This window comes from Microcella sp., assembly GCF_040286215.1.
In the GTDB taxonomy this organism is placed as follows: domain Bacteria; phylum Actinomycetota; class Actinomycetes; order Actinomycetales; family Microbacteriaceae; genus Microcella.
Map to the genome: position 1 here is coordinate 57,159 of NZ_JAVKCK010000003.1, position 54,508 is coordinate 111,666.

At 66.1% G+C, this 54,508-nt stretch carries 60 protein-coding genes and 1 tRNA gene (2 of these 61 only partly in view); 31 read left to right on the top strand and 30 right to left on the bottom strand.

Features of this window, described 5'->3' with window-relative positions; genetic code table 11:
- A protein-coding gene (locus RJQ01_RS00720) for an MOSC domain-containing protein (protein ID WP_350474773.1) crosses the window boundary here: on the top strand, positions 1-90 show its end. The gene continues 492 nt to the left of window position 1, outside the view; the window shows 90 of its 582 coding nt (coding positions 493-582); its start codon lies beyond the left edge, outside the window; it ends in the stop codon at positions 88-90.
- A 194-nt stretch (positions 91-284) separates the two neighbouring features.
- Here the strand turns inward: RJQ01_RS00720 and RJQ01_RS00725 are convergent, their stop codons facing one another.
- Complete coding sequence (locus tag RJQ01_RS00725) at positions 285-1,028, bottom strand: YqjF family protein (RefSeq protein ID WP_350474774.1); 744 nt, start codon at positions 1,026-1,028, stop codon at positions 285-287.
- A gap of 67 nt (positions 1,029-1,095) precedes the next feature.
- Here RJQ01_RS00725 and RJQ01_RS00730 point away from each other — a divergent pair, with 67 nt between their 5' ends.
- Both RJQ01_RS00730 and RJQ01_RS00735 read left to right on the top strand, forming a co-directional pair.
- Entirely contained in the window at positions 1,096-1,584 is a 489-nt protein-coding gene (locus tag RJQ01_RS00730) for an NUDIX domain-containing protein (protein WP_350474775.1), read from the top strand.
- Between the two features lie 134 nt (positions 1,585-1,718).
- On the top strand, positions 1,719-2,735 hold the full coding sequence (locus RJQ01_RS00735; protein ID WP_350474776.1) for a sodium:calcium antiporter: 1,017 nt from the start codon (positions 1,719-1,721) through the stop codon (positions 2,733-2,735).
- 114 nt (positions 2,736-2,849) lie between these two features.
- Here RJQ01_RS00735 and RJQ01_RS00740 read toward each other — a convergent pair whose 3' ends face one another.
- Entirely contained in the window at positions 2,850-4,520 is a 1,671-nt protein-coding gene (locus tag RJQ01_RS00740) for a cation:proton antiporter (protein WP_350474777.1), read from the bottom strand.
- 233 nt (positions 4,521-4,753) lie between these two features.
- On the opposite strand from RJQ01_RS00740, the gene srmL reads away from it, so the two are divergent.
- Positions 4,754-5,926: a PheS-related mystery ligase SrmL gene (gene srmL, locus RJQ01_RS00745; RefSeq protein ID WP_350474778.1), complete on the top strand. Its 1,173-nt coding sequence runs from the start codon at positions 4,754-4,756 to the stop codon at positions 5,924-5,926.
- Positions 5,927-5,955: 29 nt separating this feature from the next.
- Here srmL and RJQ01_RS00750 read toward each other — a convergent pair whose 3' ends face one another.
- The 4 genes from RJQ01_RS00750 to RJQ01_RS00765 all read right to left on the bottom strand — a co-directional run bounded on the left by RJQ01_RS00750 (position 5,956) and on the right by RJQ01_RS00765 (position 9,156).
- Positions 5,956-6,366 (bottom strand): NUDIX hydrolase, encoded by a 411-nt coding sequence (locus RJQ01_RS00750; RefSeq protein WP_350474779.1) that lies wholly within the window; start codon positions 6,364-6,366, stop codon positions 5,956-5,958.
- Complete coding sequence (locus tag RJQ01_RS00755) at positions 6,363-7,025, bottom strand: pyroglutamyl-peptidase I (protein ID WP_350474780.1); 663 nt, start codon at positions 7,023-7,025, stop codon at positions 6,363-6,365. Before RJQ01_RS00755 ends, RJQ01_RS00750 begins: the two co-directional genes overlap by 4 nt.
- Entirely contained in the window at positions 7,025-7,306 is a 282-nt protein-coding gene (locus RJQ01_RS00760; RefSeq protein WP_350474781.1) for a hypothetical protein, read from the bottom strand. The genes RJQ01_RS00755 and RJQ01_RS00760 overlap by 1 nt, the downstream gene beginning before the upstream one ends.
- 116 nt (positions 7,307-7,422) lie before the next feature.
- Positions 7,423-9,156: an HNH endonuclease signature motif containing protein gene (locus tag RJQ01_RS00765; protein WP_350474782.1), complete on the bottom strand. Its 1,734-nt coding sequence runs from the start codon at positions 9,154-9,156 to the stop codon at positions 7,423-7,425.
- 139 nt (positions 9,157-9,295) lie between these two features.
- Between RJQ01_RS00765 and RJQ01_RS00770 the strand changes: the two genes are divergently transcribed.
- Positions 9,296-10,183, top strand: a complete 888-nt coding sequence (locus tag RJQ01_RS00770; protein WP_350474783.1) for an MBL fold metallo-hydrolase — start codon at positions 9,296-9,298, stop codon at positions 10,181-10,183.
- A gap of 85 nt (positions 10,184-10,268) precedes the next feature.
- Positions 10,269-10,345 (top strand) — tRNA-Pro (locus tag RJQ01_RS00775).
- 176 nt (positions 10,346-10,521) lie between these two features.
- On the opposite strand, the gene RJQ01_RS00780 is transcribed toward RJQ01_RS00775, so the two are convergent.
- Together RJQ01_RS00780 and RJQ01_RS00785 are read right to left on the bottom strand one after the other, a co-directional pair.
- Entirely contained in the window at positions 10,522-11,655 is a 1,134-nt protein-coding gene (locus RJQ01_RS00780) for a tyrosine-type recombinase/integrase (protein WP_350474784.1), read from the bottom strand.
- A complete protein-coding gene (locus RJQ01_RS00785; RefSeq protein WP_350474785.1) occupies positions 11,652-12,428 on the bottom strand; it encodes a hypothetical protein in 777 nt (258 codons plus the stop codon). The genes RJQ01_RS00780 and RJQ01_RS00785 overlap by 4 nt, the downstream gene beginning before the upstream one ends.
- A gap of 92 nt (positions 12,429-12,520) precedes the next feature.
- Here RJQ01_RS00785 and RJQ01_RS00790 point away from each other — a divergent pair, with 92 nt between their 5' ends.
- The 5 genes from RJQ01_RS00790 to RJQ01_RS00810 all read left to right on the top strand — a co-directional run bounded on the left by RJQ01_RS00790 (position 12,521) and on the right by RJQ01_RS00810 (position 16,404).
- Positions 12,521-12,712: a helix-turn-helix domain-containing protein gene (locus tag RJQ01_RS00790; protein ID WP_350474786.1), complete on the top strand. Its 192-nt coding sequence runs from the start codon at positions 12,521-12,523 to the stop codon at positions 12,710-12,712.
- Between the two features lie 69 nt (positions 12,713-12,781).
- On the top strand, positions 12,782-13,054 hold the full coding sequence (locus tag RJQ01_RS00795) for a hypothetical protein (protein WP_350474787.1): 273 nt from the start codon (positions 12,782-12,784) through the stop codon (positions 13,052-13,054).
- Positions 13,051-14,235, top strand: coding sequence for a hypothetical protein (locus RJQ01_RS00800; protein ID WP_350474788.1), 1,185 nt, complete (start codon positions 13,051-13,053; stop codon positions 14,233-14,235). The genes RJQ01_RS00795 and RJQ01_RS00800 overlap by 4 nt, the downstream gene beginning before the upstream one ends.
- A gap of 516 nt (positions 14,236-14,751) precedes the next feature.
- Positions 14,752-15,444 (top strand): hypothetical protein, encoded by a 693-nt coding sequence (locus RJQ01_RS00805; protein ID WP_350474789.1) that lies wholly within the window; start codon positions 14,752-14,754, stop codon positions 15,442-15,444.
- 636 nt (positions 15,445-16,080) lie between these two features.
- A complete protein-coding gene (locus RJQ01_RS00810) occupies positions 16,081-16,404 on the top strand; it encodes a hypothetical protein (protein ID WP_350474790.1) in 324 nt (107 codons plus the stop codon).
- Between the two features lie 285 nt (positions 16,405-16,689).
- Here RJQ01_RS00810 and RJQ01_RS00815 read toward each other — a convergent pair whose 3' ends face one another.
- The 5 genes from RJQ01_RS00815 to RJQ01_RS00835 all read right to left on the bottom strand — a co-directional run bounded on the left by RJQ01_RS00815 (position 16,690) and on the right by RJQ01_RS00835 (position 18,799).
- Complete coding sequence (locus tag RJQ01_RS00815) at positions 16,690-16,911, bottom strand: hypothetical protein (RefSeq protein WP_350474791.1); 222 nt, start codon at positions 16,909-16,911, stop codon at positions 16,690-16,692.
- 76 nt (positions 16,912-16,987) lie between these two features.
- Positions 16,988-17,383: a hypothetical protein gene (locus RJQ01_RS00820; RefSeq protein ID WP_350474792.1), complete on the bottom strand. Its 396-nt coding sequence runs from the start codon at positions 17,381-17,383 to the stop codon at positions 16,988-16,990.
- Between the two features lie 34 nt (positions 17,384-17,417).
- On the bottom strand, positions 17,418-17,645 hold the full coding sequence (locus tag RJQ01_RS00825) for a hypothetical protein (protein ID WP_350474793.1): 228 nt from the start codon (positions 17,643-17,645) through the stop codon (positions 17,418-17,420).
- Positions 17,646-17,748: 103 nt separating this feature from the next.
- Positions 17,749-18,219 carry a hypothetical protein gene (locus RJQ01_RS00830; protein WP_350474794.1) on the bottom strand — a complete coding sequence of 157 codons (471 nt, stop codon included), beginning with the start codon at positions 18,217-18,219 and terminating at the stop codon, positions 17,749-17,751.
- A gap of 124 nt (positions 18,220-18,343) precedes the next feature.
- A complete protein-coding gene (locus RJQ01_RS00835) occupies positions 18,344-18,799 on the bottom strand; it encodes a hypothetical protein (RefSeq protein WP_350474795.1) in 456 nt (151 codons plus the stop codon).
- Positions 18,800-19,516: 717 nt separating this feature from the next.
- Here RJQ01_RS00835 and RJQ01_RS00840 point away from each other — a divergent pair.
- The 4 genes from RJQ01_RS00840 (at position 19,517) to RJQ01_RS00855 (ending at position 22,149) form a co-directional block, all read left to right on the top strand.
- Positions 19,517-20,131: a nitroreductase family protein gene (locus tag RJQ01_RS00840; RefSeq protein WP_350474796.1), complete on the top strand. Its 615-nt coding sequence runs from the start codon at positions 19,517-19,519 to the stop codon at positions 20,129-20,131.
- A gap of 211 nt (positions 20,132-20,342) precedes the next feature.
- The gene (locus tag RJQ01_RS00845) at positions 20,343-20,795 is read left to right on the top strand and encodes an OsmC family protein (RefSeq protein ID WP_350474797.1); all 453 of its coding nucleotides are present in this window, start codon (positions 20,343-20,345) and stop codon (positions 20,793-20,795) included.
- A gap of 70 nt (positions 20,796-20,865) precedes the next feature.
- Positions 20,866-21,642, top strand: a complete 777-nt coding sequence (locus RJQ01_RS00850; protein ID WP_350474798.1) for an acetolactate decarboxylase — start codon at positions 20,866-20,868, stop codon at positions 21,640-21,642.
- A 90-nt stretch (positions 21,643-21,732) separates the two neighbouring features.
- Positions 21,733-22,149, top strand: a complete 417-nt coding sequence (locus tag RJQ01_RS00855; protein ID WP_350474799.1) for a hypothetical protein — start codon at positions 21,733-21,735, stop codon at positions 22,147-22,149.
- Between the two features lie 109 nt (positions 22,150-22,258).
- Here the strand turns inward: RJQ01_RS00855 and RJQ01_RS00860 are convergent, their stop codons facing one another.
- From RJQ01_RS00860 to RJQ01_RS12795, 4 genes are all read right to left on the bottom strand, one after another.
- Positions 22,259-22,594 (bottom strand): hypothetical protein, encoded by a 336-nt coding sequence (locus RJQ01_RS00860; RefSeq protein ID WP_350474800.1) that lies wholly within the window; start codon positions 22,592-22,594, stop codon positions 22,259-22,261.
- Positions 22,595-22,603: 9 nt separating this feature from the next.
- Positions 22,604-22,846 (bottom strand): hypothetical protein, encoded by a 243-nt coding sequence (locus tag RJQ01_RS00865; protein WP_350474801.1) that lies wholly within the window; start codon positions 22,844-22,846, stop codon positions 22,604-22,606.
- Positions 22,847-23,167: 321 nt separating this feature from the next.
- Positions 23,168-25,855 (bottom strand): NB-ARC domain-containing protein, encoded by a 2,688-nt coding sequence (locus tag RJQ01_RS00870; protein WP_350474802.1) that lies wholly within the window; start codon positions 25,853-25,855, stop codon positions 23,168-23,170.
- A 211-nt stretch (positions 25,856-26,066) separates the two neighbouring features.
- Complete coding sequence (locus RJQ01_RS12795) at positions 26,067-27,062, bottom strand: integrase core domain-containing protein (protein WP_502885205.1); 996 nt, start codon at positions 27,060-27,062, stop codon at positions 26,067-26,069.
- A 287-nt stretch (positions 27,063-27,349) separates the two neighbouring features.
- Here RJQ01_RS12795 and RJQ01_RS00880 point away from each other — a divergent pair, with 287 nt between their 5' ends.
- The 9 genes from RJQ01_RS00880 (at position 27,350) to RJQ01_RS00920 (ending at position 38,849) form a co-directional block, all read left to right on the top strand.
- Positions 27,350-27,850, top strand: coding sequence for a hypothetical protein (locus tag RJQ01_RS00880; protein ID WP_350474803.1), 501 nt, complete (start codon positions 27,350-27,352; stop codon positions 27,848-27,850).
- A gap of 36 nt (positions 27,851-27,886) precedes the next feature.
- Positions 27,887-29,452, top strand: a complete 1,566-nt coding sequence (locus tag RJQ01_RS00885) for a type I restriction-modification system subunit M (RefSeq protein ID WP_350474804.1) — start codon at positions 27,887-27,889, stop codon at positions 29,450-29,452.
- A gap of 41 nt (positions 29,453-29,493) precedes the next feature.
- Positions 29,494-30,597 carry a restriction endonuclease subunit S gene (locus RJQ01_RS00890; RefSeq protein ID WP_350474857.1) on the top strand — a complete coding sequence of 368 codons (1,104 nt, stop codon included), beginning with the start codon at positions 29,494-29,496 and terminating at the stop codon, positions 30,595-30,597.
- The gene (locus tag RJQ01_RS00895; protein WP_350474805.1) at positions 30,594-33,623 is read left to right on the top strand and encodes a type I restriction endonuclease subunit R; all 3,030 of its coding nucleotides are present in this window, start codon (positions 30,594-30,596) and stop codon (positions 33,621-33,623) included. Before RJQ01_RS00890 ends, RJQ01_RS00895 begins: the two co-directional genes overlap by 4 nt.
- 60 nt (positions 33,624-33,683) lie before the next feature.
- Positions 33,684-35,852: an AAA family ATPase gene (locus tag RJQ01_RS00900; RefSeq protein ID WP_350474806.1), complete on the top strand. Its 2,169-nt coding sequence runs from the start codon at positions 33,684-33,686 to the stop codon at positions 35,850-35,852.
- Positions 35,853-35,892: 40 nt separating this feature from the next.
- Positions 35,893-37,017 (top strand): McrC family protein, encoded by a 1,125-nt coding sequence (locus RJQ01_RS00905; RefSeq protein ID WP_350474807.1) that lies wholly within the window; start codon positions 35,893-35,895, stop codon positions 37,015-37,017.
- Between the two features lie 18 nt (positions 37,018-37,035).
- On the top strand, positions 37,036-37,764 hold the full coding sequence (locus tag RJQ01_RS00910) for a DUF6994 family protein (protein ID WP_350474808.1): 729 nt from the start codon (positions 37,036-37,038) through the stop codon (positions 37,762-37,764).
- Between the two features lie 251 nt (positions 37,765-38,015).
- Entirely contained in the window at positions 38,016-38,165 is a 150-nt protein-coding gene (locus RJQ01_RS00915) for a hypothetical protein (RefSeq protein ID WP_350474809.1), read from the top strand.
- Positions 38,166-38,195: 30 nt separating this feature from the next.
- Positions 38,196-38,849, top strand: coding sequence for a nuclease-related domain-containing protein (locus tag RJQ01_RS00920; protein ID WP_350474810.1), 654 nt, complete (start codon positions 38,196-38,198; stop codon positions 38,847-38,849).
- Positions 38,850-38,879: 30 nt separating this feature from the next.
- On the opposite strand, the gene RJQ01_RS00925 is transcribed toward RJQ01_RS00920, so the two are convergent.
- The 3 genes from RJQ01_RS00925 to RJQ01_RS00935 all read right to left on the bottom strand — a co-directional run bounded on the left by RJQ01_RS00925 (position 38,880) and on the right by RJQ01_RS00935 (position 40,188).
- A complete protein-coding gene (locus RJQ01_RS00925) occupies positions 38,880-39,221 on the bottom strand; it encodes a HepT-like ribonuclease domain-containing protein (RefSeq protein ID WP_350474811.1) in 342 nt (113 codons plus the stop codon).
- The gene (locus RJQ01_RS00930; protein ID WP_350474812.1) at positions 39,218-39,547 is read right to left on the bottom strand and encodes a nucleotidyltransferase family protein; all 330 of its coding nucleotides are present in this window, start codon (positions 39,545-39,547) and stop codon (positions 39,218-39,220) included. Before RJQ01_RS00930 ends, RJQ01_RS00925 begins: the two co-directional genes overlap by 4 nt.
- Positions 39,548-39,615: 68 nt before the next feature.
- Positions 39,616-40,188, bottom strand: a complete 573-nt coding sequence (locus RJQ01_RS00935) for a helix-turn-helix domain-containing protein (protein ID WP_350474813.1) — start codon at positions 40,186-40,188, stop codon at positions 39,616-39,618.
- Between the two features lie 186 nt (positions 40,189-40,374).
- On the opposite strand from RJQ01_RS00935, the gene RJQ01_RS00940 reads away from it, so the two are divergent.
- Positions 40,375-41,823, top strand: coding sequence for a threonine/serine exporter family protein (locus tag RJQ01_RS00940; RefSeq protein WP_350474814.1), 1,449 nt, complete (start codon positions 40,375-40,377; stop codon positions 41,821-41,823).
- A 31-nt stretch (positions 41,824-41,854) separates the two neighbouring features.
- Here the strand turns inward: RJQ01_RS00940 and RJQ01_RS00945 are convergent, their stop codons facing one another.
- Positions 41,855-42,508 (bottom strand): TMEM175 family protein, encoded by a 654-nt coding sequence (locus RJQ01_RS00945; protein WP_350474815.1) that lies wholly within the window; start codon positions 42,506-42,508, stop codon positions 41,855-41,857.
- 51 nt (positions 42,509-42,559) lie between these two features.
- Positions 42,560-43,114, bottom strand: coding sequence for a LysR substrate-binding domain-containing protein (locus RJQ01_RS00950; RefSeq protein ID WP_350474816.1), 555 nt, complete (start codon positions 43,112-43,114; stop codon positions 42,560-42,562).
- Between the two features lie 68 nt (positions 43,115-43,182).
- Here RJQ01_RS00950 and RJQ01_RS00955 point away from each other — a divergent pair, with 68 nt between their 5' ends.
- From RJQ01_RS00955 to RJQ01_RS00965, 3 genes are all read left to right on the top strand, one after another.
- Entirely contained in the window at positions 43,183-43,629 is a 447-nt protein-coding gene (locus tag RJQ01_RS00955) for a DUF5997 family protein (RefSeq protein WP_350474817.1), read from the top strand.
- Between the two features lie 176 nt (positions 43,630-43,805).
- Positions 43,806-44,402 carry a PadR family transcriptional regulator gene (locus RJQ01_RS00960; RefSeq protein ID WP_350474818.1) on the top strand — a complete coding sequence of 199 codons (597 nt, stop codon included), beginning with the start codon at positions 43,806-43,808 and terminating at the stop codon, positions 44,400-44,402.
- Complete coding sequence (locus RJQ01_RS00965; protein WP_350474819.1) at positions 44,399-44,776, top strand: hypothetical protein; 378 nt, start codon at positions 44,399-44,401, stop codon at positions 44,774-44,776. Before RJQ01_RS00960 ends, RJQ01_RS00965 begins: the two co-directional genes overlap by 4 nt.
- A 40-nt stretch (positions 44,777-44,816) precedes the next feature.
- Here the strand turns inward: RJQ01_RS00965 and RJQ01_RS00970 are convergent, their stop codons facing one another.
- The gene (locus RJQ01_RS00970) at positions 44,817-45,782 is read right to left on the bottom strand and encodes an LLM class flavin-dependent oxidoreductase (RefSeq protein ID WP_350474820.1); all 966 of its coding nucleotides are present in this window, start codon (positions 45,780-45,782) and stop codon (positions 44,817-44,819) included.
- Between the two features lie 106 nt (positions 45,783-45,888).
- Here RJQ01_RS00970 and RJQ01_RS00975 point away from each other — a divergent pair, with 106 nt between their 5' ends.
- Positions 45,889-46,500, top strand: coding sequence for a LysE family translocator (locus RJQ01_RS00975; RefSeq protein WP_350474821.1), 612 nt, complete (start codon positions 45,889-45,891; stop codon positions 46,498-46,500).
- A 15-nt stretch (positions 46,501-46,515) separates the two neighbouring features.
- Here RJQ01_RS00975 and RJQ01_RS00980 read toward each other — a convergent pair whose 3' ends face one another.
- Positions 46,516-47,217 carry an NAD(P)-dependent oxidoreductase gene (locus RJQ01_RS00980; protein WP_350474822.1) on the bottom strand — a complete coding sequence of 234 codons (702 nt, stop codon included), beginning with the start codon at positions 47,215-47,217 and terminating at the stop codon, positions 46,516-46,518.
- A gap of 89 nt (positions 47,218-47,306) precedes the next feature.
- Here RJQ01_RS00980 and RJQ01_RS00985 point away from each other — a divergent pair, with 89 nt between their 5' ends.
- Together RJQ01_RS00985 and RJQ01_RS00990 are read left to right on the top strand one after the other, a co-directional pair.
- On the top strand, positions 47,307-48,008 hold the full coding sequence (locus RJQ01_RS00985; protein ID WP_350474823.1) for a TetR/AcrR family transcriptional regulator: 702 nt from the start codon (positions 47,307-47,309) through the stop codon (positions 48,006-48,008).
- Positions 48,009-48,017: 9 nt separating this feature from the next.
- On the top strand, positions 48,018-48,878 hold the full coding sequence (locus tag RJQ01_RS00990) for an NADH:ubiquinone oxidoreductase subunit 4 (chain M) (protein WP_350474824.1): 861 nt from the start codon (positions 48,018-48,020) through the stop codon (positions 48,876-48,878).
- A 6-nt stretch (positions 48,879-48,884) separates the two neighbouring features.
- Here the strand turns inward: RJQ01_RS00990 and msrB are convergent, their stop codons facing one another.
- The 6 genes from msrB to RJQ01_RS01020 all read right to left on the bottom strand — a co-directional run.
- Complete coding sequence (gene msrB, locus RJQ01_RS00995; protein WP_350474825.1) at positions 48,885-49,328, bottom strand: peptide-methionine (R)-S-oxide reductase MsrB; 444 nt, start codon at positions 49,326-49,328, stop codon at positions 48,885-48,887.
- A gap of 104 nt (positions 49,329-49,432) precedes the next feature.
- Positions 49,433-50,509 carry a glycosyltransferase family 4 protein gene (locus RJQ01_RS01000; protein WP_350474826.1) on the bottom strand — a complete coding sequence of 359 codons (1,077 nt, stop codon included), beginning with the start codon at positions 50,507-50,509 and terminating at the stop codon, positions 49,433-49,435.
- A complete protein-coding gene (locus tag RJQ01_RS01005) occupies positions 50,506-52,104 on the bottom strand; it encodes an ABC transporter permease (RefSeq protein WP_350474827.1) in 1,599 nt (532 codons plus the stop codon). Before RJQ01_RS01005 ends, RJQ01_RS01000 begins: the two co-directional genes overlap by 4 nt.
- The gene (locus RJQ01_RS01010; protein WP_350474828.1) at positions 52,101-52,898 is read right to left on the bottom strand and encodes an ABC transporter ATP-binding protein; all 798 of its coding nucleotides are present in this window, start codon (positions 52,896-52,898) and stop codon (positions 52,101-52,103) included. The genes RJQ01_RS01005 and RJQ01_RS01010 overlap by 4 nt, the downstream gene beginning before the upstream one ends.
- Positions 52,888-53,928 (bottom strand): ABC transporter substrate-binding protein, encoded by a 1,041-nt coding sequence (locus RJQ01_RS01015; protein WP_350474829.1) that lies wholly within the window; start codon positions 53,926-53,928, stop codon positions 52,888-52,890. Before RJQ01_RS01015 ends, RJQ01_RS01010 begins: the two co-directional genes overlap by 11 nt.
- A 78-nt stretch (positions 53,929-54,006) precedes the next feature.
- Positions 54,007-54,508, bottom strand: the 3' portion of a protein-coding gene (locus RJQ01_RS01020) for a lysylphosphatidylglycerol synthase transmembrane domain-containing protein (RefSeq protein WP_350474830.1). 488 nt of this gene lie beyond the right edge of the window; 502 of the gene's 990 nt are visible here — the last part of the coding sequence; the start codon falls outside the window, past its right edge; the stop codon is at positions 54,007-54,009.

Here is a 54,508-nt window from a genome sequence, read left to right on the forward strand (position 1 = left end):
AAGGGCGTCGTGCGCGCGGGCGACCCGATCACGGTGCTCGCCGTGCCCGACGTGGCGTCGACGATCGCGGCGGCATTCCGCCCCGATTAGCCCGCCCCGCGCCCTTCCCCAACGTCGGAGTGGGGCGCGCGGCACACACACCGGGTCGCGTCCACTCCGACGTTGGGGAAGGCCCTCGAGCGCGGTGCAGGCGCGGGTCGAAACGCCTGCCGGAGCGCGGATCGACACGCCGGTCTCCGCGCTGATCGAAGCTCTGGCCGGAGCGCCGGCGCCGCAGCCTCGGATCAGCCGGCCCGCGTGGGCGCGGCGAACTCGGTGGTCACCCCGGGATGCCCGAGCGGGGTCGCGAGCACCGAGTCGGGCGGGCGCGCCACGAGGTCGGCGAATCCCGCGGCCGCGAGCAGCTCGTCGTCGAGGTGCAGCAGCTCGGCGTCGACGAGCGGCCACGGCTCGTGCGTATTGCGCGCGAAGATTGTGCGCCCCAGGTGCCGTTCGTGAAACCCCCACCTTGCGGTGAGAAAGCGGCTGAGCGGGGTGTCGACCGGATCGGTGCCGGGTCGAGCGTGGATGCGGGTGCGCGGGCGAGCGCCCGTGCGTCGTCGCGCGCGGTACTCGACGGTGTCGTCGGTGAGGCGCATCCCGGCCTGAGTCCAGCGGTAGGGGAGGCCGAACAGGGCCTGCGCGGCGAGGACGGAGGGCAGCCGCTCGGCGTCGAGGGAGCGGAACACGACGCCGCGTTGCCCGCTCTCATCGATCGAGTAGGTGCGCACGTTGATCTCGATGAACGTGCCCGCGCCCGGTACGGGCGGCAGCGGCAGAAAGGCGTGGTCGCTCAACACGAACGGGATGAGCCCCACCCACGCGCTGCCGTCGTGCACGTCGGGCCGTGTGCCGACGGGCAGCAGCGGCGCGACAACGGCCGGGTCGACGCGCCAGTGCAGGAACACGAAGTCGCTCCAGCGCTGCCGGATCGTCGCGCGACCCGGGAGCGGCGGTGCGACCGCGGAGGGAGGGGGAGCGTCGACCATGCCCCCCATCATGGCGCGCCTCCCTGCGCGGCGCGTTCGCAGGGGCGACGCGTAGCCTGAGGGGACCATGACCGAACGACCTCCGCTGCCGCCGCCGCACCTGCGCGACCCCGGTGACGCATGGGTCGAAGGGCCCGATGGCACGAAGTACTGGGGTCGCTTCGGCGCGGCGGGGCTGCTCGCGTGGCACCGCGAGGCGGGCATCCTGCTGCAGCATCGCGCCGCATGGTCGCATCACGGCGACACATGGGGCCTGCCGGGCGGCGCGCGCAAGCGGGGCGAGTCGGCCTACGCCGCCGCGGTGCGCGAGGCGGTCGAGGAGGCGGGCGTGCCGCCCGACGAGGTCGCGCCCCTGTTCGAGAGCGTCTACGACGTCGGCTTCTGGTCGTACACGACCGTCGCGGTGAGCGTCGAACGGCTCTTCGCGCCCCTCGTCGCCGACGCGGAGAGCGTCGCCGTGCGCTGGGTGCCCCTCGACGACGTGGATGCTCTGCCTTTGCACCCCGGATTCGCCGCCAGCTGGCCGGCCCTCCGCGACCAGCTACTCGCGCTCTGAGCGACCGCCCCGGTCGCCGCGCCGGGTCGCTACGCCGGGTCGCCGCACCGCCTCGCCGCACCCGGTCGCCGCACCCTGAGAGGGAGCCGTCAGCACTCTCGACGGCGCGCGCACCCTGCTGACAGAGTGGAGCGGTGACGGAGACGTGGCCGCTGATTCCGAGCCTCATCGGGCTCGCCGCCTCGATCGTGCTGCTCGGCTTCGCCGGCACCCGGCTCGCGAAGACGGCGGACGAGCTGGCCGATCGTACGGGGCTCGGCGAGGCGGTGGCCGGGGCGCTGTTCCTCGGCGCGGTCACGTCGCTGCCGGGCATCCTCACCACCATCACCGGTGCTCTCGGCGGCGACGCCGATTTCGCTCTCGCGAACCCGATCGGCGGGGTCGCCATTCAGACGGTGTGGCTTGCGATCGCCGACCTCGTCTACCGTCGGGCGAATCTCGAGCATGCGGCGGCATCGCTCGACAACCTGCTGCAGGCGCTCATCCTCGTCGCTCTGCTCGCCCTGCCGATCGTCGCCTACGCTACGCCGGACCTCGCGATCGGCTGGTTCCACCCGGTGACGCTGCTGATCCCGATCTTCTACGCCTACGGCTTGCGGTTGATGCAGCAGATGCGCGCGGCGCCCATGTGGAGCCCGCGCATGACCCGCGATACGCGCACCGACGACGGGGAGGACCGCAGCACGACGTCGACGCGCCGCCTGTGGACGACCCTCGCCGTGCTCGCCGTCATCGTCGGGGTGACCGGGTGGGTCATCGGCCAGTCTGGCCTGGGTCTGATCGCGGCGACCGGCTGGCCGAGCGCCGTGACGGGGTTCACGATCACGACGGCGATCTCCTCGCTGCCGGAGCTCATCACCCTGCTCGCCGCGGTGCGGCTCGGGGCACTGACCCTCGGGGTGGGCGGCATCATCGGCGGCAACGTGTTCGACACGCTCATGATCGCCGTCGCCGACGCGTTCTACCTGGAGGGAACCATTTACGCGTTCGTGGGGCCGGCGAGCCTCGTGCTGCTGGGCGGCACAATCCTCATCACGGCGGTGCTCGCGGCGGGCCTCGTCGTGCGCGACCGCCGTGGCATCGGGTTCGAGGGCATTGCCCTGCCCAGCCTCTACCTGGCGACGGTCGGCGGGGCGCTCTGGGCGGGCTGAGCGGCAGGTGCGTGGCGGGCGAGCGGGGCAGGACGAGCGGCGCGGTGAGCGAGGCGGGCTGAGCCGTCTACGCCGGCGACGCGGGATGCGCCCCGCGCTCGACACGCTGAGGCGTCAGGGCGTCTCGGGTTCGGTGTTCTCGAGCCGCCGCAGCGTGTCGATGGCGTCGTCGGCGGCGTCGCGGAACGGGTGCAGCACGGTCGAGATCGTGCCGTCGGCGACGGCCGCGTCGTAGAGCGCGCCGACGGCGTCGGTGTGCGCGGTGACGGCGATCGGGCAGGTGGCGCCGTGCTGCCGCAGCGCGGTGGCGAGCACGATGCTCGTGCCGGCGTCGGGCACGGTGCTGATGATCCAGCGCGCGTGGCGGATGGGCAGCGTGTCGGGAAAGTCGGGGCTGCTGGCGTCGCCGAAGACGACGGTGACGCGGTCGGCGAGGTCGGCGTCGTCGATCTGCGCTTGCGCGTACGGATCCCATTCGACGACGAGCACGGTGCATCCGGTGCCGACGATCTCGCCGACGAGCTGCTTGCCGAAGCGCCCGTAGCCGAAGACGATCGCGTCGTACGTCTCCGGCTCGTAGTCGGCGGTCGGTCGCGTGCGTCGTCGTTCGAAGATGCGCAGGGCGGGTTCGAGCCACGCGTAGATCTGCTTCGAGTAGAGGATGAGGTAGGTCGAGCCGGCGATGGTGATGAGGCCGACGAGGGTGACGAGGCCGACCATGTCGTCGCCGACCTGGTCGAGGTCGCGGCCGAGGGCGATGAGGATGAGGCTGAACTCGCTGATCTGGGCGACGGCGAGGCCGGCGAGGAATCCGACGCGGCTCGGGTAGCCCATGAGCCCCATGATGATGAGGACGATGAGCGGGTTGCCGATGAGGACGAAGAGCGAGAACACGATGGCGGCGGGAATCTGCTCGCCGATCGCGCTGAAGTCGAGCTGTGCGCCGAGGGTGATGAAGAAGAAAAGCAGCAGGAAGTCGCGCAGGCCACTGAGGGAGGCGGCGATGGTTTCGCGGTAGCGGGTGGAGGCGAGGGCGAAGCCGGCGAGGAACGCGCCGACCTCGATGGAGAAACCGAGCAGGTCGGTGAGTGCGGCGAGGGCGACGGCCCAGGCGACGCTCCACACGATGAGCAGCTCTTGGCTGGTGGCGAGCAGCCGCAGCAGGGGCGGCAGCACCCAGCGGGCGACGACGTAGAGTCCGCCGAGCAGCCCGACGGCGCTGACGATGAGGAACAGCACTTGCTCGCCGAGGGATCCTTCGCGCCCGCCGCCGAAGCTGGTGAGGGCGATCATGGCGAGGATGACGACGATGTCTTGCACGATGAGGAAGCCGAGGGCGATGCGGCCGTGCAGCTCGTCGAGCTCGCGCTTGTCGGTGAGCAGTTTGACGATGATGATCGTCGAGGAGAAGGTGAGGGCGACGGCGACGTAGATCGCGGCGACGAGGTCGATTCCGAAGAGCACGGCGATGACCCAGCCGATGAGCGACGTGAAGACCACCTGGCCGAGGCCGGTGAGCAGGGCGACCTTACCGATGGAGCGCACGAGCCTGATGTCGAGCTTCAGGCCGACGAGGAAGAGCAGGATGGCGATGCCGATCTTGGCGAGCAGGTCGAGCGCTTCGGCTTCTTCGACGAGTCCGAGCACGTTGGGCCCGACGACGATGCCGACGAGGATGAAGGCGATGATGAGCGGCTGCTTCGCGCGGTGCGCGAGGAACGCGACAACGCCGGCGATGGCGAGGATCGCGGCGGTGAGTCCAAACGTGTCGAGCTCGAGCTCCATGTCCTCACGCTAGCAAGCCTGCATTGCGGGGGCGTTAACGGTGACGTCTGCCGCTACGCGTTCGGGGCGCCCCGTCGCTGGTAGGGTTCTGGCCATGCGTGGGTGCCTGCGATTTCTCAGCCCTCGGCCGTCTTCCGGCCGACTCGGGCTGATGCCGCACGCCTAGCCGCGAGTCGTTCCGCCGCTCGGCCGAGGGGAATCTCCCATCTCTCACCGACCGAAGGAACCCCGTCATGTATCTCAGCACGTCGGAAGTCTGCGCCGCGCTCGCGGTGAGCGACCTCTCGCACCATCAGCCGACCTCGCCATCGGAGCCTGCTCACGCGCTGGCGCTCTTGCTGGAGGAGGTCATCGCCGCCGCCACCGAGCGGGGCCACCTGCCGCATCGGGTCGAGCGCTCGAGCCCGCTCGTCGCGGTCGCCGACAACTACGATGCGCTCGGCTTCGACCGCGACGCGGTCACGCGCGATCGTCGCTACTCGCACTATGTGAGCCCCACCGTGATGCTGCGCAGCCATACGTCCGCGGGCATGCCGGCTCTCCTCCGCGCTCTCGGCTCGGGCGCGGCGGGGGATGGGGCGAGGGTCGGCGATGCCGTGCATGACGAGGTGCTGATTCTGCCGGGGGTCGTTCATCGGCGCGATCAGATCGACCGCACTCATGCGGCGTCTCCGCACCAAGTGGATGTCTGGCGCGTGAGCGCCGCCGCAGGGCCGACTGGGCGCCGTACGGTCGACGAGTTGCTGGAGCTCGTCGACCGTCTCGTCGCGGCGGCACTGCCGGGTGCGCGCTGGCGCGAGGTTGAGGCAGAGCATCCCTACACGGTGCATGTTCGGCAGATCGATGTGGAGGTCGAGGGCGAGTGGCTTGAGCTCGCGGAGTGCGGGCTCATCGACCCGGCGTTGCTGCAGCGCTGCGGGTTGGATTCGCGACGGTGGTCGGGTCTCGCTCTGGGGTTGGGGCTCGATCGGGCGCTCATGCTGCGGAAGGGCATCCGTGACATACGGCTGCTGCGGTCGTCGGATGCGCGCGCGGTCGAGCAGCTGCACGACCTGTCGCCGTGGAGGCCGATCTCGGCGATGCCGTCGATCAGTCGCGACCTGTCGATCGTCATCGACGAGCAGGACGATGACGAGACGCTCGGCGATCGTGTGCGGCGCGCTCTTGGTGCGACGGCGGACGATCTGGAGTCCGTCGCCGTCGTGGCGCGTACCCCCGCGAATGCTCTGCCGGAGTCTGCGCGCGCCCGTCTCGGCATCGCGCACGGGCAGGTGAATGCGCTGCTGCGTATCGTGTTGCGCCCGATCGAGCGCACCCTCACCGATGTCGAGGCGAACGCTCTTCGCGATCGGGTGTACCGGGCGGTGCATCGTGGGCCGGTGCTTGAGCTCATCAGCTTGGACTGAGTCGACGGGTGTGCGCTCGGCGGCGGTCGCTACTGATGAGGGTCGGGCAGGTGGGCGAGCATGTGCTGCGTGATGAGCGGGGCGAGTCGGTGGTGGGGGAACTGGCGGGGGTGCATCCAGGTGACGGCGTCGATTTCTGCGGCGGCGCGCAGCGGGCCGGTGAGGGTGGCGCGGAAGACGTCGGCGATGAGGGTGGTGTCGGCTTCGTTGGCGGCGGCGGTCGTGTAGGTGCCCAGCGGTTGCAGGTCGGCGGGGTCGATGCGGGCGCCGAGCTCTTCGAACAGTTCGCGGGCGAGGGTCTCGGCAGGGGTCTCGCCGGGGTCGGGTTTGCCGCCGGGCTGCATCCACACGTCGGTGCCGCGTTTGCGCACGAGCAGCAGCCGCCCTTCGTGGTCGACGGCGAGCACGGCGGAGACGCGGATGACGGACTGCGCGGTCACGCCGGCGTGCCGAGGATGGTGGTGAGGGCGATGCGGATGCCCCGCTCGAGCTCGTCGAGGGTGAAGCGCGGGTCGCCGCCGAGCTGCGGGGTGGCGGGAACATGGATGAACCCGGCGCGCAGGCGGGGCTGGTGGTGTTCGGAGCCGTCGGGGCCGGCGGCGGCGTGTTTGCCGTGGTCGCCGCGCTGCTCGGCGATGCCGAGGGCGGTGTACAGGACGGCGTTGCAGACGTAGCTGCCGGCGGTGAGGGAGACGTGCGCGGGAATGCCGGCGGCGTCGATGGCGTGGGCGATCTGCTTCACCGGGAGCGTGGTGAAGCGGGCGGCGGGGCCGTGCGGTTCGAGGGGGGCTTCTGCGGGTTGGTCGCCGTCGTTGTCGGGGTTGTCGGCGTCGGCGAGGTTGAGGGCGACGCGTTCGGGGGTGAGGGCGTGGCGGTGCTCGGCGAGCCCGAGCATGAGGAGGATGTCGGGCTGGTGGGCGTCGATGGCGGCGGCGAGCAGCTGCGGGGCGCGGGTGAACGAGACGGGCAGCACGTCGGCGACGAGGTGGCAGTCGGGGTGGCCGAGCTCGCCGAGCCGTCGGGCGAGTTCCCCGCTGGGGTTGATGTCGTTGCCGGCGAACGGGTCGAAGCCGGTCACGAGGACGGTGGGGAGGTCCATCAGCGCTCCTGAGCCTTCTCGTGGGCGTCAGGCCCGGTGTCGGCGTGAGCCTTGGTGCGCGTGTCGCTGCGTCTGCCGGGGAGGGCGACAAGGATGACGCCGATGCTGAGCGTGGTGAGGCCAAGGATCACGTTGTCGGGGGTGACGATGGTGACGGTCACGCCGATGAGGAAGATGAGTATGCCTGCGGCGAAGGTCAGCCGGCGGCGGGTGCGGGTGCGCTGCGCGGATTCACCTGATTCACCCGATTCGCCCGTTTCGCCGGACTCGCTGTCGCTCATGTCGCCAGCGTAATCGCATCAGGGAGCCGGGAGGCGGGGGTGGGGGACGGTGGACGCGTGCCGCCTGGTTGCGTGCTGTGCTTTTTGGCGTTCGTGTGCGACGCGCAGCCCGCCGCTTAGGTGCGCAGCGCGTGCCGCAGTGCGGGGCTGACGCTGGGCATGTCGATGGGTGGTCTCGGCGAGTCACTGCTCCCGTCGGCGCTGGTCTCCCTCGCGCCGCCGACGCCGCTGGTGCGGGTGCTCGCGCCGGTGCGGCTTCGGGGTGGCGGGATGAGGTGGTAACTGGGGCCGGCGCGTTCGATCTCCCACCCGTTGTTGTGGGCGAGGAGGTGGTGGTGGCGGCACAGGAGGAGGCCGTCGGCGATGTCGGTTTTCCCGCCGTCGCGATGCCAGTGGTCGATGTGGTGGGCTTCGCACCACGATGGCGGGCGTTCGCAGCCGGGCCATCGGCATCCGCCGTCGCGCACGGCGAGGGCGAGTCGCTGCGCGCGACTGAAGAGGCGCTTCTCGCGGCCGAGGTTGAGGGGCTGGCCGGCGTTGGCGGGGTCGCCGTCGACGGTGAGGGCGACGGTGCCGGCGGCGCACGCGATGCGCTCGACGGTGTGCGTGGAGACGGGGTCGGCGTGGCCTTCGATCCAGCCGGGCCCGGCGCGTTCGGTGAGCGTGCGTGCGGTGGCGATGACGCGCACTCCGACGGGTTCTCCGCCGAGCATGAGGGAGGTGTCGGCGGCAACTCCTTGGCGCAGCAGCTCCGCGATCGTGTCGCTGGCCAGCTGCTCGAGGGTGCGGTCGTCGCCGAGGGCCGGGTGGGGCGTTTCACGGGCGCCGCGCCGTCGTTCGGCGTCGGTCTGGAAGTGCGGTTCGGTGCGTCGTGGCGAGGTGATGCGGTCGACGACCTCGCCGACGACGGCGAGCGTCTCGGGGTCGAGCACCCAGTGCACGGCTCCCATGCCGTCGGGGCGCTTGGTGAGGCGGAACGAGCGTTGCGCTCGCCGGTGCTCTTCGCGGTCGGCGATGCCGTCGAGGTCGAGGTCGTCGCGGGCGGCGCGGGCTTCGCGGGCTGCCCGATCGGCGTCGAGCCCGCCGACGCGCGTGAGCAGAGCTGCGGCCGCCTCGTCGAGCATGCTCTGGGTGATCGCGCCCGCCGGCCGCCCTAGCCCGGTGCGCACCGCGTCGGCGACGGCCACGCTCACCTGCCCCGAGAGCACGGCGTCGCCGAGAGGCGTGGAGACATCCGAGCCGCTCGAGGCAACGGCCATACCCACGCGCACCGCGGTGCGGGCGTCGGCGACCCGGGTGCCGGTGGTGACCCGCACCATCTCTTCGGCCGTGCGGTGCCCGGTGCGCTGAGCGAGGCCGGAGTGGCCCAGCTCGGGTGCGGAACGCCGGGCGATCTCGCCAGCGAGCATCGAGACGTGCAGTTGGGCGAGCCGCACTTCGTCGGCGGCGAGCCGGGTGAGGTGCAGAAGAGCCTCGTCGTCCGCCGCGCGGTAGAGGCTGGGGTCGCGGGGGACTGCGGTGAGAGCATCCACGGCGGAGGTGAGGGCGCGGGACGCCCCGGCGACAGCCTCAGGCGTTGCCGAGCCGACCGGCGCTGACGCGGTGCTCGGCGCCGGCAGAGTGCTCGGCGTCCGCGGAGTGCCCGGCGTCCGCGGAGTGCCCGGCGTCGGCAGAGTGCCCGGCGCCGGCAGAGCGCCCGGCAGGGGCCGCGCTTCCCGCAGCGGTGGAGCCACCCGCGTGGGCGGGGCGACCATCGCGGCAGAAGAGCTCGACGCGGTGCGAGAGTGCGCCGTCATCGTGCTCGTCGTGGCCATGGTCGCCTCCCGTCGCGGTGCCCGCTGCTCTTTCATGGTTCGAACATACATTCGACCTCCGACGTGCCGGGTCGTCGGCCGCGAGGTGGGGAGAGTCACGCGCGCGAGCTCATCGGGGGAGGGGCGACGGCGGCGGAGGCAGCGGCGAACACGGTGGCGGTGCGAGACTGACGGCATGCCTGCCCCCGCCCGAGCATCCTCACCCGCCCCCTCCGCCGGCCCGGTTGGCGCGGTGCACGCCCTCACGGTGGGCCGTGTGCGCGTGAGGCCGAAGAACATCGCGGGCACGGGCACACCGATGCTGTGGTGGACTCTCACGGCGCGCACCTGGAGTGACTGGCTGCCCGTGCACGTCTTCGTCGTCGAGCATGAGCGCGGCACGGTGCTGTTCGACACGGGCCAGTCGCGCGCCTCGGTGACGGAGCCCGACTACTACCCGCGCGGCCCGCTCGGCTGGGTGTACCGGCGGCAGGCGGCCTTTCGGGTGGAGCCGGAGGACGAGCTGGTGACGCAGCTGGCCGAGATCGGGCATCCGGTCTCGTCGTTGTCGCTCGCCGTGATCTCGCATCTGCACCAGGACCACGCCGGCAACGTCGCGGCTCTCGCGGGCACGCCCGTGCTCGTCTCGGCGGCGGAGCTGGCTCTGCTCGACGAGCGCACCCCTGAGCTGCACGGCGTGCTGCCCGCCCACGTGCGCGCGCCCGGCGTCACGTTCACCCCCGTGCACGTCGCACCGACCGACGACCCGCTGCTGGCGCCTTTCGGTGCGGACCACGACATCCACGGCGACGGAACACTGCTGCTCGTGCCCACGCCCGGCCACTCGCCGGGTTCGATGAGCCTCCTGATCCGCCGAGGGGATGCTCCGCCTCTGCTCCTCGTCGGCGACGTCACCTACGACCACACTCTGCTGCCGCGCGGCATCGTGCCCGACGTCGGCGACCGCCCCACCCAGCTCGAGACCGCGCGGCGCATCGTCGCCCTGCAGTCCCTCCTGCCCGGTCTAAGGGTGCTCGCCGCCCACGACCCCGCCACCCTGACGGCTCTCGCGGCCCCGCACTAACGCCCGCGCGCCGGCGCCGCCCGTGCACCGACCCCCGCCACCCTCCGCTAAGCTGTTCCCCGGCCCTCGCACGACGGGCCAGCCACGGGCTGTGGCGCAGCTTGGTAGCGCACTTGACTGGGGGTCAAGGGGTCGCAGGTTCAAATCCTGTCAGCCCGACCAGGTATTAGCCCCGGATCTAAGCGGTTTTCGCGAGGTCCGGGGCTTTACTATTTCTCAACTTCTTCCGCGTACCCCAGAAAGTACCCCAGAAGTCGTCTTCTGACGCTCTTACTTGGGGGAGGGGGGGTAGTGACATTTCTGGTTACGCCAGTGACCAGGAGGCCGGGGTCGGGGTGTCAGATGCCGAGCGCGGCCGCGAGTTGATCCATCGCATCGGCTTGGGTGGAATCGACGAGGTGCCCGTAAACGTCGCCGGTAATTGCCACCGAGCTGTGGCCGAGAATCCGCGACACCACATGCAAGGGCACGCCCGCGTCGAGCATCGCTGTCGCTGCCGAGTGGCGCAAAGTGTGCAGGCCAACGTCGGTGATGCCCGCCGTCTTCGCCGCGACCGTGAAGACCCGCAGGAGGTTGCGTGGATCGACCGCCGTGCCGAGTTCGGTGGTGAACACGAGCTTGGTGTCCTGCCATTGATTGCCCGCTCGAAGCCTCTCGGCTTTCTGCGTGGTCGCGTGCCGTTTCAGTGTGCGCACCATTGACTCGGTGAGCACGATGTCGCGCCTCGAGTTGGCTGTCTTTGGCTCCGTGACGGTGAGGTGGCCGTCGACTCTGGCGAGGGTGCCGCGCACGCGCACGAGTTTCTTGGTGAGGTCGACGTGCTCCCATCGGAGGGCCAACGCTTCACCGCGTCGCATCCCGGTCGCCGCGATCAATGCGAGTGCAGGGTGGTATCGGGAGGTCGCGGCCGCGTCGAGTATGGCGCGAACCTCACCACCGGAGAGGTGGCGTGCTTCGGTACGTGCGACGGTGGGTCGGTCGACCTTCGCCGCTGGATTCGTTGCGAGCAATCCCTCACGCACGGCACCGTCGAGCGCGGTGCGGAGCACGGTGTAAATGCTTCTGACGCTGGACTGTGAGAGGCCGCTATCGGTCAGCTCGGTGACGAGCGCGTCGATGTGTGACGCTTTCACACGGCCGAGTTGCATGTGGCTGAGGCTCGACTCCTGCAAGTGCTTTCGCAGAAGGGTCCGGTACAACTCCATCGTCGTCGCTTTTCGGTTCGACCTCGGCAGGATGGTGTCCGCCCATCGGGTCAGCCAGGTCGACACGAGCATGTTGGAGTCGGCGGGGGAGAGGTCAGCCTGGACACGTTTCTCGGCTTCGCGGAGTTTCTTGGCGACCTGCTTCTCGGTGGAGCCGTAGAACGATCTGCGCACCGGCCGGTCGTCGTCGTCGCGGTAGGAGATGCGACCCTCGAAGGTGCCGTTGCTACGTTGACGGATGGTGCCGACTTTCACCGTGTCAGTCACTTTTCGCCCCTTGTCTTTTGGTGTGCCTCGAAGCGCCGACGCACTTCCGCGTCGATGCGCTCTGCCACGTCTTCTGGCGATTCGACCGAGGGACCGGCTCGAAGATCCTCGAGTGCCGCGTCGAGTTCGGCCGGACTCGCGCCGGGTGGTGGGATCAGTCCCTTCTGACGTGCGTCGGCGATCCGCCGTGAGGCTGTGGACCGATGGGAGTAGCCGAGTGTTTCCGCGACTGCTTTGGACGGCTTCGATCGGTTGATGGGGTCCAGATAAACGCGAGCGACGTCGCGCAACTCTGTGATCGACCCTATGTGATTCATATCCCTCGCCGAATTCAACTTCGACTTCATTGTGTCGACCGCGTCTGGGTCCAGTAGCGCCTCGAGCTTGGCCGCGATTGTGTGGCCCTGGTCCGAGGTGATGCGCCATGCATGCTGGGCGAACGCAGTGGCCCCTATCTCTTCGATGTTGATCACGCCGAGGTCGGTGATTCGCACGGGTCGATCACCTGGTCGACTTGTGACTCGTAGATCGGTACAGATCGGGTTGCCGTCGCGTATCTCGTACTCCATCACCAGCAAAGGTCGGCGACGACCCTCTGGCTGTAGTGGGTCCGGTTCGAATTCGACGGTGAGGTGTTTCGGGACCATGAAGTCACCAAACCGCACCGTGCCGCCCCTCTGCCCGCCCATGTAGGTGCGAACGTGCATGCTCGCTTTCCACTCGTCAGCCGTCTTCCCAGCCATATCAATACTCCCACCGGGTGAGACAGTCATGTGTCTCACTACTGTGTCAGGCTTTCAGAGTACGGGCGGACACCCCGAATCTCCAAACGACACGCACAGGCTCAAGACGAAAGGAACGCACCATGACGATGACCACGACCACGGCATCTCCGCTGCTCTCGATCGCAGAGGGGCAGGCCTACCTCGGCGGCGTCTCACGCAGTCAGCTCTACGAGTTGAAGAAAAGTGACCGAATCCGCTTCGTCAAGATCGGGCGCCGGGCCTTCGTCACTCGCACTTCGCTTGACGAGTACGTCGCGCAGATCAGCGCGTGACCAAAGAAGAAGCCCGCACCGTCGTTGGAGCGACGTGCGGGCACGAGTCCTTAGAGAGGGGACTACATAGTGAATGTTACAACCACCAGGGCGCAGGTGGTCATCTGCGTCGACCTTGCCGACATGCCGTACCCCTTCGGCGGTTACGACTCATCACAACTCGACCGGGTCCTTCGCGACTACGAGAGCTTCCTCCCCGCCGACTCGCATGTGCGAATCCGCGTGCACGACTTCTCACCCTTCGGGACAGCCTCATGGGCGCGGATGCCGTTCCGTTTTCAGATCGAAGCCTCGACGCCGTGGGCGGCTCAGGCATGGTCCGACCACATGGAGATCGCATGAGTGAAGCACTCGACTACGCAGACCAGGCATTCCGAAAATGGCTTGGCAACGATTACGACCTCGATGTGCTCCACATCGTCCTCGCCGTCGCCGCCGGCAACGAGCTGGACGGCGACCCCGCTTGGCTGCTTGTCGTCGCCGGCTCCGGCTCCGCGAAGACAGAGAGCTTGATGACGTTGGAGCAGATGGGCGCCACGGTCGTGTCGTCGATCGCATCGGAGGGCGCCCTTCTGAGTGCAACCTCGAAGAAGGAAGCGACTGACGGGTCGACGGGCGGGCTGCTTCGCTCGATCGGCAGTCGCGGGGTGCTCGTGATCAAAGACGTGACGACGATCCTGTCTCAGAATCGCGACACCCGAGCGAGTGTGCTCGCCGCGCTCCGCGAGGTTTACGACGGCAGGTGGACACGCTTCGTCGGCACCGACGGCGGGCAGACCCTCGAGTGGGCGGGCAGGCTCGTCGTCGTCGGAGCTGTCACGACTGCATGGGATCAGGCCCACGCGGTCGTTGCTGAGATGGGCGATCGCTTCGTGCTCGTCCGATTCGACACGACGAAACATCGCGCACAATCGTCTCGTCGAGCACTCGGCAACACTGGCAACGAGGTGGCGATGCGTCGCGAGTTGGCGAACGCGGTTCGAGCCGCCGTGACGATCGACCCGGCCGCTGACCTCACGCTGACCGATGACCAGCAGGGCGCCCTCATCCAGGTGGCCGACACGGTGACGTTGGCGCGCACGGCGGTGATCCGCGACCAGCAGGGCAACGTCGTCGACGCGCATGCGCCAGAGATGCCGACCCGGTTCGCGAAGCAACTCGCACAGGTAGCTCGTGGCGCGATCGCGATCGGCCTGTCACACACCGAAGCGTTGAGGCTCGCGCTACGTGTTGCTCGTGACAGTCTTCCGCCGCTCCGTCGCGACTGCCTCATTGACCTCGCCGCTCATCCCGCGTCGCTCGTGGCCGACGTGCGCAAGCGATTGAACAAGCCCCGCACGACGGTCGACCGTGAGCTGCAGGCGCTGCACATGCTCGGTGTCGTGACGCTCGACGAGATCGACCTCGGCACGCGAACCGAGTGGCGCTACAGCCTCAACGATCCGGCCCATGAGGATGCGTTGCGGTTGATGGCATCACCAGAAAAGTCAGTAGATACACACACCCGGGTCGAGGCCGCCTGATGCCGCGCCGACACACGAACGTCGACCAGCCCCGACCTCAATGGGACGCCGTGACGTATCTCGAAGCCGACCTTCACCAGCTCTGGGCGAAGTGGGTCGCACGAGGTCTTCGTGACCGAGAGACACAACGCACCCGCGAAAACGTGGCCGAGATCCGTCGCCGCTACTCGCAGATCGACCACTCAATCTAGGAGGAAGAAATGACCGACAACGAACAACTACGACATCGCATCGCACAAGCCCACGGTCTCTCGCCGTCACTATCGCGCCGCCTCGTCGGTGACACCGCAGGCGACCTCGAGGCCGATGCCCGAGCACTCGTGACAGACCTCGGACTACCCCGCCGAGCATCCGTGCCGTCATCCGATGCGCAGGGACGACGGGGCGAAGTCATCGGCAATCACGCGCCGATCACCTCACGCGAACAACTGAAAACCATGACCCCCGAAGAGACCGTAGAGGCGTACCGCTCAGGCCGACTCGACGGAATCCTCGGACACTAACGAAAGGCACGAAATGAATTACTCACCCGATTTGATCGCAAACACCGGAATGCCGCAGGCCGCTATTCGCGGATTGCTCGACCCGCTAATCGCGCAGGCAGAAAAAGAATCGTCACAGCGTCCCGTGTCTGTAGACGTGCCCGGCGGATTCGTCTACGACGGAGAACTCGCGAAGCTGATCGAGAAGGCCGACGCCGCATGGAGTGCATGGGCCGAAGCTGACACCCGCCTCGTCGAGGCAATCGAGGACCACCGAGAGGCAGTGGAAGCCGACGCCCGCGCGCTGAGGGATGCAATCAAGAAGGGCGCGACCAAACACCCCGGTCACCCCGCAGCAGAAAAGGCGCGACTAAACATCGAGTTCGCCGTCGCCGCATGCCGTCTTGCCCGAGAGGAAGCAAGCAAGCATGCGTCACCGCTCAGGGACATGCTCCGTGCCAGCGTCGCCGGACTACGCGCACAAGCCCTCGAAGCAGTGGAAGAAGCCGAGAAAGTCACGGAGGCAATCATCTCGACCACGCGCAGCGGGTGGGACGAAATGAATCACAAGCGTGCCCGCGCCTCGGCAATGGCCCGATGGATCGGTGAGAACTCAGGCCAACGCGTGAGCGGTGAAGGCACCGAGACATTCAACAGTCTCGACCTGCCCATTCCGTACAAGTTGCCGATGCAGTTCTCGCGTCACATTCTCGAGCGGTCCGCCTAAGCACGACCGGGAGGGTTCGCAACTCATGGACCCTCCCCCACAATCTCCCCGGCCCGATGTCGGGGAAACGGTGGGCGGGAACGAAACGACCGCCTCGGGACCAACCCGCCCACCACCTAAGACACTCACGGAAGGAATGCCGATGACCTGGACACCGGGCAAACCCAAACACGTCCCGTCACACGTTCGACGGGCAGTGCTCGCCCGCGACGGCTACCAGTGCACGGCGATAGGGCGGGAGGGTCAAAGGTGCCCCCAGGGTGTGAATCTCGAGGCGCACCACGTCACCGGGTACACCCCCGGCGAGACCACCACCCCCGACATGCTCACCACCCTGTGCTCATGGCACCACAACCGGATCACACAACAGCAGGCACGACAGGCCCGCCTCAACAACCCCACCCCAGGAGTACGCAGGCCCCCAGAGCCACACCCCGGGCTGAGGTGACCATGACCACCATGACCACGGCAACGATGACCAGCACGACACCGCGACGAGTGCGAGAGACCGACCGACCACCAGAGGGGGTGGGGTGGGAGGCCGTACCCGGCCCCTTCTCCCTCTGTCAGATGGTGTGGTTTTCCCCGCCTGACCCCTTACACGAGCGTTTCCGATTTGAGTAGAGAGGTACCGATATGGCACTGAATGAGAAGTTGGCGCCCGACCTGCCTGATGGGTTTGAGTGGGGTGCTGCAGATGAAGCGTTGATTGAGCAGGGCGATGGTCTTTTGGAGACGATCGCCGCTTTGGAGGAAGCGATTGAGCGCGATGGTGTGACGGTGACAGGCTCGAGCGGACAGTCCAGGCTCAACAGTGCGATCACCGAGCTGAGGCAAGCGCGTCTGGGCGTGGCGCGGATCGTGGCGTTGCTATCAGTCCAGATTGATCGGGCGGTGTCGTCGTCGGGTCAGGTGCGGCGGGGTACTCGTTACTCTCCGCGTGACGTTAGGCGTCGCTGATGCCCCGGCAGTTGCCGCCCCGAGCTGCGGAGGGTGTGCGTGCTCATCTTCGGGACCGGTTCGAGGAGTCGGCGGAGCGGTTCGGGTCTCCGCTTGTGGAGGATGGGCGGGTGCTCTCGTCGCCGCCGTGGGCGCGTTTGATTGAGCGCATTGATGAAGGTGAACCGGTGACGGTGGCCGCGTGGAATCTCGGCCCGTTTCGGCCCGCTGGCTCGTCGCCGTCGTCGCGGTGGACTGTGGCCGCTGACGAGTCGATAGTGCCCGCCCCGCCGCTGAGCTAACGCGCTAGGAACACAATTCGGCGGCTACTGACAGTTCTTCCAGTTGGCCGCCGGTAGTGGTTTCCGGTGTGAATCCCAGAGCGGCTAGGCAGCTTAGATAGCGTTCCTGTTCTGCTTCCTGTTGTGCGGCTACGACGACGGTGCCGATCCAGATGCCACCAAGGATGACGAGGGCGCTTCCTAGTCCTGCCAGGAAAGAGAGCCAGTTCCAGGGGCGTGAGTTCATGTCGTTTATCCTCGCACGTTGCTTCGTCTGCCGGTGAGGTCGGGGTAGGTGCTGGCAGGTCGAGTTGGGGCCGCGCTTATGTGTCCGCGTCCGACTCTCTTGCGTCGGCGAGAGTCTTCGCCAAGATGCCCTCTAGGAACTCGATTCCCCCAGGGACGGTCTGCTCGCGTACGTTCTTGTCGGGCAGCTCGGTCGCTCCCTCGGCTGGCTTCGGCCTGGGTCCGGCAGGGTCATGCACTCCGAGCCGCGCCTTTGTAAAACTCAGGTAGTCGAACCAGGTGCCGTCCTCGCGGATCGCGCCGAACGGGCTGACTACCCACCAACCTGTGTGCTCTTGCGGAACTTCAAGTTCACGCGCCAACTCTGCGAATCGTTTGCAAGCCTCGACTATCGCTTCACGTTCGGCTTGGTCTTCCTCCCGGCGCTTTGCTCTCGCTGCAAGCTCTGCTGCTAGTGCTTCATCCAAACCCATGTCGAAGGAGCATAGCCGTCAGTTCATTCGTGCTCTATTGACTGCGGGCCGTCGAGTTGAGATCGGGGTAGATGTTCGCGGGGGCAGGGTGTGGGCCGTGTGTGCGCAAGTAGTGGCCGTGTGCGGCCTCGCATGCGGCTCGCAGTGTCGTGAAGTAACCGACGAGTACGCGCGGCTCTGAGTACGTGGTGGCCCTATAGCCAAGTTCGCCGCCGATGGTGAGCAGACGCACGATGCCGTATGCGCCGGTCTGGGCGGTCATGTGCCGTTGCCCAGGCTCGACCTCGACCGCTGACAGTAGCGGGTGCCAGGTGCCCATGCTTGCCCTCTCGGTCAGAGCGCACCGGCCCGCGCAGAGCGTCAGACTATCCCGGTCCTCTGTCATCAAAGAACGAAGCGTAGGCCTGACCCCAAGCGGCGATCGTCTCGTTCAATTCCTGGGCTATTCCGTCGAAGGTCTCTTCGTCCACTGAGACATGCACAGCGGGCTTCGATTGCTTGTTGGGTAGGTGCAGCAGGTAGGAGTCGCTCGACCGCTCTACTTTGCCGTCCGTCTCATCCCACCATTCGATGTACTCGCTGTGCAGGACTTCGTTGCGCCGCTCAAGACCCGCCCGCGCTCGCTTGAGCCATTCGACAGATGCGGGGCGGGGCGGGTTCGCATCAACTCGCTCGAGGCGTTCAATGGCAGCTTGAATCAGGGTTCCTACGGGCTTGGCTGTTCGATCGAATCCAAGTACATGCAGGGTGAGCGATCGTGCGCGTTCCTCGACGCCCATTGCTGCCCAAGTCATTCGACCAAGCGCTTCATAAATCTTCGGCGGCAGCTCTGGCATGAGAGGCAGGTTATCGGCCCGCACTGCTCACGGCGACGGCGACCCCGCAGAAGTGTCATCACCGTGCGGCCCGCCGTGTCCGCTAAGGGTACAAAAACACCGGCGACCCTATGGAAGTCGTCGCCTATCGAGCCACAAGGTCATTCAGCGCGATGGCCGCCAACTCGTGAATGTCGCCCGCGACAAGTTCCCAACCATTGTGTTCGTAGGGGAAGCGTTGGAACGTCCCACCGTCAAACTCAAATGTCACGGACTTCGAATTGACGTCGTCCATACCCTCTTCTTCGGCGAATGGACCAGTGAAGATCTCCACTCTCCTGATCGCTTTCCTAGACACAATCGAAACTCCTCCGAAGTGGTTCCCGTCTGATTCAGCGAACAGCCAAGTCCTGTCGGTTAGAAGCGTGATCTCGCAGTAGCTCAGTGAATGTGCGCCGCCCGCCCACACATGAAGCTTCTCAACGCTGCGCCCCCTTGTTCCGATATCAAGTGCGGTGAGCAAGGCTCGATATGACGAGGTCTCCAGATTGGAGTGCATTGTGGAGCTCCACCAAGGCACGTCCATCAAGGTCTCATGCATTTGTTGCAGTCGGGGCTCAATCATCGACACTCTGGCCTCCCAGCGCGATCCTCAATAGATCCGATGTCCTCGCGAGCCTATTCCCCGAATTCACGCGTGGATCACAATGATTTGGCAGTGCTCGCACCACCAAGCAGCCCCGCGCGGTCGGCATCGCGTCCCGCAGCTCGGGCATGACAAATCTGTTTCGAGGCCGTCGAGGTCGTCGTGCATGATGTCATCCTCCCTCGACGTAGTGGCGCCCGCTGCAATTGTGCACAGGCGCTACGAGGCGATCGCGCTGGTCACCTTGAGGACCGTAACCAGGAATGTCAGTAGAGATAGGAGCCTCGGTTTAGTACCCCAGAAAGTACCCCAGGAATGTCGCGTGCGTGGCTGTATGTGTGTGTCCGTCATTGAGCAGATCGTTGATTTTCCGGTGTTTTCGTACGCTCGCGGACGCCCACGGACCCCATTTTCTAATCTGGGGGTCAAGGGGTCGCAGGTTCAAATCCTGTCAGCCCGACAAACGACGAAACCCTCCCGCATGCGGGAGGGTTTCGTCGTTTCCCGGGCGTGGTGGCTCGGACCTGCGAGCAGGTGGGCCCACGGCGCGAGGGGCCCCATCCGCGGCGAAGCCGCGAATGGGGGAGCGCTGGGGACAAATCCTCAACCCGCCAGGCGGCCACCGGCGCCGAGCAAGGCTCGGCGCCGCGAGCCTAGGCAACAATGGTCACCATGCAGTTCGACGAGGTTGTCCGCTCCCGCCGCATGGTCCGCCGCTACTCCCCAAAGCCGGTGGACTCCCACACCGTCGACCGAATCCTGAGCAACGCCGTGCGCGCCCCGAGCGCCGGCTTCTCTCAGGGCTGGGCGTTCCTAATCCTCGACCAGCCCGCTGATGTCGAGCGTTTCTGGCGGGCGGCGACCCTGCCGAGTCGTGCTGTCGAGCCTGACGCGTGGCTGCGCGGAATGCGCGCCGCGCCCGTCGTGATCGTGCCGTGGTCGTCTCAGCGGGCGTACCTCGATCGGTACGCGGAGGCCGACAAGGGCTGGGCCGACCGCGACGAGGCACGCTGGCCTGTGCCGTACTGGCACGTCGACGCCGGCATGGCGTCGCTGCTGATGCTGTTGACCGCCGTGGATGAGGGTCTCGGCGCGTGCTTCTTCGGCGTCCCGGGCGAGCGTGTTTCCGCGCTGCGCGCCGAGTTCGGGGTTCCCGCTGAGTACGCCCCCGTCGGTGCGATCACGGTGGGCTACGCGGCATCTACCGAGAAGCCCGGCGGTTCCTCGGTGACCCGACAGCGCCGCCCGCCCGAGGAGGTCTTTCACCGCGGCCAGTGGTCGAGCTGACCCGCGAGCTCGAGAGTCAGCGATTGCTGGCAGGGGTGGCTCTGGTCGACGCGCACGCCGCGGCGCACCCGGATCGTGGAGGCGTGCGTTCGCACCCCTCGCCCCACAGTCAGGACCAACGGCCCATGTGTCGCGGGCAACCCGCGCGTAGCCTCCGAAGCAGGCTGATTTCCCACCAGGGGGTCGGCGCCTACGCCAGAGGAGTTTCCGCATGTCTGCCAAGCCACTGCACGTCACCGTGTCTGCCCACGCCGAATCGCCGACGAGGCTCGCGGTGTCGGTGCGCGATTTCGGCTTCATCGTCGACGAACCGCCGAGCTTCGGGGGTTCGGATGCCGGCCCTAACCCGGTCGAATACTTGCTGGCGTCTCTTGCCGGGTGCATGAATGTTGTCATCCACATGATTGCTCGCGAGCGCGGGGTGGAGGTGCGCTCTCTTCACTTGACTGTGAGCGGCGATCTTGACCCGTCGCGCCTCATGGGGCAGCCGACCGAGAACCGTTCCGGCTTCGAGAGCATCGAGCTGATCGCCGACATCGATGCGGATGCCAGCCCCGCCGACCTCGACGAGATTCTGCGCCTCTCAGAGCAGCGTTGCCCTGTCTCCGACAACCTGGGCGCCAAGACGCCGATCGCGATCCGGCTGGCCGCTGCCGCAGACTGAGACGGCCGCACTGTCGCCGAGCCCAGCTCGGCGGCGCGAGCCGAGCTCACCACCCTCTAGTCTCGAACCCATGCTCGACGACGTTCTCCACCGCCTCCGTTCTTCCCGACTGGGCCGGATCGACCGTGGCCGGGTCACGCAAGTGCGCAGTGCACAATCACTGTTCAGCGGCAACTATTCGGGCGCCGCGACGGTCGGCCATGAGTTCTCTGGCACGCGTCTGGGCCTGGGGGTCATGCACGACCTTGAGGGTGAGCTCGTGAGTCTGCGGGGCGAGACGTGGCGCGTGCCCGTCTGCGGCACGCCCGAGGTGGTCGCTGTCGACGAGACGATTGCTTTCGGTATCGCCGCGAGCGGCGGCATCCCGCATTCCTTCACTGTGGATGCCGGGGTCGGCATAGAAGGAATCGGTGACGCTCTCGACGGCTACCTTTCCGCCACCTTCGTCGACCATGAAGAGGTGGTGTGTGCGATCGAGCTCACCGGCACGTTCACCGACGTCGTGCTGCGCACGGTGGGTCACCCCGACCACGTGGGCGAGCCCCTGGCCGAGGTGATCGAGAACGAGACACGTTTCGCGTTCGATGTGTGGCATGGCACGCTGGTTGGCTTTCGCTACCCCGATGCAACGTCGGGCTCGACCATTCCGGGGTTGCATCTGCACGCGATCAGCGACGATCGTCGTTCTGGCGGTCACGTGCGCAATGCCACCACGGCCCGCGTGACGGCCTCACTGTGGATCGACGACGTGCACATCGAACGAGATGACGCGGGTGCTGCCGAGGGTCGCGAGGCAATTGATTTCATTTCACTGGAGGGGCCGCTCCAAGCGGATCCCGTTCCGTAGGCCAGCGGTGCGGGTGAGTGCCGGCCTCGACTCGTTCTGGGGGTGCAACCGCTCTATCCGCTCGCTGACTCGGGTGGTTACGGTGAAGGCATGAAGACTCTTGTCGCTACCGCAGCCATGATCACGTTGTCACTGTCCCTGGCGGGGTGCGCAGCATCCGTCTCGTCGGGGTCTCTCGAGGCCGGCGCGTTGGAGGGCACCTGGATCGGTGACAACCTCGGGTACGAGGGGGGCGAGTATCAGGAGCGGGAGATTCGTTTCGTCATCGACCAGTCGACGGGTTCGACGTTCTCGGGTGAGAAGTCGTGGCGCGAGGTCGACGGCGAGTGGAGTGAGCCGGAGAGTTTCAGCGGCAACGTGCTCGACGCGACCGACTTTCACGCGGTCGACGATGACGGCTATATCGTCGGCACGCTCGTGTCAGCCACGACGATTCAGGCCACGTATCTCGAAGCGGGTGTCGACGCGGGTGCCTTCGCACTCACACTCGAGAAGGTCGCGCCCTAGGCGTGCGGGCCTGCCCTTGGCGCCTCTCGTCGACCTTCACCGTGAGCAGACCGGAACCAGCTGCATTTCTGACGGGCAGCCGCTGCACACTGAGCCGAGCGGGCACGCCCTAAGGCGACCCCGACGGTTCACCCCCCGCGTCAACGCGCTCCACCGCACTAGCCCACACCCACAGCCGGTGCCGTCGCCCGGCGGAGTCGACCAGCTCAACGTGCACGGCGGTGTCGGTCCACTCCACCGCAACACCGTCCAGTTGTGCCGGAGCCGCCGTGACGTGCACCCACGCGCGTATCGGTATCGGGGTGCCGTGCGACCGTGTGGGCTGCCGAGCCAGATCTACTTCGGCCGGCGAGAGCCCGACGGGGCGCGCGGCGCTGGCGACCTCCTGGGCGCGGGCGGCCATCCGTTGATCAACGCGATCGGCGTAGCGACGATTGGTACCCATGCAGCCACACTAGAACATACGTTCGACAGTCGCATCGCCACCCTCGACGCCCGCCTCGGTGGGGAGGCCCCGTCGTCCATCGTCGACCTCAACCGAGCGATCGCCGTGGCCTTTTCCGAGGGCCCGGATGCTGGCCTCGCCCTCATCTACGCCCTCAACCTCGACGCGCCCCTGGGGGAGTGTCGCCTCCAGCACGCCACTCGCGCCGACCTGCTGCGCCGGCTTGTTCGGCCGACGGATGCTCTCCCGCACGATCGCCGAGCCCTCGAGCTCGCCCCCTCCGACGCCGAGAGCCGCTTCCTCCGGAGTCGAATCGCTGATTGCTTACGCCCTGGCAACTCTTCGCCGGATCACCGCTAAATCGCTAGGTCACAGTTCTCGGTCTTAGTCTCGCCAAGAGGCTTAGGGCGCCCTATTGGTCGGTGATGTCGAGCCACGGGCATTGACCGACATCAGTGAGGTTTGGGATCAGATGGTCGCCATCCAATGCCGGGGCCCGGTCGCCAACAGTTGGAGGTCTAGGGCTTGGGGGTGGCCCAAAGAGCACTTGAAAACCTGAGTAATCAGCTGGTGTCATCGAACAATGACCACTCGTTGCGCTCGGTCTCTTCCCTCAGAGTCCTGCGCATGTGAGAATTCGACCCGAACTCCTCTATCAAGGGCGTCCGCCTCGTCTGCTCGCTCAAGCGCCCCGAAATGGAAGAAGAGGTTGCCCGGAAAGTCGGGGTGGGCAATAAACGCAAATGACTGTTGGCGATTGACAATCACGCCGGTAAGTCGGCCGCCTCGAACTGCGGTAGGGGAGGACGTTTCTGTACGTTTAGTTTCTCTGCCCGACTCGGGCCGCGCATGCCTAGAACTGTCGGCAGAGATGAACCCTAGAGATACGACAATGTCGGGACCTAATTGACGCACCGAGTCAACAAGTCGTTCCCAGCTTTCAACAGTGCGAAACCGGCCATCCTGAGAAGCAAACCGAAGTTCCGATTCGACCCTGGCATGTAATGCTTCGGAAGGACTCGCTATCGCACGGAGTGCTCTTGTCGAAGAAATCAAAGACCGCGCCATAGCTTCTACAAGTCGGTAGTCGTGAACCCCTTCCTGAAGGAGGGCCTTGCCCGTGTACACGCCGGATAGAGCTTTCTCGAGTGAAGACTCCGGCATCTTGTCCTCCAGTTCTTCCTCGGCCCATCGGCGCCAGCTCTCTACGATGCTGGTGGTAATGATCCGCCGAAGTTTAGGACTCTTGGCTCCCTCCAGAGCCAATTCGAGCTTTTCCTGGCCCGCAGCCCAGCGTTTCTCCCAAATGTAGAAATTGCCCAGCGCCATCGCCGTGTCAGGGCTTCCGATGATCTCGTGGGCGAATTCGGCAAGGGGCAAAGCCGAGGCGAGATCGTGGGCGCCGCGGGCAAGGTGGCCGGCCAAGAAGTGTGACACCCGAGCCCGCTCATCTTCCGTGATGCACTGAGAGAGAGCGTCGCGATACCTCGCAGTCGCGATTGGGATGTTTCCCCTATTGCTCAAGATGAATGCGTCGACTCGATCGATCTCGTAGTATCCCGGATTTAGCATTCTTGCTCGTGAGATTTGGGACTCTGCTTCCTGAAAATCTTGCGCGCGCGTCATCCTCAGCGCCAATCTGAGGAGGTGCGATGTTGGCTCGTCCTCCGGTGACCTTGCGATGACTACGTTCGGATCAAGAACACGCTTCATGCCGTCAAGACGCGCCTGTTCCCTGTCTCGAACAAAGGCTGCCTCACGATTCAAGACACCGCTCATGACCGAGCTATCCGCGTCTACTCTGGGCAGGTATGCACGCGCTGTCGCAGATAACTCCAACAGATCAGGCTCGCCAATTTCTGGTGATGGGGTGCGGAGTACGAGTGAGCCTTGGGAGAGGGTCTGCGCGGCCCGCCTTAAGGTGTCGATATCCAAGGACGCCACTACCGCTAGCTCGTCGAACGAAATGGGTCGGTCAAGCGTTCGTAGGATAGCCAGCAATAGCTTTGCATCAGGCGACAATGCTTCGTAAACGTTGTCTACGCAAAAGCGAAGCAGTTCAGCTTGATTCCTAAGTGCATCAGTCGGCGTCTTCCCCGCTTCAACGCTCAACACGTACCAGCGGATCGCTAAGGGGGAGTGTCGAAGCTTCTCCACCACGTTATTCGCAACCTCTTCGCGGAGACGCGCAAGCCCGGGTTGGCCTCGTCGCGATGAGAACTTTCGAAACAGGAGGACGCTGTCCTTTGGGCTCAAGCCGACGATCGGGATGCGCCGTTCAATCTGCCCGATCCCCACCCTGCTCGTGAATAGGAACGACACTGACTCGGGCAAGGCGTCGTAGAGGCTCAGTACTTCGTTGCCTTGAGCCGATTCGAGATTGTCGATAACCACGAGGGCACGTAAACCAGACAGGTAGTCGGCTAGTTCATCAACGCTTCCACCAAAGCTGGGATCAAGAGATCGGCCTAGTTCATCGGTAGCGCCGCTTACGTCACGGACTGCATCCGCGATCGCCCGAACCCCGTCGGCAGTTAAGCGCTCGTTTTTCAGAGTCACCCACAAGATCGCGTCGAAAGGAGGGTCCGAGGTGTCAACAAGTGCGTAGCAGACGTCGAGGGCTAGAGCAGTCTTACCGATTCCCCCTTCGCCGGTCAGCGTCAACATTCGGTCCCGTCCTCTGATGAGCAGTTCGGAGATCTGCCTGACCTCAGCGGATCTGCCAACTAGGCCTGTCTCGTCAAAGTCCGCCGAGGGAAGGTTGTGCAGGACTCTGTCCGTCGGAGAAGGACGCGTCTCGAAGGCAGGTTGCCAGCTCGGGTCCGCCTCCAGGCCGGCTAGCACCGACTCAGTTGCCGGGAAGTAACGTGAACTGAATCTGGAGACGAAGGCATTCGCGAGGTCGAGATCATCAAACCGAAGCGGGCGCCCATGCATTACACGATTCCTAACCGAGACGAAGGAATCCATGGGGCCCACGTTGTCGGACAGAAGGTCACCAAGGTCGCGAGGGAGCAGAGCCTTGTGGCGCAGAAGTGTGTCGTATGCCTGTCTCAGGTAGAGATAGTCGGTGAGTAGATTCACGTCGCCTTCTGCATCAGAATTCTGCCGGTCACGCAGTCCGTCAGCGTCTGGACCGAACACCGCATCTGGCTCAAGGTGATCGAGCAGGTATTGGAGTATGCAACGGCGCAGATCTTGTTCTAGTGAGTCAATCGCGACGAAGGCTCTTGCTTTCGACGTGAAGGATATTTGTTCCAACTTATGGCTCCCGACAGACTCGGTTCGGACGGAGTGGCGCCCACGTTAGACCGCTACTTCAGCTTGAACAGTATCGGGAACGCGACTCGAGCCTCCAGAAGGCGAATGCTTGTGACACCTCGCCCAGACCCGTACACGCCATAAGCCAGTGAGATTGCTGGCTGCCCTTGAGCTGAAGCATATTCAGCCAAGCTAGCGGATCCGCTGTTCTCTATCGCGGACGTCTGTTCAGCCAGTCGTCAACGAGGGCAAACCGCACCGGCGCAAAGTCGTGCGCTTCCACTCCAACGTGGAACTGATTGAGGGAGTGATCAGAGCCCCGGTCGTGTGTGTGGCCATGCACAAGCGGGACTTCTCGTCTCGTTGGCCTACTGAGCCTGAATCGGTCGATCGGACCGGAGTCGCCCTCAAATGGGTAGTGACTCGCCTGCAGGGGGTGGCCCCGCCTGCTGCCCATTACCACTTCGGGCAAAATAGTCCACCCAGCCTCCTCGTAAATCGGAGTGAATCGACTAATCGCAGCCTCGCACTGTGTAGATGGTGAAACTCTGTCGTGATTGCCAGGCACGAGAAGTCTGCGACCGTTGAGCTTTCCAGTCAGCCGAATTGACTTCAGTATCGAGCCGAGCGCGAGGTCGCCAAGGTGGAGCACTACGTCTTGACGACCCACCGTCTGGTTCCATCGCAGTATGAGCTCCTCGTCCATCTCCTCAGTAGATTCGAACGGGCGGCCCGCAAGCTCGATGATTCGCGCGTGACCAAAGTGAGAGTCGGAGGTGACAAAGTCGCATTGGTCAAAATTGAAGGTGTCGCACTCCAAGATGAGGTCCAATCTGCCGATAGCCCTTGACTCAGTCTGTAACAAGAATGCAGGGTCGCTAGTATCCGCATGGGGGTCAAGACGGAACTGGTGACGGATCACCTGGAGCCTGACCCAGTTTCCGGCACGGTTTCTCTGCGTTGATGATGCCGCGATCTCTGCGGCGGTGTGAAGTGCTTCGAAGTCGGCGGGGCTGAGATCGCCGAGGCTGCTGTGTCGGCGGCGAGGGTTGTAAAACCCCTCGATCCACTCGAACATGGCCGACGCGAGCTGCGTCCTGGAATCCCAGGAGGTGCGGTCCAGGAGCTCGCGTTGCATCGTCGACCAGAAGCTCTCGATGAGCGCGTTGTCGACGCTGGACGCGACTCTGCCCATCGATTCGCGCACGGCTCGCCTCATCTGTGGCGCCGTTCGTGACCTGATGGAGCAAGTTGGCCCTGGTTTGGTGGTGTCTCCACCTGTGGGTCGAGTCCTTTCGTCACTGGCCGAGCAGATCTGCCGGAGCTACGGAGGCATGCGCGACTCGCCGCTCTTCCGGTGGATTCGACTTTTTCTTGCCTGATCGGTCTCCCGCAAAGGTGCCCGGGCGAGAGAGGACAACTTGAGCAGGTCGCTATCGAGCCGCCGACGCCGGTACGCTCGCGTCTAGCGCTCATGATTCAGGAGGAATCTGGATGGCACTCGACAACGAAGAAGCGATAAAGAAGACGCTCAAGATCGACTCTTGGCGAAACCTTTCGAAAGACAAGTTCCTGACCTTCGTGTCCGAACTCCCAAACATGGACAAAGACTTGGCGATGAAGATCGTCGCCCAGTTTCCGGAGTTCAAGAGTCTTGCGATCGCAGGGCTCGAACACATCAAGGAGCAAGCTCTCGCCGCTCAGAAGTACAACTGGAAGGGCCAGCGGCAGGTACACAAGTCCTTCAAGCAGTACCAGGCCATGTTGAATCGTGAACTCGAGCGGGACGATGTCAGCGGGGAGGACCGATTCCGAATCCTTCAATTGATGAACGACGCAATCACGACCCAAATTAAGCTTCAACAGGATCACCAAAACTTCATGCTCAAGATCCTGGGAGGCATCGCGGCTGTCACTATCACCGTTCTCGGCCTTGTTGCAGCGGTTCTGTCCGGAGGCAGGTTCGGTATCAAGGGTGGGGGCGGCGCCGCCTGACGCAAGAATGTGGGCCCTCCTCAGTACAGTGAAGCCATGCCCCCAACTACCCGAGAGTCCCAGCGCGGCGAACTCCACAAGGCCATCTGGCGGGTAGCCAACGATCTCCGCGGCAGCGTCGACGGCTGGGATTTCAAGAGCTACGTGCTCGGCATGCTCTTCTACCGCTTCATCTCCGAGAACCTCACGGCCTACCTGAACCGCCAAGAGCGAGCAGCCGGCAATGACGCCTTCGACTACGCGCGAATCGACGACAAACAAGCAGAATTCGGCCGCGCAGAAACCGTCAAGGAAAAAGGCTTCTACATCCTCCCGAGCGAGCTCTTCCTCAACGTCCGCACCAAAGCCCCAGCAGACGAAGACCTCAACGAAACCCTCTCCCGCATCTTCCAAAACATCGAAGGCAGCGCAACCGGCACCGATTCCGAAGACGACCTCAAAGGCCTCTTCCAAGAGCTAGACCCCAACTCCAACAAGCTCGGCAACACCGTCGCGCAGCGCAACCAGAAGCTCGTCAAGCTTCTCAACGCGATCGGCGACCTCAACCTCGGCGACTTCGAGAACCACGAGATCGACGCATTCGGCGACGCCTACGAGTACCTCATGCAGATGTATGCGGCCGCGGCCGGCAAGTCGGGCGGCGAGTACTACACGCCGCAGGAGGTCTCTGAGCTACTCGCCCAGATCGCGAGCATCGGCAAGACCGAGCTTAAGAAGGTCTATGACCCGGCTGTCGGCTCAGGCTCGCTGCTGCTGAAGTTCCAGAAGGTGCTGGGCCCCGGCAAGGTCGGCGGGTACTTCGGCCAAGAGATCAACCTCAACACCTACAACCTGGCGCGCATCAACATGTTCTTGCACGACGTGCCTTACGAGCAGTTCCACCTCGCGCACGGCGACACCCTGCTGCATCCCGCGCACTGGGACGACGAGCCGTTCGAGGCGATCGTCTCCAACCCGCCCTACTCGATCAAGTGGGAGGGCGACGCGAACCCGCTCCTCATCAACGACCCGCGCTTCGCCCCCGCCGGCGTGCTCGCCCCCAAGTCGAAGGCCGACCTCGCATTTACGATGCACATCCTCAGCTGGCTGGCAGTCAATGGCACGGCCGCCATCGTCGAGTTCCCCGGAGTCATGTACCGCGGCGGCGCCGAGGCGAAGATCCGCAAGTACCTGGTCGACAACAACTACGTGGATGCTGTCATCCAGCTTCCGCCCGACCTCTTCTTTGGCACGACCATCGCCACGTGCATTCTCGTGCTCAAGAAGTCCAAGTCCACCAACGATGTCGTCTTCATCGACGCGTCCGCCGAGTTCACCCGCTCCGGCAACAAGAACAAGCTGACGGATGCCCACCGCGACCGCATCGTAGAGACCCTCGTCGCCCGTGCTCCCGTCGACCACTTCGCAGCCGTCGTTTCGAACACCACCATCGCCGCGCGCGATTACGCATTGTCGGTGTCCGAGTACTTACAAGCCAAGGACACCCGCGAGGCCATCGACATCAATGCGTTGAATGCCAAGATCTCCGAAATCGTTGAACGCCAGGCCCAGTTGCGCACTGCAATCGACGTCATCGTTGCGGAGCTCGAGGACGTTCGGTGAACAGTCAAGGGTCACGGATTCGTGAGTACCTGCGCGGCGTTGTGCCTTTCAGAACACTTGGCTCGTTGGTTGAGTCCAATCGGGGCGGGGGTACGCCTTCCAGAGCGGTCGAGGCGTACTGGGGCGGCTCGATCCCATGGGCGTCAGTTGGCGACCTCTCGAATCGCGCACTGACCGTTGAGAGGACCAGGGGCTCCATAACCACCGAAGGGCTCGCCAATAGCTCTAGTTCACTCGTGCGCGCAGGAGACGTCATCGTTGCGACCAAGATTTCGCCCGGACGGATGCGAATCGCCGGTGTCGATTTGGCCATTAATCAGGACCTACGCGGACTCAGACTTCGTTCCGAAATGGATGCCCGCTTCTTGACCTACTTTTTCGCGACCGAGCGGATTGTAGGAAACGGCTCGATCGTGAAGGCAATCACGAACCCCCAACTCGAGGCCATCAAGGTGCCGGTCCCACCTCTCGATGTTCAGCGCGGGATCGTGAAAATATTGGACAACTTCACGGAGCTGGAAGCAGAGCTGGAAGCAGAGCTGGAAGCGCGGCGACTTCAATACACCCACCTCCGGCGCCAACTACTCGCCATGGGTGAACGTTCGGATGTGCGGCGCGCGCCAATGTCTGACCTGGCCGTATTTAGGCGAGGTACTGCGATTACGGCAAAGCAAACATCCCCAGGAACGATCCCCGTTGTTGCGAATGGGCCAGTCTCCATCTACTCACACTCGGTCAGCAACCGATCGGGTGGCACGCTCGTGATCGCGAGATCTGGAGCTTATGCGGGTTTCGTCAGCTACTGGGCCGAGCCGATCTTTCTTACCGACGCGTTTAGCGTTCATCCCGATGAATCAGTATTGGCGCCGAAGTATCTCTTTTACCTGTTGCAGTCTCAGCAGGAGAGTCTGCACAGTATGAAGCAGGGCGCTGGCGTTCCCCATGTTCGCGTGAGAGAGGTCGAGGCGAGAGTTGTGGCGGTGCCGCCGTTGGACGAACAGGTGCGGATGGTCGAAACCCTCGACAAGTTCGACGCACTCGTCAACGACCTCAGCATCGGCCTGCCCGCCGAGCTCGCCGCTCGCCGCAAGCAGTACGATTACTACCGGGACAAGCTGCTCACGTTCGAGGAGGCTCCCGCGTGAGCGAAGCCCCGGCGACGCGGTTCGAGCCGATCGCGCTCAGTGGTGAGAGCACGGTCGTGGCGGAGTTCACGCCCGACCCTTCCACGGCGGATGCCTACCAGTCTGAGGCGGCGCTCGAGCGGGAGTTCATCCGGTTGCTGCAGGGCCAGGCGTATGAGTACGTGACGATCCGGTCTGAGGCCGAGATGCTCGCGAACCTGCGCGTGCAACTCGAGGCGCTCAACGCGGTGACGTTCACCAACGGCGAGTGGCAGCGGCTGCTGAACGAGTACGTGGTAGGCGCCAACGATGGCGCGGTGCAGAAGACGGTGCGCATTCAAGAAGACCACGTGCATGCCTTTCGGCGTGACGACGGCAGCACGAAGAACATCGCGCTCATCGACAAGAAGAGCATCCACAACAACCGCCTGCAGGTGATCAACCAGTACGAGGTGGCGCAGGGCGGCGAGGGCGGTGGTGCGTATGCGAACCGCTACGACGTGACGATTCTGGTCAACGGGCTGCCGCTCGTGCATGTGGAGCTGAAGCGGCGCGGCGTCGACATTCGCGAAGCGTTCAACCAGATCGACCGGTATCAGCGGCACAGCTTCTGGGCCGGCTCGGGACTGTTCGACTACGTGCAGCTGTTCGTGATCAGCAACGGAACGCTGACGAAGTACTACTCGAACACCACGCGCCGCCAGCATCTTGATTCTTCGGATGCCCGGCAGCGGGTGAAGAAGACGAGCAACTCGTTCGAGTTCACGTCTTGGTGGGCTGATGCCTCGAACGCCCCGATTCGCGACCTAGTCGGGTTCACGAAGACGTTCTTCGCGAAGCACGCGCTGCTCGCGATTCTGACCCGCTATTGCGTGCTGACGGCCGACCGTGAACTGATGGTGATGCGGCCGTACCAGATCGTGGCGACGGAGCGCATTCTGCAGCGCATCGAGATCGCCACCAACTACAAGAAGCTGGGCACGACGGATGCCGGCGGCTACGTCTGGCACACCACCGGGTCGGGCAAGACGCTGACGTCGTTCAAGACGGCGCAGTTGGCGTCGCGCTTGCCGAGCGTCGACAAGGTGCTGTTCGTCGTCGACCGCAAAGACCTCGACTGGCAGACGCAGAAGGAGTACGACCGGTTCGAGAAGGGTGCGGCGAACGCGTCGACCTCGACGGCGGCGCTGTCTGCGAATCTCGCGGACCCGGAGCGTCGCATCGTCATCACGACGATTCAGAAGCTCGCGCGGCTCGTGCAGTCGGAGAAGGGCCACTCGGTCTACGACGGTCACGTCGTGCTGATCTTCGACGAGTGCCACCGTTCGCAGTTCGGCGACATGCACGCCTCGATCACGAAGGCGTTCAAGCGGTACAACCTGTTCGGATTCACCGGCACGCCGATCTTCGCCGAGAACGCCGGCACGGGTGGCAACCCTTCGCTGAAGACGACCGAGCAGGCGTTCGGCGAGAAGCTGCACACGTACACGATCGTCGACGCGATCACGGACAAGAACGTGCTGCCGTTCCGCATCGACTACGTCAACACGATCAAGGTCGACGAGGGCCTCACCGACAAGCAGGTGTCGGCGATCGACACTGAGAAGGCTTTGCTCGACCCGACGCGCATCGGCATGGTCGTCGAGTACATCCTCGAGCACTTCGACCAGAAGACCCGGCGCAGCGAGTCGTACGCGGTGCGCGAGCGGCGGGTACGCGGATTCAACTCGTTGTTCGCGACGGCCTCGATCGAGGCGGCGAAGCGCTACTACGCGGCGTTCCAGTCGATGCAGTCGACGATTCCGTCAGACCGTCGGCTCAAGGTCGGCATCATCTATTCGTTCGCCGCCAACGAGGCGGAGGTCGATGGCTTTCTCGACGAAGAGGGTTTCGACCCCACCGGGCTCGACCTGCCCTCGCGGGAGTTTCTCGAGGGTGCGATCGTCGACTACAACGCGATGTTCGGCACGACGTGGAGCACCTCGTCTGACGGCTTCGCCGGCTACTACACCGACCTCTCGAAGCGACTCAAAAACCAAGAGATCGACATCGTCATCGTCGTCAACATGTTCCTCACCGGCTTCGACGCGACGACGCTCAACACCCTGTGGGTCGACAAGAACCTGCGGTCTCACGGACTGATTCAGGCCTACTCGCGCACCAACCGCATCCTGAACTCGGTGAAGACGTACGGCAACATCGTCACCTTCCGCGACCTCGAGCAGCAGACCAACGACGCGATCGCGCTGTTCGGCAACAAGAATGCGCAGGGCGTGGTGCTGCTGAAGCCGTACGGCGAGTACTACGACGAGTACGCGGCGCGCGTGACCGAGCTGCTCGACACGTTCCCGCCCGGGCAACAGATCGTGGGGGAGCAGGCGCAGAAAGACTTCATCGCCCTGCTCGGCGCAATTCTGCGGCTGCAGAACATCTTGACCTCGTTCGACGACTTCGCGGGCAACGAGATTCTCACGCCGCGCCAACTGCAGGACTACAAGTCGGAGTACCTCGACCTCTACGCCTCACTCCGTCGCCCGACCGACGAGAAGGAGGCGATCAACGACGACATCGTCTTCGAGATCGAGCTCATCAAGCAGGTCGAGATCACCGTCGACTACATCCTGCTGCTGGTGCAGAAGTACCGCGACGAGCGCGGAGACGGCGACGACCGCGAGATCCGCGCCGAGATCACCCGCGCGATCGACGCGAGCCCCTCCCTGCGCAACAAGAAGGACCTCATCGAGGCCTTCGTCGACCGCGTCTCGGTCGCGGGTCAGGTCGACGAGGAGTGGTCGGCCTACGTCGCGGCCCGACGGGATGCTGAGCTCACCCGACTCATCACCGACGAGAACCTGCAGCCCGACGCCACCCGCGAGTTCATCGACCGAGCTTTCCGCGATGGCGCCCTCCAGACCACCGGAGTCGCGATCACGCGCGTGTTGCCGCCGGCCTCGCGCTTCGCGCCCGGCGGCGGTCACGGCGAGAAGAAGCAGCGCGTGCTCGACCGGCTGGGCGAGTTCTTCGAGCGGTTCTTTGGGTTGGGCTGAAGCGATGACTGCAGTCGCGCGTGATGAGGATCACCTAAACATTTTGGAGAAGAGGACGACATGAGCACGGAGAATTTCACAACCCAGCGTCTGAGGCGCGCCGTAGAGGTTCTCGCTGATGATTCGCAAGCGCATACGCGAAACTCTGTCTGGGAATCAGTGATTGATGACTTCCCACTCAGCGAGCGTGAACAGGGCCTGAACTCCAACGGAGACATGAAAGGCAAAACTGACTGGCTATTCGCGACAAGCGATCTGACCACTTTGGGGTGGATGGCAAAGGACGGCGCCGGCGGCTGGAGCATCACCGCGGCGGGGCGTGATGCTCTGACGATGTACTCCGACGCTGAAACTTTTCGAAGAGCGGCGCGCGAGGGTTACTCTGCCGTGAAGGCCGAGAACGACGCCGCGAAGCTCAGCATCCTAAGCACTGCAATCGTGCCAGCCAGCCCTGAGCAGGAGACAGTCGTTGCGACCGCGAAGCTCTTCGTAGAACGCGGACTCGCCGAGCTGGACTCCGTCTTTGCTCCCGGGCGGGCTGTGTGGACGGCACCAGTTGCGGCCGAACTCGTCGAGCGGTTCGTCAACGCTCCCGACGCCGCTGGAGGCAGCTTCACCGAGAAGATGTCAGGGCAATTCGCAAGTGCGAGTGATGACGCGCGACTTCTGATGGCCGAGCTTGTGGCGCTGCAACTGCTCCCGGCGTCTTCTACCGCTATTGGGGCGGCCAAGAAGGCTGAACGCATCGAAACGGTACTTCGCCTGATGGATCACCCAGTTCAGATTCCTGACGAGATCAAGTCAGCGTTTGGTTCCGGCTCATTCAACCCGGGTACGCGGATGATGCAGAACCTCTACGGCGCCTTGGTGATTCTCATCAACTTCGTCAGCGACTGGGTGGCCCTCGACGACGATCAGCGGTTGCAACTTCTCGAAGACCCGTGGGAGTTCCGGACCTTCGTCAGGGCGGTGAACGGCGAGCCGTTTCCTTCCCAACGTTTGGCTCTGATGTACCTCGTGCATCCAGGAACCTTCACGAGCATCGTGCAGACCGAAGCGCGCGAGAAGATTCGCAACGCATTCATTGGCGAGACCGGGCGCGAGCCAAGCGATGACCTTGATCGTGACCTCAAAGACATCTGGATCGCACTTCAAGTGAAGAACAAGAAACCCATCCACTTCTGGATGCCACAGTTCCTCTCGGTCTGGAGTGAACCGCGGCTACCTGATCCCATCGCTCCAGTCGCTCCCACGCATGACGATGAGGACGAAGACGAAGCCAAGGCAATGCTGGCGTTCCCGCAAGCGACGGGCGAGCTCGCTGACGAGCTACTGATACCGCAGAAGTGGTTGCAGGACACGCTTGACCTCATCGAACGTCGTCGACAGGTAATCCTGTACGGACCCCCGGGCACCGGAAAAACGTTCTTGGCACGCGTATTGGCAAAACACGCCTCTGGCGGACGCGCACCGACGATCGTGCAGTTTCACCCGAGTTACTCGTATGAGGACTTTGTAGCGGGTTACCGGCCACAGACTGATGCAGGCCAGCTTGGGTACGTACTCAAGCCGGGACCACTATTGCGGATAGCTGCGGAAGCCACCAAGAATCCAGAACAAGCATTCTTCTTGGTGATTGACGAGATCAATCGGGGCAACATCGCGAAGGTGTTCGGTGAGCTCTATTTCCTACTGGAATACCGAGATGAGGGGATCGAGCTGTTGTACGGCGATGAGGGTGCTGCATTCTCGTTGCCGAGCAACGTTTTCTTCATCGGGACGATGAACACCGCCGACAGGTCCATTGCTCTCCTGGATGCTGCGATGAGGCGTCGATTTGCCTTCGTAGAACTCCATCCTGACGAGGAGCCGACGAGTGGTCTGCTACCGAGGTGGTTGGCCCGCCACGATCTGCCACCAGAGTCGGCGAACCTGCTCGCCGCGCTCAATGCGACTGTCTCCGATCGCGACGCGAGAATCGGACCCAGCTACCTCATGCCGGGCGACCATGACCTGTCGGAGGCTCGCCTTGCGCAGATCTGGAAACACGAGATCCTCCCATTGCTCGAGGAGTCACTGTACGGAGACGGTCGTGACATCCCGAAGGAATTCGGCCTTGAAGCGCTTCGTCGGCGGATCGCTCGAGCGGACGAAACGATCGAGACGTTTCCGTCGGACGTCACTGCCATCGACCCCGCCGACGCTCCAGAGATCGCGAACGATGAATGACCCTGTTCTCCTTCAGGAAGGGGTAGTCGAAGCGGTCCCAATGCACGATGATCTGGCCGCGGCCATCACGCGAGAAGGAATTGCGCAGGTTGTGCCGCTCGGGGGTGGGCTCTGGCAAGTATCGAACGTCAAGCGCGTGGGTGCAGTCCGACTGGATGGCTGGGAGGTTCGGGTCGAGCCGAAGGTACCGATTCGCAACCTCTTCCATCTACTCGCTCGTGGCAAGAGCTGGGGCGACTGGTGGCCAGATGACTTGAAGCTCGACGACTCGTCAGATTTCTCGACCGTCATTGCGGAGGCGTTTCTTTCTCATGCGGCCCGGGCACTTCGAGGCGGTGTCCTCCACGGATACGTTGAGCAACGTGAAGCCGCTCAGACTATTCGCGGGCGAATTCTCATGGCGGAGCAGATAAGGAGGCGAACCGGCGTTCTACTGCCGGTGGAGCTTCAATGGGACGACTTCACCGCTGACATAGCGGTCAACCAGCTGCTGCGAAGCGCTACCCGGCGCCTCATCGGCGCTGGACGGCTACGCGACCGAGTGCGATCGGGCCTGCTTCGGCTCGATCTTGCACTGGCCGAGGCCAGCCTGCTGACCAGAGGGGCGCGGCTGCCAGAGGTTGTCTGGGACCGGCGCAGTGAGCGATACCGTTCCGCGGTCGCGCTCGCTCAGTTGGTCCTCACCAATGGTTCACTCGATCATCGCGTCGGTGAGACGACCGCCAAGGGGTTCCTCCTGACACTTTCGAAGGTTTTCGAGGAGTTTGTTGAAGCGGAAGTCGCGCGGGCAGCGGCGCCATGGGGCGGACGCATCGTTGCCCAAGAGCGCGCATCCCTCGACGTCGAGGGACGAATCCGCATCGCACCCGATCTTGTCTGGCGCGACTCCTCCGGACCGCGCGCCGTCTTCGATGCCAAGTACAAGGCCGAGAAGCCATCTGGCTTTCCGAACGCGGATGTCTTCCAGATGATCGTTTACTGCATTCGTCTCGGGCTCGATACCGGCCACCTGATTTATGCGGCCGGCAACGAAGTTCCTGCACGTTACGAAATCCGGAATGCGGGCGTCACAGTGGTCTGCCACGCTCTGAGGCTGGACGCTCCGCCTGCGGCGATATCGGCGCAGGTCGATCAGATCATCTCGGGCGCTGCGATGTCCGAGTAACTCGCTAATCTCTCGAGCATGAGCGATGAAGCTGAGTTCGACGCCGAGTTCGATCTGCGGTCGGACACCCCCGCGGGGAAGGACCCCGATACCTACAGTCCACGACTGCGGCGCTATCACCGGTTGTTGTGGAGCAAAGAGCTTCCCAACGGGAAGATGTTCGACCTTGTCGCTGAGAAGCGCACGGTGTATCTGGCGCATGACTCTGAACTCGGCAGATTCGTGCTCTCGAGCGACACGATCGCGACGTCGAACAAGAAGCGTCTCCACCACCTGTACTCCGAGTTGTCGGATGAGGAGAATGAGCGCTTCCACCGTCAGGGCTACACGATTGGCGGGATGATGGTGTTCCCTGGCGTACCGGTCAACGGCAAGCAGACCATCAACCAGCGGCGCGGTACGCATCGTGAGATTGAGGATCGCTTCGACCTCACCCTTGAGTGCATCAGACGGCACTACTCGGGGGAATCGAGCCCGCTCGGCGACACTCTCGCGGCGTACCGTGCCTTCCTCGACTTGTTCGTGGACTTCTCGGGATACGTGGAGTTCTTCCATTTGGGCGACCTCGTCTCCGAGTCGGGCAAGGTCAAGCCGTTCCATGCGTTCGAGGGCTTCGGACCACGAGCGCTCCCCGACAACCTCCGCGACTACGTCGTCTATCGGGAACGCACATTGGAGTTCGTACGCGCCCGTAACCAGCGCATCCTGAATTGGGTCGTTGATAACGGCCTCGAGCGGGCATGGTGACCAACGTGGCTGAGTGTCGTCATGGGTTCGAGGAGCAGGACTGCGATCTTTGCATCACCGCGTCGCGGCCAGCGGGCGAGCGCACAGGATCACGTGAGGGTCAATCGTTCGCGCTGATTTACGCGCCTAGCCTCGACCGTAGTTCCTTCTTGCACCTCAATCGCCAGGGCGACAGTTGGAAGATTCGGCGGTATTCGTCTCCGAGTCGTCGGCCAGAGGAACTGGCCCAGTCGGGCGAGAAGACCACTCGAATGGTGCTCGACATCACCAAGCTCGAGATCGAACACGAGCTTGCTTACCCCTACTCGACATCTCCGTCGGGGGTAACGGTCGAAGACTCTCGCTACTGGTTCGACGAGATCGCGAAGGCGAATTCGAAGTACCTCGGACGGGGACTGTAGAGGTACCCTCAGTTCTGGTTCGATGGGCGCATGACTGCTGACGACGACAACGCTCCCGGAACCTCAGCCCAGCGCGAGTACGAGCGCCGCAAAGCCAATGACGAGGCTCGCACTCGCGCGAAGTGGGGCAAGCTCGGCGGCCTCGCCGTAGCGCTCTCGGACGAGAAGCAGAGCACCAAGGCCTGGAGCAGTGGAGCAGCCGGCGAGGCGGCCGTGGGGGCTCGGCTTGACGGGTTGGCGTCGGAGAGCATCCGGGTCATGCATGATCGCCGCATTCCGCGCTCGAAGGCCAACATCGATCACATCGTGGTGACGCCCGGCGGGGTGTGGGTGATCGATACCAAGCGGTATGTCGGCAGGGCGCCCGAGAAGCGGGTGGAGGGCGGCATCATTCGGCCGCGGGTCGAGCTGCTGATCTATCGGGGTGGCGACAAGACGAAGCTCGTTGACGGGGTGCTCAAGCAGGTGGCGCACGTGCGCGAAGCGGTGGGGGAGGTGCCGGTGTTCGGCGTGCTGTGCTTCGTCGATGCCGACTGGGGGTTCTTTCCTGACGCGTTCAGCGTGAACGAGGTGCACGTGGTGTGGCCGCGCAAGTTGGCGTCGATGCTCGAGAAGAGTGTCGAGCCGGTCATCGATGTGGCGGCGGTCGCGGAGCAGATCGCGCGACGGTTTGTTCGTGCCTGAGTCTGAGTCACCAGGCGCTGCCGTCGGACTTCAGGGCTTTGTGTTGCTGCCCGTGCGTAGGGCAGCGGCAAGCGGCGGCAAATAGGTTTCTACTACCTCGCGAACGGTCGCGACGTCGACCCCGAAATACTGGTGAACCAGGATGCTTCGGAAGCCGCGGATCTGCGGCCAGGCGATCTCGGGGTGGTCGTCGGTCAGCACTGTGGGGAGGTGCTTCGTGGCCTCGCCGATGATCTGAAGATTGCGCTCGACGGCGTCTTCGGCCATGTCAGCAAGGTCACGGTCATCACTAGAAAGAGCGTCAACGTACCACTGGCACCGATCGATTGCCTGAAGGATGTCGGCAATGCGCTGATCGGTGCTGCGACTCACAGGGCGACCGCGTCTGCGAGTGCTGACTTCGAGATCGATGGCTTGAGCAGCTGCTCGGGGAAGATGTCGATGTCATCGCGGTCGAACAGCGTGCGCGTCTCCTCCATGAGGCCGGAGGCCCGCATGAGGAGGTTGCCGTCGGCAGGATTCATGGTCACAACGATGTCGATGTCGCTATCGGGGCCCGCATCGCCTCGGGCGACTGACCCGAACAGGCGTGGCTGCGTTGCGTTGTACTTTTCGAGAAGAGCATCAAACTCGCGTCGGCGCTCGGCGAGAAGCTCGCGCAGGGCGAGCGTCTCAGGAGTCGCGACGGTCATCGACATGCGTCGAGGATACCGGGGGAGGCTGTCGCTGAGTAGATCGGGCGACTGCGCGTAACGAGCATTGACCATCACACGCTCCTGAGGCTCTCGGCGTCGATGAGCACGCCACGCCTGGCGAACTCGTCGGGGATCGTGCCCAAGCTTGACGCAGTGACGTAGCGACTGTCGCTGAGCACGCGCGGCTCGTCAAGTTGCGTCGCGGAGTCGACCCATGGGGGGAGTGGCGCGCCGACCTCGCCCAGTCGGTACTCGGTAAGCCCGGCCAGGGCGGCGTCGTACAGCGCGTCGCCGGTGGGTTCTGGCGGGTACGCGGTCAACACGACGCGGTTGGTCGGGGTCTCGGCAGCCAGATCATCGTTGAAGGCGAGCCAGGTGCGGAACGCCTGCGGTCGATCACCTGCAACGAGCCAACGCCGAATCTCTGTTGATGCCTCGAGCGCGGTGGTGCGGAGCGTGGGAGAGATGGTCAGGCGAGAACCGCTGCGACGCAAGAGGCTCTCGAGTGTGTCGACGCGCGGTACGCGTCGGCCGCTCTCGATGAAGGAGATGTTCGAGGCTGGCAGGCCGGTAAGTGCGGCGAGCTGTGTTTGGCTGACGCCGCGAGCTCGGCGTGCGGCGCGGCTGAGGGTAGCAATCGTCATGGTTCACCCCCGACAATCGTTATCGAAAACGATAACACGGACGCGCCGCGGGCCCCTTCTCAGCGCGAGCTGTTCGTCGTGCGCGAGCGTGGGGGCTCGGCGTGACGGGCTGGCGTCGCAGAGCATCCGGGTCATGCATGATCGCCCACGGCGCGCGCTTGTCCATAGGCCCGTACCCTGGGGGCCGTGAGTAACAGCAGCGACAAGAACAACGCAGCTCTCCGAGGGCGCAAGAACCGGTCGATCCTCCAGCTCGCCGACGGGGTTCTGCGGGGCACGACGGCTCCCACGCAGGTGATTTCTGTGGCGGGCGGTGATGATCACTCGACACCACACCACGTGCGTGTGGTGATCGATCTGTGTTTGCGGGTGGGGGAAGCCATGCTTGCGACCGGGGCGTCCGCGGCCGACGTGGTGGCCATGGTGTTGCGCATCAGCCATGCCTACGGCGTCAGCGGCATGCACGTCGACGTCACGTTTACGTCGATCACGGTCTCGGTGCATCGCGGCATGGACGAAGACCCGTTGTCAGTCATGCGCATTGTGAAGGTGCGCAGCACCGACTACACGAGGCTGCAGAACGTCTACCGGCTGATCGATCAGATCACTCGCACCGGCAGCCGCCTGCCGGTCGATGTCGCACGAGAGCGGCTGACGGCGATTCTGGCCAGCCCGCACCCGTATCGACGCTGGGTGGTGACCCTGGGCAAGGCCATTCTGGCCGCCGGCGTCGTGGTGCTGTTCAACGCGGGTCTGGTGCTCGTGCTGGTCGCCGCCGCCTCTGCCGTCATCTCTGACGTCATCACCCGCCAGCTGGCGAAATGGTCTGTGCCCGGCTTTTTCGCGCAGATGGCCGCCGCGATGGCGACGACGAGCATCGCGGTGCTGCTGTTCTGGTTGCGCTCGGTCGGTGTCGAGTTGCCGGGCTCGAACGCCCCGACAGTCATCGTCATCTCGGGCATCATCATGCTGCTGTCGGGCCTCGGCCTCACCGCCGCCGCCCGCGACGCCATCGACGGGTACTACGTCACGGCGACGGCACGCGGCATGGAAGTGTTCATGCTCACGCTCGGTCTCGCCGTAGGCATTTCGGCAGTGCTGGGTATCGCCTTGCGGATGGGTATTCCCATCGCGGTGTCGACCTCCCTGGGCGAGGCCATCGGTCTGGTGCCGGGCGTGGTGGGGGCGGCACTCATCGGCTGCGGTTTCGCGTTGACGGCGTACGTGCGCTTCCGTCTCGTGCCGCTGATGGCGGCCGCGACGTCCCTCGTCTTCGCCGTGTTCCTGCTGGTCTCGCCGTTCGTCTCGCAGCCGGGGTTGGCGCCGGGTATCGCCGCGGTGGCTGCGGGCGTCATCGGCTACCTCACGTACCGCTGGCTGAAGATTCCGGAAGGCGCGATGACGACGGCGGCGATCATCGGGTTGATCCCCGGTCTCGCGGTGTACAGCGCGCTGTATGTGCTCGTCGATTCGACGACGGGCGTGATGGAGGCGCTGCCGGCGGCGGTGGATGCTCTGGCCACCGGTATCGGACTGGCTGCGGGCACCGCCATCGGCGGCTTCGTGGCTCGGCGCATCTTCGGCCTCGACTCTCAGGCCCGCCTCGCGGGTCGGCGCGCGATCGGGGTGCGGTAGCAGCGCGCGGCGCGAGGACGTCGAGCGGCCGCTACCCCCAGTCGCTGTAGCCCTGGGGGGCGCGGTGCGCGACGATCGCTTCCACCGGCCAGTTCAGTACGAGCAGCGCCAGCCCGGCGACGGGAACGAAGAACGCCAGCACGAGGGCGAGTGCGGTCACCGCGGCGCTGGCGCCCCACCCGGCGAGCAGCCAGGGGAAGAGGCCGTCTGGTGGGGGAACTCGCCACGCCCCGGCCTTCTGCGCCCGCAGCAGCAGCAGCACGTGCAGGGCAGCGATGAGCGCGAGGAGCCCGAGGTACGGTACGACGGCTCCCTGCGCGGTGGGGTCGCGGCTGAGCAGGCTCGTCGGAAACGGTACGAGCGCGATGAGCCCCAGCAGTGTCAGATTGAGCACGATCAGACCCGGCTCCATGACCCCGATGGCGGCGAAGAAGCGGTGGTGGATCCACCAGAAGTAGCAGATCACGGCGAAGCTGATGACGAATCCGATGAGCTCGCCGGGCTGGTCGACGAAGACGCCGCCGATACTGGTCAGGTCGACCGCTTGAGGGTCGATGCCCAGCACGAGAAGCGTCATGGCGATCGCGAACACGCCGTCGCTCAGGTTGAGCATGCGCGCGAACTCGGGTGACGCGCGACGGTGCCGTCGCCGACGCCAGTCGGCCGAGTCGTCTGGGGAGGTCACGCTTCGACTGTAGGGGAGGCGCTGCGGTCAGGCGAGAGGCGGGCGGGATGCTCAGCGCGAGCTGTTCGCCGTGCGCCCTCGCACGATGCCGATGAACTCGTCGCACAGCGGGTGCGCATCGCGTATCGGCCAGACGAGGGCGATGCCCGTGTCGGGGGCGCCGCTGAGCGGCCGGGCGACGACGTCGCGCCGGGAGTGGGCGCGCGCGACCGACTGCGGCATGACGGCGACGCCGACGTTGGCGGCGACGAGCTCGACTGCGTCGGCGCCGCTGCCCTCGTGCAGGTCGACGGGCAGCACCGTGACGTCGTCGAGTTCGGCCAACTCGGCCGCGCTGACGGCGCCGACTCCGGCGACGAGCGAGCCTTTCGGGGCGACGACGACGGCCGCCTCCCGGTAGAGGGGTATGGCGTGCCGGTGGTCGTCGGCGGCGACGTCGCGCAGCAGCGCCATGTGGGCGGTGCCGTCGTCGAGCGCGGCGACGGCCTGCGCCTGGGGGAGCGGCCTCAGCTCGAGGCGGCCGCGGGGGCGGCGCTCCCGCCACGTGCGCTCCCACTTGCCGGGGGTGACGCCGGGCACGAAGGCGACGATGAGCGTTTCCGGCATGGGCTCAGGCTACTCGGCGCGCCCCGGCGCTCAGGGCGCAGCATCCGGCACTCACTACGCTTCAGTGCATGACCGACGAACCGCGCGAAGACCGCCGCCAGCAGCCGAAGCCCAAGAAGGAGCAGATGCTGAGTCCCGCGACGGCGGCGAAGAAGCTCGGCGTGTTCCTGCCGGCCACGCCGGAAGAGTTTCGCGCGCAGCCCGTGTCGCGCACGGTGCTGAAAGAGATGCAGGAAGCTGCGCCCGAGTGGTTGGCGACGCTGCGGCGGGAGGGGCCGCACCCGCGAGACGAGGTGGCCCGCCGCCTGGGTGTCTCGAATTCGGCGCTGGCGCGGGGCGGGGTGAGCGATTCGATGACGACGGAGGAGATTCGAGCGCTGCTGGATGCCCGGCCCGAGTGGCTCGTCGCGGAGCGCGAGAAGCACGTGCCCGGGTCGGGGCGCCCGCCCGGCACGGCGATCGGCGAACGACCTGCACGGCCCGCCGCCGACCCGGAGGCCGACGAGTTCGACTGACGTCAGCGGCCGCGCGGGCGGCGGTCAGCGCGCGGGGCGCGGGATGCGTCCGCGGCGGGCCAACGGATGCGCTGCGGCGGCCAGCGGGTGCGCCGCGCCAGCCAGGGGATGCGCCGCGCCGAATTATCTGGTAGATATATCTAGCAGATATATTTTGTCGTGAAGGAAGGCATCCCGTGCCCAGCGCAGATCAGACCCACATGGCGGTGCTCGGTGCGCTCAGCATCATGCCGATGACCGGCTACGCCGTCCGCGAGCAGATTCGCTCGACCCTCGGCTCGTTCTGGTCGGAGAGCTTCGGGCAGATCTACCCGGCGCTCGCGCAGCTCGAGAAGCAGGGGCTCATCGAGCGGCTCCCGTCGCAGACCTCGCGGTCGGCGCCGTTCGCGCCAACCGCCGCCGGGCTGGCCCGTCTGCGTGAGCTGCTCGCCGAGGAGCCCCAACCGTCGCGCCCCCGCAACGGCACCCTGCTGCGCCTGTTCTTCGGCCGCCAGCTCGGCGCGGAGGCCTGCCGGGCGCTGCTCGAGCAGACCCGCACCCAGGCCGAGGCCCAGCTGCAGAGCCTGCTCGTCGCGCGCGAGGAGCTCGCCGCCGACGCGCTACTGCGCGACGACGCGCCCTACATCGAGCTCACGATCTCCGCCGGCGAGCACAGCGCCCGCGCCGCGATCGCCTGGGCTGAAGAATCGCTCGCGGCGCTCGACGCACTGCCCGCCACCCCGACCACCGCCACACCGACAACCGCCACCACGACCACGAGGAGCACATCATGACCACCGCCGCCGCTATCGCCTTCACCGTCATCATGGGCGGGCTCGCCGTCTTCCAACTGGCGCTCGTCGCCGGGGCGCCGCTGGGCCGCTTCGCCTGGGGTGGGCAGTATCGCGTGCTGCCGGCGGGCAAACGGGTCGGCAGCGTGGTCTCGGTCGTTCTCTACGCTCTGTTCACGGTCGTGGTGCTGCAGCGGGCCGGCCTCGTGGATGCTCTGCCGACGATCTTCGTCGACATCGGCATCTGGGTGCTCGTGGCGTACTTCGCCCTCGGCATCATCATGAACGGAGCGTCGCGCTCACGCCCCGAGCGCTACACGATGGCGCCACTGACTCTCGTGCTCGCCGTTCTCGCGCTGCTGGTCGCGCTGGGATAGGGCAGCCCGCCACCTGCATCAAGCTCGCCGCTACGGCGCCTCAGCGCGGCGGCAACACGCGCGCGAGCGATGGGAGAGCGCCGAGCGGGTCGCCGCCGACCGGGATGAGCACGTGGTCGGTCGCACCGGCGGCGTCGAGCTCGTCGAGGCGTGCCCGCACCTGCGCGGGAGTGCCGACGAGCGCGAGGCGCGCCACCCACGAGTCGGGCAGGCGCGAGACGAACTCGTCGCGGCTCGCGCATGCGGCGCGCAGGGCGCGCACCTCGTCGGAGATATCCACCGGGTCGAGGTGCGGGGCCGCGTCGGGTTCGGCGACCCACTGCAGGCCGGGTCGGGCGGCGGCGCAGGCGATCGCGGGGTCATCGTCGACGGCGGCGATGTTGTAGGCGACGAGCCGGTGCGGGCCGTCAGCGTCGATCGCGCCGAGCGCCGCGTGGATGTACTCGGGCGTGCTCGGCTCGGCGAGAATCGTGCCATCCGCCTTCTGGCCCGAGACGGCGAGCGATCGCGGGCCGCGCACCCCGAGCAGAATGCTCGGCGCGACCTCGGGAACGGCCGAGGGGTCGAGCGAGGTGAGCGGGGCATCCGGATCGGTGGCGTGCGGAACGCCAGCACCGCGCAGCAGCGTCGCGACCTCGTCGACGTACTCGCTCAGGAAGGTGAGGGGCGTGGTCGGCCAGACGCCGAGAGCCTGCATCCACGCCGGCATGCCGTGCCCGACGCCGAGGTCGAGGCGGCCCGGGTAGAGCTGCGCGAGCGTGGCCGCCTCCATGGCGGTGAAGGCGGCGGTGCGCGCGGCGGCGGGCAAAATGCCGACGCCTACGCGGATGCTCGTGGTCGACGCGAGCACCGCGGCAGCTTGGGCGATGCCGCCGCGGAAAGCGAGATCTTCGACGACCCACACCTGGTCGAAGCCGAGTTGCTCGGCGCGCTGCGCGAAGGGCAGAAGCTGTGCCGAGGAGATGTTGCGGGGCAGCATGACCCCGATACGCGCAGCAGTGCTCATGTGTCGATGCTAGGCGGTGGAGCGCACTCGGGGCGCAGACCTGTCGGCGCGGGAGTATGGCATTCTCGTACGGGTGGCGTGTGCCGCGGTCACGAGGGGGACGACGATGAGCTGGGCCTTTCTGCTGACGACGCTCGTGGTGGTGGCGACCCCCGGAACGGGCGCCGTCTACACGATCGCCGCCGGTCTGTCCCGCGGCTGGAAGGCCGGCCTCGTCGCAGCGTTCGGCTGCACCCTCGGCGTGGTGCCGCACATGCTGGCGGCGATCACGGGTCTCGCAGCGATTCTCAACGCATCCGCCGTCGCGTTCTCCGTCATCAAGTGGCTGGGGGTGGCCTACCTGCTCTACCTGGCGTGGATGACTCTGCGCGATCGCTCCGCGATCACCGTCGACGAGACCGCCCCGCGCCGCTCGTTCTGGAAAGTCATCCGCACGGCGGTGCTCATCAACCTGCTCAACCCCAAGCTGACGCTGTTCTTCTTCGCCTTCCTGCCCCAGTTCGTCGTGCCGGGCGCGACGAACGCCACCCTGCAGATGCTCGGCCTGAGCGCCGTGTTCATGGTCGCCACGTTCTTCGTGTTCGCCGTGTACGGCGTGTTCGCCGCGGCCGTGCGCGAGGGTGTCGTCTCGCGCCCGAAGGTCGTCGCGTGGATGCGCCGCACCTTCGCGGCGACCTACGTGCTGCTCGCGGGCCGTCTCGCCTTCGAGTCCCGCTAGATGCGGGCGCCGCCGTCACACGAGTGCGTGCGCCTGGGCGCTCGGCGTGAGTCGGCCGACGATCGCGGGCGCCTCGCCGATGAGCGTGTCGTCGGTGAGAGCCTCGACCATGAAGAGCGCGAAGTCGGTGCGCCGGGTGAGGTTGCTCTGGAGCACCGGATCACCGATGTGGCGGCTCCACACGGGCAGGCCCTGGCTCTCGCCCTCCTCGAGGTCGCTGCCGCGCACGAGCGTCCACCGCCGACCGCTTGCGACGATGCGCCGGGCCGCCTCGACCTGGTCGTCGATGTCGACGACGCGCAGCAGGCGGGCGACGATCGTGGAGACGCGCACGAGGGCGAGGAAGCGGCGCGAGTAGCGGTCGCGGCCGTCGGCGGAGATGTGCCAGCCGCAGGAGAACACGAGTCGGGCATCCGGCGCCGCGTGGTCGAGCACGGCCTGGGCGGTACCCGACGAGTACTTCCTCATGCCCCACGGCACGAGAACGGTGAGCACGCCCTGGCAGCCGGCGACGGCGCGGCGGATGACCTCGCGGTCGTTCGTGTCGCCGGGAATCACCGTTATGCGGTCAGCGAGGTCGGCGAGTTTCTCGACGCTGCGCTCGCGGCAGACGCCGACGACCTCGTAGCCGCGGTCGAGCGCATGGCCGATCATGTAGCGCCCGAGCTTGCCGGAGGCCCCGACGATGCAGATGCGGCGGATGGCGGGCGTGGTCATGGTCTCTCCTCGTGTCAGGGGTGTACTTACGATGTAAGTCACCATAGACTTACGGCGTAAGCAACGCAAGGGGAGGCTGCGGAGCGCCGATGGCAGAGGCAGACAGGAGCGCGCGCGCGGTGCGCCGACCGCTCAGTCGCGAGCGCATCGTGGATGCCGCTCTCGAGCTCGCCGACAGCGCCGGGCTCAGCGGCACCACCATGCGCGCCCTCGCCACCACGCTCGGCGTCGAAGCCATGTCGCTCTACAACCACGTGCGCAATCGCGACGACCTCCTCGACGGCATGGTCGACGCGGTGTTCGCCCAGATCGAGCTGCCGAGCGGCACAGGTGACTGGGCGGAGGAGCTGCGCGCGCGATCCCACTCCGCCCACGCCGTGCTCACCCGACACCCGTGGGCGGTGGGCCTCATGGATTCGCGTCGAGCCCCGGGCCCGGCGACTCTGCGGCACCACGACGCCGTGCTCGGCGCGCTGCGGGCGGGAGGTTTCAGCATCGCGGGAGCACTGCATGCCTTCTCGCTGCTCGACAGCTACCTGTACGGGTACTGCCTGCAAGAGCAGTCGATGCCCTTCGACGGAGCCGACGAGCTCGCCGAGGTCGCGACCGGCATCGCCGAGAGCATGGGCGACGACTACCCGTGGCTGAGCGAGGCCATCACGCAGCGGGCGCTCGCGCCCGACTACGCGTACGGCGACGAGTTCGCCGTGGGCCTCGACCTGATCCTGGGCGCGCTCGCGCCCGACGGTCTACCGACCGTTCCGGGCGGCCGTCGCGCAGAGCCGTCGTAGGCTCGCTCCATGAGTCGTGTTCTCGCACCCGTGCTCGCCGGGGTTGTCGGCCTGGTCGTCCTCGTGGGCGTCGGTGCGGGCCTCGCGATTCCCGCTGCGGAACGCGCGATCGTCGCGGCGGTCGAGTGGCTCAACGACGAGCCGGTCGAGCACGCCGACACCTCGGGCATCCCTACCGAGCCAGATGAGGATTTCGGTGTGGTGCAGGTCTACGACGTGCTCGCCGACGGCACTCTCGAGCCCGCGGCGAGCGGCGTGGCCGCTGAGGTGTGGCAGCTCTTCGTGCGCATGGTCGGCGCCGACGTGGCCGGCGAGTCGATCATCCAGTACCGCGCCGGCGACGCGCCCGCCAGCGACACCCTCGCGTACGTGTATCAGGACTCCGACCCGCGGTACTGGACCCTCGCCGTCAACCTCGCCGTCGCCGACGACCCGCAGCTGCTCGTGGCGACGCTCGTGCACGAGTACGCGCACATCGTCAGCTTCGATGAGGATGAGTTCGACGCGGCGTCGGGGTCGTGCGCGACCATTCTGCTGGTCGAAGGATGCGCGGCGCGCGCCAGCTACCTCCACGAGTTCTACGCGCAGTTCTGGGCGGGCTACCCGGATGCAGTGGATCTCGAGAACCTCGACGCCGACGCGGCGTGGCAGTTCTACGAACGCTACGACGATCACTTCGTGAGCGACTACGCCGCGACCAACCTGGGTGAAGACTTCGCCGAATCGTTCATGACCTACGTCATCGAGGACGCCTTCGACGGCCCGACGGTCGCCGCGCAGAAGCTGCGGTTCTTCGAGCGCTACCCCGAGCTGGTGGCGCTGCGCGAGCACAACCGCGACGAGCTGGGCGTGGAGCTCGGGCTGCGCTGAGCCGACCTAGGCGAACAGCTCCCGGTACTCGCCGTAGCCTTCCGCCTCGAGCTCGTCGACGGGGATGAAGCGCAGCGCGGCCGAGTTCATGCAGTACCGAAGGCCGCCGGCCTCTCGGGGCCCGTCGTCGAAGACGTGGCCGAGGTGGCTGTCGGCGCCGCTGGAGCGCACCTCGGTGCGCGCCATCCAGAGGGTGCGGTCGCTGCGGGTCGTGATGGCGCCGGGATCGATGGGCTTCGTGAAGCTCGGCCATCCGGTGCCGCTGTCGTACTTGTCGATCGACGTGAACAGCGGCTGACCCGATACGACGTCGACGTAAAGGCCCGGTGCCTTGTTGTCGTGGTACTCGTTGCGGAACGCGGGCTCCGTGCCGTCCTTCTGCGTGACCTTGTACTGGATCGGCGTGAGACGGCTGAGGGCGTCGGCGGTGGCGCGGTACTCCTGCGACATGGGGTCCTCCTGAGGATGCTCGTGCCGCGGGCCGCGGCATCACTCGAGTCAACCGCGCACCCGTGCGATCCGTTCCCGGTGCTCGGCAACCTCGGAGGATCGCCCTACCGGCCCGCGTCGTCGAGCACCCGCGCGACGACCTCTGCCGCGTCGCGCCACCGCGGCAGCGCGGCACCCGCGCGCGCTGCGGCGACGGCGAGCCGCGCGCGGTGAACCGGGTCGGTGAGCACCGCGGTGAGGGCCGCGGCGAGCGCTGACGGGTCCTCTGCCGGGACGAGCACGCCGGCGTCGGCGGGTACCGTGTCGGGCACGGCGCCGACCGCGCACGAGACGATCGGCAACCCGTGGGCGAGCGCTTCGTCGAACACGATGCCGTAGCCCTCGTAGCGGGTCGCGAGGGCGAACACGGTCGCCGAGCGGTACAGTCCGCTGAGCTCCGCGGCGTCGACGCGTCCCGCGAAGCGCACGCGATCGCCGAGACCGAGCGCGGCGTGCTGGCGCGCGAGCTGCGCGGCATGCTCCGGGTGCCAGCTGGACCCGACGATCACGGCCCGCCACGGACGATCGGGCAGCTGCGCCAGAGCGGCCAGCAGCACGTCGTGCCCTTTGCGCGGGTGCTGGATGCCGACCGACAGGATGAGCGGCGGCTGCTCGGGGGCGCCCGGCCCGAGCGGGGCATCCGTGCCGGGGCGCACGACCGTGATGCGCTCGCCGGGCACCGCGTAGTGCTCGGTGAGCATCGCGGCGGTGTGGGGGCTCGGCACGAGCACGTGCTCGATGAGGGCGAGATTGTCGCGCTCGGTGCGGTGCAGCCGGGCGCGGCGCTCGTCGTCGAGCCCCTTCTCGAGCGCGAGCGGATGGTGCACCACCGCGATGAGTGGCGCGTGCACGAGGGCGAGGCTCTGCGTCGGCATCGCGCCGGAGATGAAGCCGTCGAGGATGATCGGAGTATCCTCGCCGAGCGCCGTGAGTTGCGCGACGGTGTCGGCGACGTCGGCGTCGGTCGGGTCAGGGAAGCTCGCGCCGAGCCGCACGTGCCGCACCTCGCGGCCGAGCGCACGCAGGCTCTCGAGCAGGCGACGCTCGTAGACGTAGCCGCCGGTGAGGGTGGCGATGTCACCGGGAATCGCGAACGCGGCCGGTCGCGCCGTCGGCGCCGATCGCTGGGGCGCGCGCATCATGCGCTCTGCTCCGGAGCGTAGACGCGCAGGACGCGCGTCTCGATGACCCCGACGAGCGCGTAGCCGATCACCGCGAGCACGGAGACCACCACGACGCAGCTCCACAGCATGTCGTAGTCGGAGAGGGACGCCGACAACGCCATGAGGCTGCCGATTCCGGTGCCGGTCGCCAGCCAATCCACGACGGTCACGGCGAGCATGGAAGCCGGCACGCTCATGCGCGCTGCGGCGAAGAACGCCGGAAGCATCGCCGGGATGCGCACCCTGACGAGGCGCTGCACGGACCCCGCCGCATAGCTGTCGAGCACGTCGAGGGCCTGGCCGGGCGCCTGCCGCAGCCCGTGCAGGCAGGCGACGAGGGTGGGGAAGAACACCATGATTGCGACGATCACGATGGAGCCGAGGGGGCCGCGGCCGAGCAGCAGCGTGACGAGCGGCGCCGTGGTCACGATGGGCACCGAGCGCAGGGCGATCGCCACCGACATGGCCGTGCCCTCGATCGCGGGCACGAGGACGAGCACGACGGCGAGCCCGGCACCCAGCAGGAGCCCCGCGAGGAAGCCGGGCAGGAGCGAGCTGCCCGTCTCACCGAGAGCGGCCAGCAGTGTGGCGCGCGTCTGCGCCGAATCGGGCGCGACGAGCAGGGCGTCGACCACGTCGCCGGGCCGCTTGGCGAAGAAGGTGCTGAGACCCAGCGCGTCGAGCGCTGCCCACCACACGACGACGACGAGCGTCGCGATCGCGGCGACGTCGAGGCTCACGCGCAGCGCACGCCGCCGTCGCGTGGCCAGCTCGGGGCTCGTCGCGAGGATGACGGGCGGCCGATCGTGGAGGACGGCGCGCGCGATCGCGCCGATCGCCAGGTACGCGAGTAGCGACACGACGGTGGCGATGGTGGCCACCGCCCAGGTGAGGTCGACGTCGAGCGCACGCGTGGCGCGAATGGTGAGCACGCCGAGTCCGGTCTCCGCCCCCGTGAACTCGCCGACCATCGCCCCGAGGAAAGCGGCGGGCGCCGCGATCTGCAGGCCCGCGAAGAGGTAGGGCAGTGACGCCCGGGCGCGCACGTGCACGAGCGCCGTCCAGCGGCCGCGCCCGTAGCTGCGCACGAGGTCGAACCACGTCGCGGGCGCCGCCCGCAGCCCGACGAGCAGCGGAATGAGCGTCGTGTAGTAGACGGCGAGGGCGGCGAGAACGATCTGCGGCTCGGGGCCCGGGCCTAGCACGACGCGCAGAAGCGGCCCCGTCGCCACGAGCGGCAGGCAGAACACGAGCAGGCCCACACCGGTCACGATGGTGCGGCTGCGCGGCCACAGCACGGCGACGATCGCGAGCAGGATGGCGGCCGCGTTGCCCAGCAGGAAGCCCGCCGCCGCGTTGCCGAGCGTCACCCCGAGCGCGCGGGCGAGCAGCGGCGCGTTGTCGACCACGTAGACCGCGATGCCCACGGGCCCTGCGAGCACAAAAGCGTCGGTGAGCACGCGCGCACTGAACTCCCACACCACGAGGAGCACCGCGACGCCGACGACGGCGAGCACCCCCGAGCGCCGTCGCGAAAGGGGGTGGTGCGGTCGGCGCGCGGCGACGAGGCTCACGAGGCGGCGGGGGCGGCGTCGCCATCGTTGCGGCCGAGCGCGAGCGCCTCGAGCACGGCATCGGCGACGGCGGCGAACACGGGACTGCGCACGGCGTCGAAGGCCCGCGGTCGGGCGAGCGGCACGGCGATGTTGGCGACGATGCGCGCGGGCCGCGGAGAGAGCACGATGATGCGGTCGCTGAGCATGACGGCCTCCGAGACGGAGTGCGTGACGAGTACCGTCGTCGTACCCCGCGCCTCCCACACCGCGGGCAGGTCGCGGGCGAGCTGCTGGCGAGTGAGCTCGTCGACCGCGCCGAAGGGCTCGTCGAGCAGGAGCAGGCTCGGCTCGGTGACAAGCGCCCGCGCGATCGCGGCGCGCTGGCGCATGCCACCCGACAGCTCGGCGGGCCGCGTGGCGGCGAACCCGTCGAGGCCGACGAGGCGGATGAGCCTCTCGACGCGCTCGGGGTCGGGTCGCTGACGCGTGAGGGTGAGCGGCAGGGCGATGTTGCCGCGCACCGTGCGCCACGGCAGCAGGGAGGGGTCTTGGAACGCGAGAGCGAGGAGGGCAGCCCTCGTCGCCTCGGCGGGGGAGCGGCCCCCGATGGTGATCTGGCCGGTGCTGGGATGCTCGAGCCCGGCGATCATGCGCAGCAGCGTCGACTTGCCGCAGCCGGAGGGGCCCACGATCGCGGTCGTGCGCCCTGCCTCGAGTGTCAGGTCGAGGGGTGCGACGGCCTCGACGCCGCCGGGAAAGGTCTTGCCGACGGCGCGGCACTCGACCCCCAGCGGGGCCGGGTCACCCGCCATGAACCTGCTCGAGGATCGAGCGATCCCACAGCTCGGGCGTCACCTCGAGGCCGAGCAGCGCGAGCGTCTCGATGTTCGATGCGACCGTCTCGTCCGACCACCAGCCGAACCCGTTGGCGTCGGTGAGGTCGCTGAACATGAGCGGCACCTGGCGCTGCGCCTGCAACTGCTGGGTCGGCAGGTCGAGCCCCGCATCGGGATGCAGCTCGAGGGTGAGGGTCGCGGCCGCATCCGTGTCGGCACGGTAGGCCTCCCAGCCGCGCACCTCGCCGCTCATGAGCGCCACGAGATCGTCGCGCCGATTCGCCAGTGAATCCTCCGTCGCGATGTACGTCTGCGAATGCACCGCGTATCCGTGATCCGCCATGAGCATCGTGACGCTCTCGACTCCCTGAATCGCCATCGCCACCGGCAGATCGGTCTCCCAGCACAGCAGGCAGTCGACCTCGTCTGCGAGAAGGGGCTGCGGAGAGTACTGCGTGGGAACGATGTCGATGGCGTCGACGTCGACGCCGTTGAGCGCGCACAGCGCCTCGAGCACGGGCGTGTTCGCGAGCGCCATACCGATGCGCTTGCCCTCCAGGTCGCCGGGCACCGTCACCGGATTCTCGGGCAGCGAGGCGATGACGAAAGGATTCTTCTGCATCGCGACGCCCAGAATCTTGAACGGCGCCCCCTCGGCCACCGCCGCCGCGGTGTAGTCGGCGGCGGAGATGCCGACGAGGGCCGTACCGGAGACCACGGGGGGCTCCACGGGAGCGTTGGGGCCCCCGGGCAGCAGGGTCACGTCAAGACCCGCCTCGCGCCACCAGCCGCGGTCGAGGGCGATGTAGCTGCCGCCGAACTGCGACGAGTGCAGCCAGGAGAGCTGCAGCGTCGCAGCGCGCACCGCGCCCTGCTCGGGGGTGCGGCTGCTGAGGCCGATGGCGGCGGCGCCGAGGCCCGCGACTCCGAGACCGGCGACGCCGGCCGTGATGAGGGTACGGCGCGAGATGGGGGCGCGAGATGGGGGCGATGACTGCTGCGTCATGGCGTGCTCCTCTGAGTCGAGCGGGGGTCATGGACTGTTCTGGTGCGGGCGCTGCAGCGATCGGGTGCTTCGAGACTCTCACGGTTTGCTTCCGGCATCGTGTGAGGCGGTCGATCGGGTCGCGCGGTCCGGCGACCGCACCCACACGATGGCAGCGCCCGGCAGCACCGAGGCGAGGGCCACGAGCCCGAAGGCGACGCTCGTGGCGAGGCCCTCGCTCGCGGTCGCCCCAGCCAGGGGCAGAAGGGCCGCCGCCGCGCCCTCGCGCAGGCCCCACCCGCTGATCGTCAGCGGGATGAGCATCGTGAGCAGGATGAGCGGCACAAGGCTCAGCACGGCGGCGATCGACAGGTCCACGCCCACAGCACGCGCGCAGAAGGCGAAAGCTGCCAGAATGCACGCCGTCGTTCCCCCGCTCAGCAGCAGTTGACGGACGATCACCCGGCGGCCCGCGAGGGCGGTACCAGCGGTGCGGGCGAGCTCGGTGACGCGCGGGCCGAGACGGCCGGGCACGCGGGCCGCTGCGCCGAGCAGCAGCAGACCCGTGATCGACGCCGCCGTGATCACGGCCACGAGCGCG

Coding starts and splice junctions, on each gene's coding strand:
- RJQ01_RS00725 (WP_350474774.1), bottom strand. CDS start 1,028: ATGGTCGACGCTCCCCCTCCCTCCGCGGTCGCACCGCCGCTCCCGGGT.
- RJQ01_RS00730 (WP_350474775.1), top strand. CDS start 1,096: ATGACCGAACGACCTCCGCTGCCGCCGCCGCACCTGCGCGACCCCGGT.
- RJQ01_RS00740 (WP_350474777.1), bottom strand. CDS start 4,520: ATGGAGCTCGAGCTCGACACGTTTGGACTCACCGCCGCGATCCTCGCC.
- srmL (WP_350474778.1), top strand. CDS start 4,754: ATGTATCTCAGCACGTCGGAAGTCTGCGCCGCGCTCGCGGTGAGCGAC.
- RJQ01_RS00755 (WP_350474780.1), bottom strand. CDS start 7,025: ATGGACCTCCCCACCGTCCTCGTGACCGGCTTCGACCCGTTCGCCGGC.
- RJQ01_RS00760 (WP_350474781.1), bottom strand. CDS start 7,306: ATGAGCGACAGCGAGTCCGGCGAAACGGGCGAATCGGGTGAATCAGGT.
- RJQ01_RS00765 (WP_350474782.1), bottom strand. CDS start 9,156: ATGAAAGAGCAGCGGGCACCGCGACGGGAGGCGACCATGGCCACGACG.
- RJQ01_RS00770 (WP_350474783.1), top strand. CDS start 9,296: ATGCCTGCCCCCGCCCGAGCATCCTCACCCGCCCCCTCCGCCGGCCCG.
- RJQ01_RS00785 (WP_350474785.1), bottom strand. CDS start 12,428: ATGACTGTCTCACCCGGTGGGAGTATTGATATGGCTGGGAAGACGGCT.
- RJQ01_RS00790 (WP_350474786.1), top strand. CDS start 12,521: ATGACGATGACCACGACCACGGCATCTCCGCTGCTCTCGATCGCAGAG.
- RJQ01_RS00800 (WP_350474788.1), top strand. CDS start 13,051: ATGAGTGAAGCACTCGACTACGCAGACCAGGCATTCCGAAAATGGCTT.
- RJQ01_RS00805 (WP_350474789.1), top strand. CDS start 14,752: ATGAATTACTCACCCGATTTGATCGCAAACACCGGAATGCCGCAGGCC.
- RJQ01_RS00810 (WP_350474790.1), top strand. CDS start 16,081: ATGGCACTGAATGAGAAGTTGGCGCCCGACCTGCCTGATGGGTTTGAG.
- RJQ01_RS00815 (WP_350474791.1), bottom strand. CDS start 16,911: ATGAACTCACGCCCCTGGAACTGGCTCTCTTTCCTGGCAGGACTAGGA.
- RJQ01_RS00820 (WP_350474792.1), bottom strand. CDS start 17,383: ATGGGTTTGGATGAAGCACTAGCAGCAGAGCTTGCAGCGAGAGCAAAG.
- RJQ01_RS00825 (WP_350474793.1), bottom strand. CDS start 17,645: ATGACCGCCCAGACCGGCGCATACGGCATCGTGCGTCTGCTCACCATC.
- RJQ01_RS00830 (WP_350474794.1), bottom strand. CDS start 18,219: ATGCCAGAGCTGCCGCCGAAGATTTATGAAGCGCTTGGTCGAATGACT.
- RJQ01_RS00835 (WP_350474795.1), bottom strand. CDS start 18,799: ATGCATGAGACCTTGATGGACGTGCCTTGGTGGAGCTCCACAATGCAC.
- RJQ01_RS00840 (WP_350474796.1), top strand. CDS start 19,517: ATGCAGTTCGACGAGGTTGTCCGCTCCCGCCGCATGGTCCGCCGCTAC.
- RJQ01_RS00845 (WP_350474797.1), top strand. CDS start 20,343: ATGTCTGCCAAGCCACTGCACGTCACCGTGTCTGCCCACGCCGAATCG.
- RJQ01_RS00850 (WP_350474798.1), top strand. CDS start 20,866: ATGCTCGACGACGTTCTCCACCGCCTCCGTTCTTCCCGACTGGGCCGG.
- RJQ01_RS00855 (WP_350474799.1), top strand. CDS start 21,733: ATGAAGACTCTTGTCGCTACCGCAGCCATGATCACGTTGTCACTGTCC.
- RJQ01_RS00860 (WP_350474800.1), bottom strand. CDS start 22,594: ATGGGTACCAATCGTCGCTACGCCGATCGCGTTGATCAACGGATGGCC.
- RJQ01_RS00880 (WP_350474803.1), top strand. CDS start 27,350: ATGGCACTCGACAACGAAGAAGCGATAAAGAAGACGCTCAAGATCGAC.
- RJQ01_RS00885 (WP_350474804.1), top strand. CDS start 27,887: ATGCCCCCAACTACCCGAGAGTCCCAGCGCGGCGAACTCCACAAGGCC.
- RJQ01_RS00900 (WP_350474806.1), top strand. CDS start 33,684: ATGAGCACGGAGAATTTCACAACCCAGCGTCTGAGGCGCGCCGTAGAG.
- RJQ01_RS00905 (WP_350474807.1), top strand. CDS start 35,893: ATGCACGATGATCTGGCCGCGGCCATCACGCGAGAAGGAATTGCGCAG.
- RJQ01_RS00910 (WP_350474808.1), top strand. CDS start 37,036: ATGAGCGATGAAGCTGAGTTCGACGCCGAGTTCGATCTGCGGTCGGAC.
- RJQ01_RS00915 (WP_350474809.1), top strand. CDS start 38,016: ATGGTGCTCGACATCACCAAGCTCGAGATCGAACACGAGCTTGCTTAC.
- RJQ01_RS00920 (WP_350474810.1), top strand. CDS start 38,196: ATGACTGCTGACGACGACAACGCTCCCGGAACCTCAGCCCAGCGCGAG.
- RJQ01_RS00930 (WP_350474812.1), bottom strand. CDS start 39,547: ATGTCGATGACCGTCGCGACTCCTGAGACGCTCGCCCTGCGCGAGCTT.
- RJQ01_RS00935 (WP_350474813.1), bottom strand. CDS start 40,188: ATGACGATTGCTACCCTCAGCCGCGCCGCACGCCGAGCTCGCGGCGTC.
- RJQ01_RS00950 (WP_350474816.1), bottom strand. CDS start 43,114: ATGCCGGAAACGCTCATCGTCGCCTTCGTGCCCGGCGTCACCCCCGGC.
- RJQ01_RS00955 (WP_350474817.1), top strand. CDS start 43,183: ATGACCGACGAACCGCGCGAAGACCGCCGCCAGCAGCCGAAGCCCAAG.
- RJQ01_RS00965 (WP_350474819.1), top strand. CDS start 44,399: ATGACCACCGCCGCCGCTATCGCCTTCACCGTCATCATGGGCGGGCTC.
- RJQ01_RS00970 (WP_350474820.1), bottom strand. CDS start 45,782: ATGAGCACTGCTGCGCGTATCGGGGTCATGCTGCCCCGCAACATCTCC.
- RJQ01_RS00975 (WP_350474821.1), top strand. CDS start 45,889: ATGAGCTGGGCCTTTCTGCTGACGACGCTCGTGGTGGTGGCGACCCCC.
- RJQ01_RS00980 (WP_350474822.1), bottom strand. CDS start 47,217: ATGACCACGCCCGCCATCCGCCGCATCTGCATCGTCGGGGCCTCCGGC.
- RJQ01_RS00985 (WP_350474823.1), top strand. CDS start 47,307: ATGGCAGAGGCAGACAGGAGCGCGCGCGCGGTGCGCCGACCGCTCAGT.
- RJQ01_RS00990 (WP_350474824.1), top strand. CDS start 48,018: ATGAGTCGTGTTCTCGCACCCGTGCTCGCCGGGGTTGTCGGCCTGGTC.
- msrB (WP_350474825.1), bottom strand. CDS start 49,328: ATGTCGCAGGAGTACCGCGCCACCGCCGACGCCCTCAGCCGTCTCACG.
- RJQ01_RS01000 (WP_350474826.1), bottom strand. CDS start 50,509: ATGATGCGCGCGCCCCAGCGATCGGCGCCGACGGCGCGACCGGCCGCG.
- RJQ01_RS01010 (WP_350474828.1), bottom strand. CDS start 52,898: ATGGCGGGTGACCCGGCCCCGCTGGGGGTCGAGTGCCGCGCCGTCGGC.
- RJQ01_RS01015 (WP_350474829.1), bottom strand. CDS start 53,928: ATGACGCAGCAGTCATCGCCCCCATCTCGCGCCCCCATCTCGCGCCGT.